General features: G+C 61.3%; 49 protein-coding genes and 1 riboswitch (2 of these 50 cut by a window edge). Of the genes, 14 read left to right on the top strand and 35 right to left on the bottom strand.

What is annotated here, in order from left to right; genetic code table 11:
• From hflK to EJ576_RS04395, 8 genes are all read right to left on the bottom strand, one after another.
• A protein-coding gene (gene hflK / locus EJ576_RS04360) for an FtsH protease activity modulator HflK (protein WP_028615515.1) crosses the window boundary here: on the bottom strand, nucleotides 1–1,088 show its 5' portion. It extends 88 nt beyond the left edge of the window; 1,088 of the gene's 1,176 nt are visible here — the first part of the coding sequence; its start codon is at nucleotides 1,086–1,088; the stop codon falls past the left edge of the window.
• Between the two features lie 96 nt (nucleotides 1,089–1,184).
• Nucleotides 1,185–2,486, bottom strand: a complete 1,302-nt coding sequence (gene hflX / locus EJ576_RS04365; protein WP_016976905.1) for a ribosome rescue GTPase HflX — start codon at nucleotides 2,484–2,486, stop codon at nucleotides 1,185–1,187.
• Between the two features lie 12 nt (nucleotides 2,487–2,498).
• Entirely contained in the window at nucleotides 2,499–2,759 is a 261-nt protein-coding gene (gene hfq / locus EJ576_RS04370; protein WP_034105706.1) for an RNA chaperone Hfq, read from the bottom strand.
• A 94-nt stretch (nucleotides 2,760–2,853) separates the two neighbouring features.
• Complete coding sequence (miaA, locus tag EJ576_RS04375; RefSeq protein ID WP_095014472.1) at nucleotides 2,854–3,825, bottom strand: tRNA (adenosine(37)-N6)-dimethylallyltransferase MiaA; 972 nt, start codon at nucleotides 3,823–3,825, stop codon at nucleotides 2,854–2,856.
• The gene (mutL, locus tag EJ576_RS04380; RefSeq protein WP_032864089.1) at nucleotides 3,825–5,741 is read right to left on the bottom strand and encodes a DNA mismatch repair endonuclease MutL; all 1,917 of its coding nucleotides are present in this window, start codon (nucleotides 5,739–5,741) and stop codon (nucleotides 3,825–3,827) included. The genes miaA and mutL overlap by 1 nt, the downstream gene beginning before the upstream one ends.
• Nucleotides 5,741–7,162: an N-acetylmuramoyl-L-alanine amidase gene (locus tag EJ576_RS04385; protein WP_028615511.1), complete on the bottom strand. Its 1,422-nt coding sequence runs from the start codon at nucleotides 7,160–7,162 to the stop codon at nucleotides 5,741–5,743. Before EJ576_RS04385 ends, mutL begins: the two co-directional genes overlap by 1 nt.
• A 15-nt stretch (nucleotides 7,163–7,177) precedes the next feature.
• Nucleotides 7,178–7,648, bottom strand: a complete 471-nt coding sequence (tsaE, locus tag EJ576_RS04390) for a tRNA (adenosine(37)-N6)-threonylcarbamoyltransferase complex ATPase subunit type 1 TsaE (protein ID WP_016976901.1) — start codon at nucleotides 7,646–7,648, stop codon at nucleotides 7,178–7,180.
• A complete protein-coding gene (locus EJ576_RS04395; RefSeq protein WP_126569632.1) occupies nucleotides 7,636–8,496 on the bottom strand; it encodes an NAD(P)H-hydrate dehydratase in 861 nt (286 codons plus the stop codon). The genes tsaE and EJ576_RS04395 overlap by 13 nt, the downstream gene beginning before the upstream one ends.
• A gap of 63 nt (nucleotides 8,497–8,559) precedes the next feature.
• Between EJ576_RS04395 and queG the strand changes: the two genes are divergently transcribed.
• Nucleotides 8,560–9,624 (top strand): tRNA epoxyqueuosine(34) reductase QueG, encoded by a 1,065-nt coding sequence (gene queG / locus EJ576_RS04400; RefSeq protein ID WP_028615508.1) that lies wholly within the window; start codon nucleotides 8,560–8,562, stop codon nucleotides 9,622–9,624.
• Here the strand turns inward: queG and EJ576_RS04405 are convergent.
• Complete coding sequence (locus EJ576_RS04405; protein WP_028615507.1) at nucleotides 9,621–10,235, bottom strand: trimeric intracellular cation channel family protein; 615 nt, start codon at nucleotides 10,233–10,235, stop codon at nucleotides 9,621–9,623. The genes queG and EJ576_RS04405 overlap by 4 nt on opposite strands.
• Before the next feature lie 163 nt (nucleotides 10,236–10,398).
• Complete coding sequence (gene orn, locus EJ576_RS04410) at nucleotides 10,399–10,941, bottom strand: oligoribonuclease (RefSeq protein WP_010563317.1); 543 nt, start codon at nucleotides 10,939–10,941, stop codon at nucleotides 10,399–10,401.
• A gap of 108 nt (nucleotides 10,942–11,049) precedes the next feature.
• Between orn and rsgA the strand changes: the two genes are divergently transcribed.
• A complete protein-coding gene (gene rsgA, locus EJ576_RS04415; protein ID WP_122730573.1) occupies nucleotides 11,050–12,081 on the top strand; it encodes a small ribosomal subunit biogenesis GTPase RsgA in 1,032 nt (343 codons plus the stop codon).
• Between the two features lie 99 nt (nucleotides 12,082–12,180).
• Here the strand turns inward: rsgA and motB are convergent, their stop codons facing one another.
• Both motB and motA read right to left on the bottom strand, forming a co-directional pair.
• Nucleotides 12,181–13,200, bottom strand: coding sequence for a flagellar motor protein MotB (motB, locus tag EJ576_RS04420; RefSeq protein WP_122730571.1), 1,020 nt, complete (start codon nucleotides 13,198–13,200; stop codon nucleotides 12,181–12,183).
• Between the two features lie 3 nt (nucleotides 13,201–13,203).
• Entirely contained in the window at nucleotides 13,204–14,055 is an 852-nt protein-coding gene (gene motA / locus EJ576_RS04425; protein WP_016976894.1) for a flagellar motor stator protein MotA, read from the bottom strand.
• 166 nt (nucleotides 14,056–14,221) lie between these two features.
• Here motA and EJ576_RS04430 point away from each other — a divergent pair, with 166 nt between their 5' ends.
• The 3 genes from EJ576_RS04430 to asd are packed head-to-tail and all read left to right on the top strand — an operon-like array spanning nucleotide 14,222 to nucleotide 17,506.
• On the top strand, nucleotides 14,222–15,757 hold the full coding sequence (locus tag EJ576_RS04430; protein ID WP_126569633.1) for an HDOD domain-containing protein: 1,536 nt from the start codon (nucleotides 14,222–14,224) through the stop codon (nucleotides 15,755–15,757).
• A 57-nt stretch (nucleotides 15,758–15,814) separates the two neighbouring features.
• Nucleotides 15,815–16,630, top strand: coding sequence for a rhodanese-like domain-containing protein (locus EJ576_RS04435; protein ID WP_126569634.1), 816 nt, complete (start codon nucleotides 15,815–15,817; stop codon nucleotides 16,628–16,630).
• A 15-nt stretch (nucleotides 16,631–16,645) separates the two neighbouring features.
• A complete protein-coding gene (asd, locus tag EJ576_RS04440; RefSeq protein WP_123474060.1) occupies nucleotides 16,646–17,506 on the top strand; it encodes an archaetidylserine decarboxylase in 861 nt (286 codons plus the stop codon).
• A gap of 118 nt (nucleotides 17,507–17,624) precedes the next feature.
• Here asd and serB read toward each other — a convergent pair whose 3' ends face one another.
• Complete coding sequence (gene serB, locus EJ576_RS04445) at nucleotides 17,625–18,839, bottom strand: phosphoserine phosphatase SerB (protein WP_028615502.1); 1,215 nt, start codon at nucleotides 18,837–18,839, stop codon at nucleotides 17,625–17,627.
• A 133-nt stretch (nucleotides 18,840–18,972) separates the two neighbouring features.
• Here serB and EJ576_RS04450 point away from each other — a divergent pair, with 133 nt between their 5' ends.
• Nucleotides 18,973–20,475 (top strand): AhpA/YtjB family protein, encoded by a 1,503-nt coding sequence (locus tag EJ576_RS04450; protein ID WP_122730565.1) that lies wholly within the window; start codon nucleotides 18,973–18,975, stop codon nucleotides 20,473–20,475.
• Nucleotides 20,476–20,645: 170 nt separating this feature from the next.
• On the opposite strand, the gene EJ576_RS04455 is transcribed toward EJ576_RS04450, so the two are convergent.
• The 8 genes from EJ576_RS04455 to EJ576_RS04490 form a co-directional block, all read right to left on the bottom strand.
• Nucleotides 20,646–21,356 carry a membrane integrity-associated transporter subunit PqiC gene (locus tag EJ576_RS04455; protein WP_028615500.1) on the bottom strand — a complete coding sequence of 237 codons (711 nt, stop codon included), beginning with the start codon at nucleotides 21,354–21,356 and terminating at the stop codon, nucleotides 20,646–20,648.
• A 176-nt stretch (nucleotides 21,357–21,532) separates the two neighbouring features.
• Entirely contained in the window at nucleotides 21,533–23,797 is a 2,265-nt protein-coding gene (gene parC / locus EJ576_RS04460) for a DNA topoisomerase IV subunit A (RefSeq protein ID WP_126569635.1), read from the bottom strand.
• A gap of 73 nt (nucleotides 23,798–23,870) precedes the next feature.
• Nucleotides 23,871–24,866, bottom strand: coding sequence for an esterase-like activity of phytase family protein (locus EJ576_RS04465; protein WP_126569636.1), 996 nt, complete (start codon nucleotides 24,864–24,866; stop codon nucleotides 23,871–23,873).
• Nucleotides 24,866–26,770 carry a DNA topoisomerase IV subunit B gene (parE, locus tag EJ576_RS04470; RefSeq protein WP_028615497.1) on the bottom strand — a complete coding sequence of 635 codons (1,905 nt, stop codon included), beginning with the start codon at nucleotides 26,768–26,770 and terminating at the stop codon, nucleotides 24,866–24,868. The genes EJ576_RS04465 and parE overlap by 1 nt, the downstream gene beginning before the upstream one ends.
• Nucleotides 26,771–26,815: 45 nt before the next feature.
• Nucleotides 26,816–27,424 (bottom strand): YqiA/YcfP family alpha/beta fold hydrolase, encoded by a 609-nt coding sequence (locus tag EJ576_RS04475; RefSeq protein ID WP_068932688.1) that lies wholly within the window; start codon nucleotides 27,422–27,424, stop codon nucleotides 26,816–26,818.
• Nucleotides 27,425–27,473: 49 nt separating this feature from the next.
• The gene (gene cpdA / locus EJ576_RS04480) at nucleotides 27,474–28,289 is read right to left on the bottom strand and encodes a 3',5'-cyclic-AMP phosphodiesterase (protein WP_126569637.1); all 816 of its coding nucleotides are present in this window, start codon (nucleotides 28,287–28,289) and stop codon (nucleotides 27,474–27,476) included.
• A 97-nt stretch (nucleotides 28,290–28,386) separates the two neighbouring features.
• On the bottom strand, nucleotides 28,387–28,836 hold the full coding sequence (locus EJ576_RS04485; RefSeq protein WP_126569638.1) for a DUF1249 domain-containing protein: 450 nt from the start codon (nucleotides 28,834–28,836) through the stop codon (nucleotides 28,387–28,389).
• On the bottom strand, nucleotides 28,827–29,444 hold the full coding sequence (locus EJ576_RS04490; RefSeq protein ID WP_028615494.1) for an NUDIX domain-containing protein: 618 nt from the start codon (nucleotides 29,442–29,444) through the stop codon (nucleotides 28,827–28,829). Before EJ576_RS04490 ends, EJ576_RS04485 begins: the two co-directional genes overlap by 10 nt.
• Nucleotides 29,445–29,637: 193 nt before the next feature.
• Here EJ576_RS04490 and EJ576_RS04495 point away from each other — a divergent pair, with 193 nt between their 5' ends.
• Complete coding sequence (locus EJ576_RS04495) at nucleotides 29,638–30,375, top strand: RsiV family protein (RefSeq protein ID WP_123474065.1); 738 nt, start codon at nucleotides 29,638–29,640, stop codon at nucleotides 30,373–30,375.
• Here the strand turns inward: EJ576_RS04495 and cytX are convergent.
• A complete protein-coding gene (gene cytX, locus EJ576_RS04500; RefSeq protein ID WP_126569639.1) occupies nucleotides 30,344–31,633 on the bottom strand; it encodes a putative hydroxymethylpyrimidine transporter CytX in 1,290 nt (429 codons plus the stop codon). The genes EJ576_RS04495 and cytX overlap by 32 nt on opposite strands.
• Nucleotides 31,634–31,773: 140 nt before the next feature.
• Nucleotides 31,774–33,663, bottom strand: coding sequence for a phosphomethylpyrimidine synthase ThiC (gene thiC, locus EJ576_RS04505; RefSeq protein WP_028615491.1), 1,890 nt, complete (start codon nucleotides 33,661–33,663; stop codon nucleotides 31,774–31,776).
• Between the two features lie 149 nt (nucleotides 33,664–33,812).
• Nucleotides 33,813–33,918, bottom strand: a riboswitch (TPP riboswitch).
• A gap of 196 nt (nucleotides 33,919–34,114) precedes the next feature.
• On the opposite strand from thiC, the gene EJ576_RS04510 reads away from it, so the two are divergent.
• Entirely contained in the window at nucleotides 34,115–35,554 is a 1,440-nt protein-coding gene (locus EJ576_RS04510; protein ID WP_028615490.1) for a TolC family outer membrane protein, read from the top strand.
• A 91-nt stretch (nucleotides 35,555–35,645) separates the two neighbouring features.
• On the opposite strand, the gene waaA is transcribed toward EJ576_RS04510, so the two are convergent.
• Together waaA and EJ576_RS04520 are read right to left on the bottom strand one after the other, a co-directional pair.
• Nucleotides 35,646–36,923, bottom strand: coding sequence for a lipid IV(A) 3-deoxy-D-manno-octulosonic acid transferase (gene waaA / locus EJ576_RS04515; RefSeq protein ID WP_126569640.1), 1,278 nt, complete (start codon nucleotides 36,921–36,923; stop codon nucleotides 35,646–35,648).
• Nucleotides 36,924–36,946: 23 nt separating this feature from the next.
• The gene (locus EJ576_RS04520; RefSeq protein WP_122730552.1) at nucleotides 36,947–37,837 is read right to left on the bottom strand and encodes a LysR family transcriptional regulator; all 891 of its coding nucleotides are present in this window, start codon (nucleotides 37,835–37,837) and stop codon (nucleotides 36,947–36,949) included.
• Between the two features lie 102 nt (nucleotides 37,838–37,939).
• Between EJ576_RS04520 and EJ576_RS04525 the strand changes: the two genes are divergently transcribed.
• From EJ576_RS04525 to EJ576_RS04540, 4 genes are all read left to right on the top strand, one after another.
• On the top strand, nucleotides 37,940–38,275 hold the full coding sequence (locus EJ576_RS04525) for a multidrug efflux SMR transporter (RefSeq protein WP_010213655.1): 336 nt from the start codon (nucleotides 37,940–37,942) through the stop codon (nucleotides 38,273–38,275).
• A 129-nt stretch (nucleotides 38,276–38,404) separates the two neighbouring features.
• Nucleotides 38,405–39,580, top strand: a complete 1,176-nt coding sequence (locus tag EJ576_RS04530) for an FAD-binding oxidoreductase (protein WP_126569641.1) — start codon at nucleotides 38,405–38,407, stop codon at nucleotides 39,578–39,580.
• On the top strand, nucleotides 39,577–40,389 hold the full coding sequence (locus tag EJ576_RS04535; RefSeq protein WP_122730549.1) for an aldo/keto reductase: 813 nt from the start codon (nucleotides 39,577–39,579) through the stop codon (nucleotides 40,387–40,389). The genes EJ576_RS04530 and EJ576_RS04535 overlap by 4 nt, the downstream gene beginning before the upstream one ends.
• Nucleotides 40,390–40,430: 41 nt before the next feature.
• On the top strand, nucleotides 40,431–41,390 hold the full coding sequence (locus EJ576_RS04540; protein ID WP_028615485.1) for a hypothetical protein: 960 nt from the start codon (nucleotides 40,431–40,433) through the stop codon (nucleotides 41,388–41,390).
• 66 nt (nucleotides 41,391–41,456) lie between these two features.
• Here EJ576_RS04540 and EJ576_RS04545 read toward each other — a convergent pair whose 3' ends face one another.
• The 3 genes from EJ576_RS04545 to msbA form a co-directional block, all read right to left on the bottom strand.
• On the bottom strand, nucleotides 41,457–42,392 hold the full coding sequence (locus EJ576_RS04545; RefSeq protein ID WP_126569642.1) for an NAD-dependent epimerase/dehydratase family protein: 936 nt from the start codon (nucleotides 42,390–42,392) through the stop codon (nucleotides 41,457–41,459).
• Nucleotides 42,385–43,809: a bifunctional D-glycero-beta-D-manno-heptose-7-phosphate kinase/D-glycero-beta-D-manno-heptose 1-phosphate adenylyltransferase HldE gene (gene hldE, locus EJ576_RS04550; protein WP_016975611.1), complete on the bottom strand. Its 1,425-nt coding sequence runs from the start codon at nucleotides 43,807–43,809 to the stop codon at nucleotides 42,385–42,387. Before hldE ends, EJ576_RS04545 begins: the two co-directional genes overlap by 8 nt.
• Nucleotides 43,810–43,923: 114 nt before the next feature.
• Nucleotides 43,924–45,729: a lipid A export permease/ATP-binding protein MsbA gene (gene msbA / locus EJ576_RS04560; protein ID WP_126569643.1), complete on the bottom strand. Its 1,806-nt coding sequence runs from the start codon at nucleotides 45,727–45,729 to the stop codon at nucleotides 43,924–43,926.
• 158 nt (nucleotides 45,730–45,887) lie between these two features.
• Here msbA and EJ576_RS04565 point away from each other — a divergent pair, with 158 nt between their 5' ends.
• The gene (locus tag EJ576_RS04565; RefSeq protein ID WP_126569644.1) at nucleotides 45,888–47,744 is read left to right on the top strand and encodes an O-antigen ligase family protein; all 1,857 of its coding nucleotides are present in this window, start codon (nucleotides 45,888–45,890) and stop codon (nucleotides 47,742–47,744) included.
• Nucleotides 47,745–47,798: 54 nt separating this feature from the next.
• Here EJ576_RS04565 and EJ576_RS04570 read toward each other — a convergent pair whose 3' ends face one another.
• The 6 genes from EJ576_RS04570 to EJ576_RS04595 form a co-directional block, all read right to left on the bottom strand.
• A complete protein-coding gene (locus EJ576_RS04570; RefSeq protein ID WP_122730543.1) occupies nucleotides 47,799–48,680 on the bottom strand; it encodes a glycosyltransferase in 882 nt (293 codons plus the stop codon).
• Complete coding sequence (locus EJ576_RS04575) at nucleotides 48,677–49,825, bottom strand: glycosyltransferase family 4 protein (RefSeq protein ID WP_068932706.1); 1,149 nt, start codon at nucleotides 49,823–49,825, stop codon at nucleotides 48,677–48,679. The genes EJ576_RS04570 and EJ576_RS04575 overlap by 4 nt, the downstream gene beginning before the upstream one ends.
• A 59-nt stretch (nucleotides 49,826–49,884) precedes the next feature.
• Nucleotides 49,885–51,285 carry a PIG-L deacetylase family protein gene (locus EJ576_RS04580; protein WP_126569645.1) on the bottom strand — a complete coding sequence of 467 codons (1,401 nt, stop codon included), beginning with the start codon at nucleotides 51,283–51,285 and terminating at the stop codon, nucleotides 49,885–49,887.
• Nucleotides 51,282–52,178 (bottom strand): antimicrobial resistance protein Mig-14, encoded by an 897-nt coding sequence (locus EJ576_RS04585; RefSeq protein ID WP_126569646.1) that lies wholly within the window; start codon nucleotides 52,176–52,178, stop codon nucleotides 51,282–51,284. The genes EJ576_RS04580 and EJ576_RS04585 overlap by 4 nt, the downstream gene beginning before the upstream one ends.
• Nucleotides 52,179–53,936 carry a carbamoyltransferase gene (locus tag EJ576_RS04590; RefSeq protein ID WP_028615477.1) on the bottom strand — a complete coding sequence of 586 codons (1,758 nt, stop codon included), beginning with the start codon at nucleotides 53,934–53,936 and terminating at the stop codon, nucleotides 52,179–52,181. It lies immediately after the preceding gene.
• A gap of 142 nt (nucleotides 53,937–54,078) precedes the next feature.
• Entirely contained in the window at nucleotides 54,079–54,417 is a 339-nt protein-coding gene (locus EJ576_RS04595; protein WP_126569647.1) for a YceK/YidQ family lipoprotein, read from the bottom strand.
• 204 nt (nucleotides 54,418–54,621) lie between these two features.
• On the opposite strand from EJ576_RS04595, the gene EJ576_RS04600 reads away from it, so the two are divergent.
• The gene (locus tag EJ576_RS04600) at nucleotides 54,622–56,721 is read left to right on the top strand and encodes a TonB-dependent receptor (protein WP_126569648.1); all 2,100 of its coding nucleotides are present in this window, start codon (nucleotides 54,622–54,624) and stop codon (nucleotides 56,719–56,721) included.
• A gap of 118 nt (nucleotides 56,722–56,839) precedes the next feature.
• On the opposite strand, the gene EJ576_RS04605 is transcribed toward EJ576_RS04600, so the two are convergent.
• Nucleotides 56,840–57,671, bottom strand: partial view of a lipopolysaccharide kinase InaA family protein gene (locus tag EJ576_RS04605; protein WP_122730537.1) — the 3' portion only. It continues 608 nt past the right edge of the window; the window shows 832 of its 1,440 coding nt (coding positions 609–1,440); its start codon lies beyond the right edge, outside the window; the stop codon is at nucleotides 56,840–56,842.

Below are 57,671 nucleotides of genomic sequence, written 5' to 3' on the forward strand. Positions count from 1 at the left end.
GTGGACGGTGCACTGGTGCTGCTACGACCACCTTCGATCATCTTGTCCAGCGGCAGGTACAGCAGGTTGTTCTGCCCACCTTTGCTGCCGGTCACGAGAACCTTGCTGGTGTTGCTGAAGACTTCCTGCATGGTGTCCAGGTACAGACGCTCACGCGTGACTTCCGGCGCCTTGCGGTACTCGGCGACCAGCTTGGTAAAGCGATCCGCCTCACCCTTGGCGCGAGAGACCACTTCGTCGCGGTAACCGTTGGCATCCTCGAGGATGCGCTGGGCCTGACCACGGGCTTCCGGCACGACACCGTTGGCGTAGGTTTCAGCCTGGTTGCGCGAACGCTGCTCGTCTTCACGGGCACGAATCACGTCATCGAAGGCTTCCTGTACTTCGCGCGGTGCAGCTGCGCTCTGTACGTTGACCTGGGTGACGGTGATACCGGTGCGATAGGTATCGAGGAACCGTTGCAGGCGTTCCTTGATCTCGCTGGCCATCAATTCACGACCTTCGGTCAGCACCTGGTCCATCGCGGTCGAACCGACGACATGGCGCAGGGCACTTTCGGTAGCGTGTTGCAGGCTGATTTCCGGCTGATCAACGTTCAGCACGAAGTCCTGCAGGTTGCTGATCTTGTACTGCACGGTCAGCGGCACTTCGACGATGTTCTCGTCTTCGGTCAGCATCTGGCCCTGCTTGGTGTAGGCACGCTCACGCGTGACGTTTTCCATGTACTTCTTGTCGATCGGCGGGAAGTAGATGTTCAGGCCAGGGCCGACAGTCTCGTAGTACTTGCCGAAGCGCAGCACCACGGCCTGCTCCTGCTCGTCCACCACGTACACGGCGCTGTACAGCCATACGGCCGCCAGCACGACAAGACCCAGGCCCAGCAGGCCATAGCCGCCGCCCTTGCTTGTGCGACCGCCGTCGTCACCACCCCGTTTTTTTCCACCACCGAACAACCCATTCAGGCTTTCCTGCAGCTTTCGGAAGGCCTCGTCGAGATCTGGTGGCCCCTTGCGGTCGCCATTATTGCGGCGTTTACCACCCCAAGGATCCTGATTATTCGAGTTGCCACCCGGCTCATTCCAAGCCATAGCGCTCTCCATCTGATAAAGCAAAGACGCACCCACGGCGCGCCGACCAATGCTACAGAATGCCTGCCACTGCGGCACAACCGCTTTAGGAGGCTTTTATTGCAAAGTGTGTTGTTCGATGAACTCTGTCGGTACTACGCCCTCACGGCTGACCAGCCGATTGAGCTCCGAGCGCGGCAATCGAACGGCCAGCAAGCTGACACCTTCTTCGTCGTGTTCTTCTTTCTGTACCGCGCCCAACTCGAAAAACTGTGCACGCAGTCGAGCAAAACGCTGAGGCAAGCGCAAGGTGCCAACGAACAAATCGCCGCCGAGCAACTCGGCAATGGCCTGTTCAAGCAACTCAAGGCCACTGCCATCGCGCGCCGACAGCCAGACCCGCTGGGGCTTGCCGTTCTCATCGCGCTGGATTTGTGGCTCAACGCCTTCAAGCAAATCGAGTTTGTTATAGACCTCGAGGATCGGCAAGTCCTGGGCACCAATCTCGCCCAGCACCAGCATCACCTGTTCAATCTGCAACATGCGATCCGGTTCGGCCGCATCAATCACGTGCAGCAGCAGGTCGGAATTGCTCGACTCTTCGAGCGTAGACCGAAATGCCTCGACCAGCTTGTGCGGCAAATGACGAATGAAACCCACGGTGTCGGCCAGGACAATCGGCCCCAGGTCGTCCAGATCCAGACGACGCAAGGTCGGGTCGAGGGTGGCGAACAGTTGGTCGGCCGCGTACACGTCCGATTTCGTCACATTATTGAAGAGTGTGGATTTGCCGGCGTTGGTATAGCCCACCAGGGACACGGTCGGGATATCCGCGCGGGTACGCCCACGGCGCGATTGCTCACGCTGGCTGCGTACTTTCTCGAGGCGACCCTTGATCTGGCGCAGGCGAACCCGCAACAGGCGTCGGTCGGTTTCGAGCTGGGTTTCACCCGGACCGCGCATGCCGATGCCGCCACCTTGACGCTCAAGGTGAGTCCAGCCGCGGACCAAGCGGGTGCTCATGTGGTCAAGCTGGGCCAGTTCAACCTGGAGCTTGCCCTCATGGGTACGGGCGCGTTGGGCGAAGATATCGAGAATCAGACCGGTACGGTCGATCACGCGACACTCGAAGACACGTTCGAGGTTACGTTCCTGACTGGGCGTGAGGACGTGATTGAAGATCACCAGATCGGCTTCTTCGGCGTGCACCAGGTCGCGCAGTTCCTCGACCTTGCCGCTGCCAATCAGGAATTTGGCGGTTGGCCGATGACGCGGTACGTTAAAAAACGCAACGGTCTCGGCGCCGGCCGAATTTGCCAACTCCTGAAACTCCTGCGGATCTTCGCGCGCCTCAGGGTCCTGTCCATCCAAGTGAACGAGAATGACCCGCTCACCACCACCGTGGCGCTCAAAGAACAAAGGAGACTCCTATCAGGCGTTACCTGGCTCAGCGTCAGCTACGTCATCACCGGCAGCGCTAGGCAGACGGATTGGACGAACAGGGACGACTGTCGAGATAGCGTGCTTGTAGACCATCTGGCTGACGGTGTTTTTCAGCAGGATCACGAACTGGTCGAACGACTCGATCGTGCCTTGCAGCTTGATACCGTTGACCAGGTAGATGGAAACCCCCACTTTCTCTTTACGTAAAGTATTCAAGTAAGGGTCTTGTAGCGAATGCCCTTTTGACATGTGCCGCACTCCTTTAAGGATCAATAATAAAAAATCGGAAAATAGATAGCTTATGGCCGTCACACCCCCAAGGATAGACGGCAATTGCAAGGACTCAGCTCAATATGGAGACCGTTCCCAAGTATTTCAAGGCGCGTGACAGATTGTCGCTGTCCAGGCTGTCCAGCCAGTGCAAATCGCTCCAGCTGCGCAACCAGGTGAACTGGCGTTTCGCCAATTGGCGCGTGGCAATGATGCCGCGCTCCTGCATTTCGGCTGACGTCAGCTTGCCATCCAGATGATCCCAGACTTGGCGGTAGCCTACAGCACGTATCGAAGGTAACCCTGGATGCAGGTCACCTCTGGAACGCAGAGCTACGACCTCGTCCACAAACCCCTGTTCCAACATAATTGTGAATCTTTGTGCAATTCGATCATGCAGCACCTGGCGATTTGCCGGAGCGATGGCCAGATTCGCCACAGTATAGGGCAATTGTGACGCGCCAGATGCGCCTGCGTCAGCACTTTGCGCACTTTGTTTCAGCCGATGTTCAGTCATGGTCTGCCCGCTGACACGCCAGACTTCCAGGGCGCGAGTAAGGCGCTGGGGGTCATTGGGGTGAATGCGCGCGGCGGACACCGGGTCCACGGCGGCCAACTGGTCGTGCAGGGCTTGCCAGCCAAGGCGTGCAGCCTCTTCTTCAAGCTCGGCGCGCACCTGGGCGTCGGCCGGCGGCATATCCGCCAGGCCTTCCTGCAAAGCCTTGTAATAGAGCATCGTACCGCCCACCAGCAGCGGAATATTGCCCCGTGCGGTGATGTCGGCCATGGCCGCCAGGGCGTCGGTGCGAAAATCCGCGGCCGAATAGCTCTGCGACGGATCGATGATGTCGATCAGCTTATGCGGGTATTGGGCCAACAGCTCTTTGGAAGGCTTGGCGGTGCCGATGTCCATGTCCCGGTAAACCAGGGCAGAGTCGACACTGATCAGCTCGCACGGCAGCACTTTGGTCAGCTCGATGGCCAAGTCGGTCTTACCGGCGGCCGTGGGGCCCATCAGGAAGATCGCGGGGGGCAAGGCACTCATCAACGGCCGCGCAAGAACAGTTTGTCCAGATCGTCCAGGCCCATCTGGGTCCAGGTCGGTCGGCCATGGTTGCATTGCCCGCTGCGTTCGGTGTTTTCCATGTCGCGCAGCAGGCCGTTCATTTCCGGCAGGGCCAGGCGACGATTGGCGCGGATGGCCCCGTGGCAGGCCATGGTGCCGAGCAATTCGTTGATATGCGCCTGAATGCGGTCACTGGTGCCGTATTCCATCAGGTCCGCCAGCACATCAGCGACCAGGCGGTTGGCCTCGGCCTGTTTGAGCAACGCAGGAATCTGGCGGATGGCCAGGGTTTCCGGGCCCAGGCGCTGCAATTCAAAGCCCAGCTTCTGGAACACGCCGTGGTGTTCTTCGGCACAATCGGCCTCACGCTGACTGACGGCCAGGGACTCCGGCACCAGCAGCGGCTGGCCGCTGAGACCTTCGCTGGCCATGGCGATCTTGAGGCGTTCGTACATGATCCGCTCGTGGGCGGCGTGCATGTCCACCAGCACCAGGCCATGGGCGTTTTCCGCCAGAATGTAGATGCCCTTGAGCTGCGCCAACGCGTAGCCCAGCGGCGGGATATCTCCACCGCCTTCCGGCAAGGCCACAGGCGTGCCCGGTTCGGCACCTGGCAGCGGCGCGAAAAACTCGCGGTAAGCCGCCTGGGCCTCAGCCACCGGCACTGCCGATTGAGGGCGCGGCGTATATTGGTATTGATAACCCGAGCCGGCGCCAGCATTCGGCGCGGTATAGGCAGGTTGCGACTGCGGCGATTGCAGCAGGTTGGCCGCCAGGCTCATTTCGCCCTGAGGGCCGAACTCACCGGCTTGCGGGCCACTCGGGCGGACCACGGCCGTCACAATCGGCGCGGACAGCTGATCATCCGGACGTACATCACCCAGCGTGCGGTGCAAGGTGCCATAGAGGAAGTCATGCACCATGCGCCCATCACGGAAGCGTACTTCGTGCTTGGTGGGGTGCACGTTGACGTCCACTACCGACGGGTCGACTTCAAAGAACAACACAAACGTCGGATGACGCCCGTTGAACAGCACATCGCGATAGGCCTGGCGCACCGCGTGGGCCACCAGCTTGTCGCGCACCGCACGGCCATTCACAAAGAAATACTGCAAGTCCGCCTGGCTGCGGGAGAAGGTCGGCAAACCAACCCACCCCCACAGGCGCAAGCCATTGCGCTCGATTTCAATCGGCAGCGCCTGCTCAAGGAAACCCGGCCCGCAAATCGCCGACACACGGCGAGCGCGCGCGGCGTCATCGTGGGCTTCGTGCAGGCTGAGGATGGTCTTGCCGTTATGCCGCAGGTGGAACGCCACATCGAAGCGAGCCAAAGCCAAGCGCTTGATGACTTCCTGCAGGTGATCGAATTCGGTTTTCTCAGCCTTGAGGAATTTACGCCGCGCCGGGGTATTGAAGAACAGGTCGCGCACTTCCACCGACGTACCGACGGGATGGGCTGCCGGCTGGACCCGAGGCGCCATGTCGCGACCTTCGGTTTCCACTTGCCAGGCCTGCTCGGCGCTGCGGGTGCGGGACGTCAGGGTCAGGCGCGCCACAGAACTGATGGACGCCAGGGCCTCACCGCGAAAGCCCAGGCTCATCACCCGCTCAAGGTCTTCCAGATCGCGAATCTTGCTGGTGGCGTGACGGGCCAGGGCCAGCGGCAGATCGTCGGACGAGATACCGCTGCCATCGTCACGCACGCGCAGCAGCTTGACGCCACCCTGCTCCACGTCGACATCAATGCGCTTGGCGCCGGAGTCGATGCTGTTTTCCAGCAGCTCCTTGATCACCGATGCCGGACGCTCCACAACCTCGCCCGCCGCAATCTGGTTGGCAAGGCGCGGGCTGAGCAGTTCGATGCGTGAGCCGTTATCCAGGATCGAGTCGCTCATTACTGCGCCGCCAATTCGGTGCCAGGGATGGTCAACACCTGGCCGACTTTCAATTCATCAGTCTTCAGGTTGTTGGCGCTGCGCAAGGTAGCGGCCGACACCTGGAAACGCACAGCCAGCATGGCCAGGGTGTCGCCGGGCTGTACGCGATGGTCGCGCGGGCCCTGGGCGATCTTCCCGGAGTCGCGCAGCCAGGCGATGTAGGTGCCCGGTGGCGGATTCTGCTGGAAGAACTGGCGCACACCGGCACTGATGGAACGCGCCAGCGCTTGCTGGTGGCTGGCACTGGCCAGCTTCGAGGCTTCATTGGAGTTGGAGATAAACCCGGTCTCTACCAGGATCGACGGAATATCCGGCGACTTCAACACCATGAATCCTGCTTGTTCTACGCGCTGTTTGTGCAGCGAGGTCACGCGGCCGATATTGCTTAGGACTTTCTGACCGACGTTCAAGCTGGACGTCAGCGAAGCGGTCATCGACAAGTCGAGCAGCACGCCGGCGAGCATTTTGTCCTTGTCATCGAGGGAGACGTTGCCGGCCCCGCCGATCAAGTCAGAACGGTTTTCACTGTCGGCCAGCCAGCGCGCGGTTTCGGACGTCGCGCCGCGATCCGACAGAGCGAACACCGAGGCACCGAAGGCCGCAGTAGACGGCGCGGCGTCGGCATGGATCGAGACGAACAGGTCGGCGCCCTTCTTACGGGCGATTTCGGTACGGCCACGCAACGGAATGAAGTAGTCGCCGGTGCGGGTCAGCTCAGCGCGATAACCTTTCATCGCGCTGATCTGGCGCTGCAGTTCACGGGCGATCGCCAGTACGACGTCTTTTTCATGCTGGCCGCGTGAGCCGGAGGCGCCCGGGTCTTCACCGCCGTGACCAGCGTCGATCACTACGATGATGTCACGCTTGCCGGCCGGAGCCGGTGGCGGCGGAGGCAGCTTGACCTGCGGTTGCGACGGGTTGACCGGCACAGCCGGCACCGTCGCGACGCTTGGAGGCGGTGCAGGCGGCGGGTTGGCATCGGCGGCGTTGTCGAACAGGTCGACCACCAGTCGGTTGCCGTACTGGGCGTTGGGCGCCAGGGAGAAGCTTTTTGGGGTCACGACCTTTTTCAGGTCGATCACCACACGCAGGTCGGTCGGCGTGCGTTGGGCCGAGCGCATCGCGGTAATCGGGGTGTTGGCGGTGGACACTTTCAACGGCGCGGCCAGGGTCGCGCCATTGATGTCAATCACCAGGCGATCAGGCGACGTCAAGGTAAAGACGCTGTGCTGGACCGGCCCAGACAGGTCGAACACCAGTCGCGTGTTATCCGGCGCTCGCCACAGGCGAACACTCTTCACCTGAGAAGCAGCCAGAGCATTGACAGTCATTGCCGCAAGCAACACCCCCACGACAGCAACCAACGCGCGAAAGCGCATACCTAACCCCACCAATTATTTGAATTCCAATGCCAAAGCGGCGCACCAAGACTGGCCGCGCGCGCTCTGGGGCAACAACTTCAACTGACGTCCATGCTCATGCGGCGTAATGGTAATGGTCATGTCAGGCTTTGGCAAAAAGCCTGTGCCTTTATCTGGCCACTCGATCAGGCACAACGCATCTTCATCGAAGTAATCCCGGATACCCATGTATTCCAGCTCTTCGGGGTCCACCAGACGATAGAGGTCAAAGTGGAAGGCGCGTACTGCACCGATCTCGTAGGGTTCTACCAGGGTGAACGTAGGGCTTTTTACTGCTCCCGTATGACCCAACCCTCGGATAATCCCTCGGGAGAGCGTGGTCTTGCCCGCCCCCAAATCGCCTTCCAGAAAGATCAGCCCAGCTCCGGCCGTCACCTGCGCAATGCGTTGCCCGAACGCAACCATGGCTTCTTCATCAGCCAGGAAAAGGATTACTTCAGACACGGCGACTGCTCCTCCAGCAATTGACGAATGGCGGGTATCAAGTCGCTGGCAGCCAAGCCGCGACCAAAGGTGCCCTGGCGATCGCCCGCCGTGGCATGCAACCAAACCGCCAGGCAGCTTGCCTCATAAGCCGGCATGCCCTGGGCCAGCAACGCGCCCACCAGACCGGCCAGGACATCACCAAGCCCCGCCGCTGCCATCGCTGGATGGCCCTGGTCACACCGTGAAACACGTCCGTCCGGGCTGGCAATCAACGTTCCAGCCCCCTTGAGGATAGCCACTGCATTGAATGTCTGACTCAACGCGCGCGCCACCTTAAGACGATCGGCCTGAACCTCGGCTGTCGAAATACCCAGCAACCGCGCCGCCTCCCCTGGATGCGGGGTGATCACGCAGTTGGCCGGCAAGCTGACGCCGCCGCTGGCGAGTTGGTTCAAGGCGTCGGCGTCCCAGACTTGCGGCTGATTGGCGTTGGCGGCGACGGACAGCAGGCTTTTGCCCCAGGACGCATCACCCAGCCCAGGCCCGATCACAATGACCGAGATCTTTTCCAACAGGCCCATCAGTTGATTGGCCGAGCTCACGCCGACGGTCATGACTTCCGGCAAGCGGGCCAAAGCGGCCGACACGTGTTCCAGGCGCGTCGCCAGGGACACCATCCCCGCACCACTGCGCAAGGCACTTTCGGCACTGAGCAAGGCTGCGCCGCCAAAGCCGCGGTCGCCGCCAATGACTAACAAGTGGCCAAACTGGCCTTTATGGGCGTCCGGGGAACGCGCCGCCAGTTGCGGCAGATGGCCGTGCAACAGGGGCTGTACGTCGGTTATTGCGTGTTTTGTCTGCGGCATGCGTCTTCAAGCTCCGATGTCTGGCAGAATTATACGCATCTAACTTGTGGTTTCCCGTGTCTCATGCCTGCTATTACGTCCGATCTTCCCGCCCTCGCCCAATCGATCAAAGACTGGGGCCGCGAGTTGGGCTTTCAACAAGTCGGCATCAGCGGCCTGGACCTCGCCGAGCATGAACAGCACCTGCAACGCTGGCTCGACGCGGGCTACCACGGCGAGATGGACTACATGGGCGCCCACGGCAGCAAACGCTCCCACCCCGACGAACTGGTGCCCGGCACCTTGCGCGTGGTGTCGCTGCGCATGGACTACCTGCCGGGCGATACGCAAATGGCCCAATTGCTGGCCAAGCCGGAAAAAGCCTATATCTCCCGTTACGCCTTGGGCCGCGACTACCACAAGCTGATCCGCAAGCGCGTGCAGCAACTGGCCGACCGCATTCAAGCGCAGATCGGCCCTTTCGGCTTCCGCGCCTTTGTCGACAGCGCGCCTGTGCTGGAAAAAGCCATCGCCGAAAAAGCCGGGCTGGGCTGGATCGGTAAAAACACCCTGGTCCTCAATCGCAAGGCCGGCAGCTATTTCTTCCTCAGCGAGCTGTTTGTCGACTTGCCGCTGCCGATCGACGCGCCCCACAGCACCGAACATTGCGGCCGTTGCACTGCTTGCCTGGATATCTGCCCCACCAATGCCTTCGTCGGCCCTTACGTACTGGACGCCCGACGCTGCATTTCCTACCTGACCATCGAGCTGAAGAACGCGATCCCCGAGGAGCTGCGCCCCCTGATCGGCAACCGTGTGTTCGGTTGCGATGACTGTCAGATCGTATGCCCATGGAATCGTTTCGCCCGCCCTACCGCTGAAAGCGATTTCAAGCCACGCCACAATCTGGATAACGCGGAGTTGGCCGAACTGTTTATGTGGGACGAGGATAAATTCCTCAGCAGCACCGAAGGCTCACCGCTGCGTCGCGCCGGCTACGAGCGCTGGTTGCGCAATCTTGCGGTGGGCCTGGGCAATGCGCCGTCGAGCATTCCAGTGTTGGAGGCCTTGAAGGCGCGCCGGGATTACCCGTCGGAATTGGTGCGTGAACATGTGGAATGGGCGCTGAACCAGCACGCTACGCGCTAGTGCACGTCGTCGTTGTAGACGAACTTGGGCATTTCCCAGTGAAAACGGATCGCCAGCAGCCGCAATAGAAAGCCGCTGAACAGGGTCAGCAGGATCGACTGTTCACTGGGCAGCTCCAGATAAAGGCAGAGCATGTAGAACCAGGCGGCGAGGAACGACACGCTGGCGTACAGCTCGCGGCGGAAGATCAGCGGGATGTCGTTGCAGAAGATGTCTCGCAGGATGCCACCGAAAACTCCAGTGATCACACCACTGACCGACGCCACCAGCATGCCGTGGCCCATCTCCAACGCGGTCATGCAACCAATCAGGGTGAACGCCACCAGGCCCACGGCGTCCAGCGCCAGGAACAACGAGCGCAGACGACGCATCAGCGGTGCGATAAAGATCGTCACCAGTGCGGCAATCGAGGTCAGCACCAGGTATTCCGGGTGTTTGACCCAGGTCAGCGGGTAATGCCCGAGCAGCACGTCGCGCACCGAACCACCGCCCAACGCTGTGACACAGGCGATCAGCACTACACCAAACCAGTCCATGCCGCGCCGCCCGGCCGACAGCGCGCCGGTCATGGCTTCGGCAGTGATGGCGATGAGGTAGAGCATCAGCAGCATGAGGGCGATCCTTGCGATTTTGTAGTGAGCGGGCTTGCCCCGCGCTGGGGTGCGTAGCAGCCCCCAAAAGCCAGCGATGATATCCGTTTGTAGGTGCGTGTTGGCTAAATTAGGGCTGCTTCGCACCCCAGCGCGGGGCAAGCCCGCTCACTACAGGGCCAGATCAAGCCTTGATGAAATGCTTGCGGTAATGCTGCAGCTCGGCAATCGACTCGCGGATATCGTCCAGTGCCAGGTGAGTGCTGCCTTTATGGAAGCTGTCTTTGACTTCCGGCGCCCAACGCGCGGCCAGCTCTTTAAGCGTGGACACATCCAGGTTGCGGTAGTGGAAGTAGCTTTCCAGCGCCTTCATATGCGTATAAAGGAAACGACGGTCCTGGCAGATGCTGTTGCCGCAGATCGGCGACTTGCCCTTGGGCACCCACTTTTCCAGGAAGGCGATGGTTTCGGCTTCGGCTTCGGCCATGCTGACGCGGCTGTCGCGTACGCGCTGGGTCAGGCCGGAGTTGCCGTGGGTGCGGGTGTTCCACTCGTCCATGGTGGCGAGCACGGCGTCGCTGTGGTGAATGGCGATCACCGGACCTTCGGCCAAGGTGTTGAGGTTGCTGTCGGTGACAATCGTCGCCATCTCGATGATGACATCGGTGTCGGGGTTCAGACCGGTCATTTCCAGATCGATCCAAATCAGGTTCTGTGGGTTTTGCATGGCTTGATTCTCTTGGCACCTTGGCGTAGCTGCGCAGTTTAGCAGGCGGGGGCGTGCTAGACTCGCCACCGTTTTACCCAACTTTTGCATTATCGACACGGAACACCAATGGCCAAACGCCAGCTCAATCGTCGCCAAAACTGGCGCATCGAAAAGATTCAAGGTGAACGCGCCGCTCGCGCCGCCAAACGTGAATCCTCCGCCGTAGAAGCGCTTGAAGGCGGCGACCTGGGCCCCGAGCAAACGGGCCTGGTGATCGCGCACTTTGGTGTGCAGGTCGAAGTCGAGGCGCTGGAAGGCGAACTCGCGGGCTCGGTCTCCCGTTGCCACCTGCGCGCCAACCTGCCGGCGCTGGTCACCGGCGACAAAGTGGTCTGGCGTGCCGGCAACCAAGGCATCGGCGTGATCGTCGCCCAGTTGCCACGCACCACCGAACTGCGCCGCCCGGACAGCCGTGGCCAGCTCAAGCCGGTGGCGGCCAACGTCGACATGATCGTCATCGTATTCGCCCCGCTGCCCGAGCCACATGCCAACCTGATCGACCGCTATCTGGTCGCAGCCGAGCACGCTGGCATTCGCCCACTGTTGCTGTTGAACAAATTTGACTTGATCGACGAGCAAAACGCCCCCGCGCTGAATGCCCTGCTCGCGGTATACCGCACGCTCGGTTACCCGGTGCTGGAAGTTTCGGCGCATCACGGCAATGGCATGGAACAGCTGCAACAGCAGTTGGACGGGCGCATCAGCGTGTTTGTCGGCCAGTCGGGCGTGGGCAAATCCTCGCTGGTCAACAGCCTGCTGCCGGAAGTCGACACCCGCGTAGGCCCGCTGTCGGAACTGTCCGGCCAGGGCACCCACACCACCACCACCGCGCGGTTGTTCCACTTCCCCGGTGGCGGTGAGTTGATCGACTCCCCAGGCATCCGCGAATTCGGCCTCGGCCACGTCAGCCGCAGCGATGTGGAAGCGGGCTTTATCGAGTTCAACGACCTGATCGGCACCTGCCGCTTCCGCGACTGCAAACACGACCGCGAGCCGGGCTGTGCGTTGCTCAAGGCGCTGGAGGATGGGCGTGTGCAGCAGCAGCGGATGAATAGCTATCGGTCGATTATTGCGAGTTTGCCGGAGAGCAATTACTGAGAATTGTGGCGAGGGAGCAAGCTCCCTCGCCACAAAAAGCTCACCCTACAGATAGAAACAACAAGGCCGCGATCATCGCGGCCTTGTTGTATGTGAAGCTTACGAACCCGTACCAGGCACCGTAGGATCCTTCACCCCACCATCATCAAACAAATTCAGCTTCTGGCGCAGCTCATGCGCCGGCAGCGGCTCTTGCCCTGGCGGAATGGCGTTCGGGTCGACCGGTACTTCGCCAGGCGCGCCTGAACCTTGGGTGGGTTGCGGCGCTGGCGGCTGATCACCCTCAATCGCACGCTGGGCCTTTTTGGTCAGCACTACGATGTCGATCCGGCGGTTGACCGGGTTGAACGGGTCTTGATGATCAAACAACTGCGATGAAGCAAAGCCCACCACCCGTGCCACTTGCGGGTCCGGATAGCTGCCGGCTACCAGCGCGCGGCGAGCGGCATTGGCGCGGTTGGCCGAGAGTTCCCAGTTGCCGAAGTCGCCCTGACCTGCGTACGGCTTGGCGTCGGTGTGGCCGCTGATGCTGATCTTGTTCGGCACTGCCTTGATGGTGTCGGCCATGGCCAGCAGGATGTCTTCAAAGTACGGCTTCAAGCGCGCGCTGCCGGAGTCGAACATCGGCCGGTTGGCCGCGTCGGTGATCTGGATACGCAAACCTTCAGGCGTGATCTCAAAGGAAATCTGGTCCTTGAATTTCAGCAGTTGCGGGTTTTCCTCAACCTTGGTCTGCAGTTCTTGCAGCAACAGTTCAAGACGTTCCTGCTCGACCTGTTCGGCCATGGATTCAACGGTATCGCGCTCGATCGGGATTTTTTCCTGGGGCGATTCGGTTTGCACTTCCGGGTTGATGGTGCGCTCAGGCGCCAACTGGGGCGAACCGCCCAGGTCGATCACGAAGGGCGTGCCGCTTTCCGAGAAACCAATCGGGTCTTTGAAGTAGCCGGCGATGGCGATCTTCTGTTCCGGCGTGGCGGTGGACATCAGCCACAGCACCAGGAAGAACGCCATCATCGCCGTCGCAAAGTCGGCGAAGGCGATTTTCCAGGCGCCGCCATGGTGCCCCGCAGCGAAGCGCTTGACGCGCTTGATGATTATCGGCTGATTGTTTTCCATGGCTTAGCGACCGCGAACCGCTTGTTCCAGCTCGGCGAAGCTTGGGCGATGTTTCGGGTACAACACCTTGCGGCCGAACTCCACTGCCAGCGACGGCGGCATGCCGGAAGCGGAAGCGACCAGGCTGGCCTTGATCGATTCGTACAGGTTGATTTCTTCCTTGGCGTCGTGGGCCAGGGAGGTGGCCAACGGGCCGAAGAAGCCGTAGGCCGCGAGAATACCGAAGAAGGTACCGACCAGTGCCGCACCGACGTGCATACCGATGGCAGCCTGGTCGCCCTCACCCAGGGACGCCATGGTCACCACGATACCGAGCACCGCCGCGACGATACCGAAACCCGGCATACCGTCAGCGATGCCAGTCACAGCGTGGGAGGGATGCTCCAGCTCTTCTTTAAGGCTGAACAACTCCATGTCGAACAGGCCTTCCAGCTCATGGGGGGCCATGTTGCCGGAGGACATGATGCGCAGGTAGTCACAGATGTAGGCGGTCATGCGCTCATCTTTGAGCACGGCCGGGTATTTGGCGAAAATCGGGCTGGCGGCTGCGTCTTCGATGTCGGCCTCGATGGCCATCATGCCTTCGCGGCGGCTCTTGTTGAGGATCTCGTAGACCAGGCCCAGAACCTCCAGATAGAAGGTGTGAGTGAAGCGCGAACCGAACATGCCCAGGGACTTCTTGACCACGTGCATGGTCATGTAGCCGGGGTTGGCCTGCAAGAATGCGCCGAACGCCGCACCACCGATAATCAGCACTTCGAAGGGCTGGATCAACGCAGCAATTTTACCGTGGGACAGGACGTAGCCACCGAGCACGCTTGCGATGACGACGATGATGCCGATAATTTTAGCCATAGGGGATGAGTACTTGCGCCGTCGGGTTCATGGACATATTGGGTGTAGCAGAAAACTCTTGTTCTACTTATCGGCAAAACTGCGCCAGACTATAGCCCGTTAAGGCGAAAAGCCAGTTCGGCCCGCTCCGGGCGTGTAGACCGCAAGTGATGATCGCGCCCCTATCATGGCTAATGAAACGACAGTCCCAACTGCAAAACCGACCTCTCTCGCCGCTTGGGTCAAGCGCCTGGACGATGTGCTGCTGCCTGTGCCCCAGGCCAGCCACGACCGTGTGTGCAAAGGCATCCGCGACAGCCGCAGTTCATTGCGAGATATTGCCGAGCTGATGCAAAGCAGCCCGGCGCTCGTGCTCAGCGTGATGCGCGAGGCCAACAGCCACACCCATGGCAGCCTGGCGGAACCGGCGGAAAACCTCGAAGTGGCGCTCAATCGCCTGGGCCTCAAGCGCGCCGAAGAACTGCTGGCGCGCCTGCCCTCGGTGCCGGCCAACGAGATTCCTGTGGCATTGCGCCAATTGTTGCTGGTGAGCCAGCACGCTTCGCAGCAAGCCAACGGTTTGTTCGGCAGCCGCCTGGCGCGACTGTGGCAGGACATTCACTGGGGCAGCCTGCTGTTTCTATCGCCGCTGTGGCCGATGGCGGTCGCCTACCCCAAACTCCTCGAAGAATGGGAACTGCGGGTGATCCACAAAGGCCAATCGGCGCGCGAGGTCGAGCAAGCGTTGTTCGGCGTGCGCTTGCTGGACCTGTGCGTCGCCCTGACCGAAGCCTGGCACTTACCGATCTGGGTATCCCAGGGCTACAAGCTGCTGATGAGCGAGAAACGCTTGCTGGTCAAGGCGCTGCACATCGCCCGCGAAGACGACCCATTGCGCCACCAGCAATTGCTCGACGCCGAACCCAATCTGCGCCGCTGGTTGAACCAGCCGGCCAACACCGTGTTGCTGGCCAACGGCCTGGCGATGTCGGCCCAGGAGTCCTGGACCTGCCCGCACACCGAACGCTGGCAATTGCTCACTGCGCTGTACCTGCAACAGCCTTTGGGCGAGGTGCAGCAACTGGTCCACCAACAGGCTGTCACCAGCGCCCGCACCGCCTTGATGCCCGACCTCTGGCACCCGGCGCTGTCGCTGATCTGGCCGTGGCATGTACAGAAGATTCATCGCGGCCTGCTCCCAGCGCCGCCGCCCACTGCCGAGGCTCTGGCCGTGTGGCGCAAGCGCTGCACCGAGCTGCTGGTAGAGCCGAGCCGCTTTGCCAACGCCATGCACTTGACCACCTGCGCCAAGGAGGCCCTGGTGGCCAGTGGTATGCAGCGAGTCATGTTGTTGATGGCTGACCGCGCCATGAGCACCTTGCGTGTGCACCAGGCCGATGGCCTGCCGAAGGATGCGGCCAATTTGTGCCTGGATGTGGTCAACAGTACGTTGCTGCAGCGCTTGCTGGAAAAGTCCGCCCAAGTACGCCTCAACCCTGAAAACCACGCGCAGTTTTCGGCTTTGCTGCCGCCGATCCTGCGCCGCCTGTTCACCGGCGAACACCTGTTGCTGCGCTCCTTGAGCTGCAATGGCAAGGTGGTGATGCTGATGGTGGCCGATCAGGGCGGCGGGCCGTTCTCGGAAACCACCGTGCAGGCCTTCGGCAAAACGGCCCAATGCATCGAGAAAGCCCTGCACTGCTTTACCAACCGCAGCGCCTGATGCTTGCGCTACAATCGCCGTCTTTTATCGCCAACATTTGTGCCCAGGAGACCTCACATGCCTGACTTCTCTGGCTTGCCGCTGGTGATCGAATCCAGCGACCTGCTTGGTCGCCTCGATGCCGAACACCTGATACTGGTGGACCTCACCAGTGCCGCCCGCTACGCCGAAGGGCATATCCCCGGCGCGCATTTCGTTGACCCCAAGCGCACCCAACTGGGCCAGCCGCCGGCACCCGGCCTGCTGCCCAACAAGGCTGATCTTGAGAAACTGTTCGGCGAACTGGGCCATACACCGGACGCCACCTACGTGGTCTACGACGACGAAGGCGGCGGCTGGGCCGGACGATTCATCTGGATGCTCGACGTGATCGGCCACCAGAAGTACCACTACCTGGACGGCGGCCTGCTGGCCTGGCTGCAAGAAAAGCACCCGGTCTCGACCGACGTGCCCGCCCCCGTCGGCGGCCCGGTCAGCCTCACGCTGCACGACGGTCCCACCGCCACCCGCGAATACCTGCAAAGCCGCTTGGGCGCTGCCGACCTGGGCATCTGGGACGCACGCGGCCCGCTGGAGTATTCCGGCGAAAAGGTCCTCGCAGCCAAAGGCGGACACATCCCCGGCGCCGTGAACTTCGAATGGACCGCCGGCATGGACAAGGCGCGCAACCTGCGTATCCGCCGCGACATGCCGCAGATCCTCGAAGACCTGGGGCTGACCAAAGACAAAGAAATCATCACCCACTGCCAGACTCACCACCGCTCTGGCTTCACCTACCTGGTGGCCAAGGCGCTCGGTTATCCGCGAGTCAAAGGTTATGCCGGTTCCTGGGGCGAATGGGGCAACCACCCCGACACCCCCGTCGAGATTTAAGGTTTAAGGACAGTTATGAAAAAGCAGTTGTTTATCCTCAGCCAGTACTTGCTGCCGCACCACTTGCTATCGCGCCTGGCCGGTTGCATCGCCGAATGCCGTGTGCGCTGGTTCAAGAATGCGTTCACCACGTGGTTCGCCAAGCGTTATCAAGTGGACATGTCCCAGGCCCTGGTTGAAGACGTGACCGCCTACGAGCACTTCAACGCCTTCTTCACCCGCGCCCTGAAAGACGGCGCGCGCCCACTGGATCAAACCCCAGGCGCGGTGTTGAGCCCTGCCGATGGTGCGGTCAGCCAACTGGGCCCGATCGAGCATGGCCGGGTGTTCCAGGCCAAGGGCCACAGCTTCAGCGTGCTGGAGTTGCTAGGTGGTGATTCGGCCGTAGCAGCGCCGTTCATGGGCGGTGATTTCGCCACCATCTACCTGTCGCCAAAGGACTACCACCGGGTGCACATGCCGTTGGCCGGCACGCTGCGTGAGATGGTCTACATCCCGGGTCGCATCTTCTCGGTGAACCAGACTACCGCTGAAAACGTACCTGAACTGTTCGCGCGCAACGAGCGCGTTGCCTGCATTTTCGACACCGAACGCGGCCCGATGGCCGTGGTATTGGTGGGTGCGATGATTGTGGCGTCGATTGAAACCGTGTGGGCAGGGCTGGTGACGCCGCCGAAGCGCGAGCTGAAAACCTTCCGCTACGACGAGGCTGCACGCGCGCCGATTCATCTGGAAAAAGGTGCAGAGCTGGGTCGCTTCAAGCTGGGTTCGACGGCGATCGTGCTGTTCGGGCCGGATCAGGTGAAGTGGGCTGAAGAGTTGGTGGCGGGTACGCCAGTACAGATGGGCCAGGGCATGGCACTGCCAAAAGCCTAACGCAGAACCCAATGTGGGAGCTGGCTTGCCTGCGATGACAATGGTGAATCCAACACCGCTATCGCAGGCAAGCCAGCTCCCACATTGTTGATCCCATTCCTCCAGCGGGATCGGAGGGTTACAGCTGACCGTCGCGGTCGCGGAAGCCCAGCAGATACAACACCCCATCCAACCCCAAGGTCGAAATCGCCTGCTTGGCCGACTGCTTCACCAACGGCTTGGCGCGGAACGCCACACCTAACCCGGCAATCGCCAGCATCGGCAAGTCATTCGCCCCGTCGCCGACCGCAATGGTCTGCTCCAGACGCAAACCTTCCTTGTGAGCTAGCTCCTTCAGCAGATCTGCCTTGCGCTGTGCGTCGACAATCGGCTCCACGGCCACGCCAGTCACCTTGCCATCCACCACTTCCAGCTCGTTAGCGAACACGTAGTCGATGCCCAGCTTGGCCTGCAATTGCTTGGCGAAGTAGGTGAAGCCACCCGACAGGATCGCGGTCTTGTAACCCAGGCGCTTGAGTTCGGCGAACAGGGTCTCGGCGCCTTCGGTCAGGCGCAGGGAGGCGCCGATGGAGTCCAGCACGCTCACGTCCAGGCCTTTGAGCAGCGCGAGGCGCTCCTTGAAGCTGGCGCGGAAATCCAGCTCACCGGCCATGGCGCGCTCGGTGATTTCGGAAACCTGCTCGCCCACACCGGCGGCTTTGGCCAACTCGTCGATGACTTCAGCCTCGATCAGCGTGGAGTCCATGTCGAACACCGCCAGACGGCGGTTGCGGCGGAACAGCGAGTCTTCCTGGAACGCGATATCGACATTCAGCTCCTGGGCCACGCTGAGGAACTCGGCACGCAGGGCTTGCGGGTCGGCCGGCTCACCGCGCACGGAGAACTCGATGCAGCCCTTGCCTTTGTCGGCCGGGGTGTCCAACGGCATACGACCCGACAGACGGTCGATATGGTCGATATTCAAGCCGTATTGCGCAGTAATGGAGCTGACGCGCTGCAACTGTTCGGCGGTGACCTTGCGGGTCAGCAGCGTCACGATGTGGCGTTTCTTGCCTTGGCCGGCGACCCATTGCTGGTAGTCCTCTTCGGAGACCGGGGTGAAACGCACCTGTTGATCAAGCTTGTACGCCGTAAACAGGATGTCCTTGAGCACCGAAGATGCCTGTTCAGTGCTCGGGATCTCGACCAGGATGCCGAAGGACAAGGTGTCGTGGATCACCGCCTGACCGATGTCGAGAATGTTCACACCACCCTGGGCCAGAACACCGGTAATGGCTGCGGTCAGACCTGGGCGGTCTTCCCCCGTGATGTTTATCAGGACAATTTCGCGCAAGGCGCACCCCCAGGCTGGAAAAAAACCGCATTCTACCCACTTTCAGTGACCATCGGGCACAGCCAGCGCTTTGCCGGTCCTAGGGCTGTCGCTATACTGCGCGTCAACTTCACGGACCAAGAGCCGAGCGCAAGTGAACCGGCCCACGCCAGTAAAAACCGATAATTTCTTCCTGCTGATCTTCCGGGCACTGCGCCACCGCCGTGTACCGATCGCATTACGCATCGCCAGCCATAACGTGATCCTGGTCGCCCTGGCCCTGGTGATCTACGCCTGCGTGATGGGTTTGCAGTTCAAACAGGCCATGCATGAGCAAGCCGACGCCCTGGGCGAGAGCTTGACCACCCAGACCGCCACCTCGGCGACTGAGTTGTTGGTGTCCAATGACATCCTCAGCCTCAACGTGCTGCTCAACAACCTGACCAAGAACCCGCTGGTGGCCCACGCCGCCATCTACAGCGTGGACAACCGGATCATGGCCGAAGCCGGGCAACGCCCGAAAAACGGCCTGCTGGGTGAAGCCGAAGGTCTCTACCAGAGCAATATTACGTTTCAGGATGTGAAGGCCGGCCAACTGCGCATCAGCCTGGACATGCAGCAATTCCAGCAGCCGATGACCATCAGCCTGCAAAGCATGGGCATCTTGAGCGCGATCCTGCTGGCATTGGCGTTGGCGTTGAGTCTGCGCCTGGGTCGACACATCTCCACGCCACTGATGCAGTTGCGCATCTGGCTGCGCGATATCGACGAACACACCCCGGCCACTGAACGCCAGGATGAGATCGGCGACCTCGCCCGCCAGTTGCACGCCAGTTTCGCCCCGGAACCGGTGGTGCGCGAAGTAGAGCCAGAGCCTGAGTTCGACGAAACAGACTACGACGACGAGCCTGAGTTTGAAGTGCAAGACGCGCCGGTAGCGGGCCTGAAGCCTGCCACCCGCCAGGCGTTCAAAGCCGAAGAAGACGAGCTGGACGACGAAGACCCCTTCGCCGACCTGCGCGACACCTCGGCCAGCGAACCGGCCGTCGCACCGAAGCCAGTCCCGGTGAAGAATACCGAACCCCAGTTCAGCGCCGTATTGGCTGTGCAACTGGGCGCTCAGGACCAACTGCGTCGCCTGCCCCGCGCACGCCTGACCGAGCTGCTGGAGCGCTACCGCGACTGCCTCGACCAGGCCGCTTCGCTGTACCAGAGCGAGCTGCACACCCTGAACGACGGCAGCACGCTGATGCTGTTCCACAGTGAAGACAGCGGCGAAGACTACCTGACCAACGCCATCTGCTGCGGCGAGTTGCTTCGCGCCCTGGGCCATGCTCTGCAGATCGAAGTGGCCGACAGTGGCATCACGCTGCAACTGCAGTTGGGCCTGACGGTGAGCGATGACCTGTTTGGCATGAGCCAGATCGACCTGCTGCTCACCGAAAGCGCCCAGGACGCCCTGGCGCTGTCGCAGCACAGCCGCAACCTGTTGCTGGTGGAACGTAAGATCAGTGAAGACACACTGATCCGCCAGCGCGCACGCATCCGCCCGATTGCCAGCCCAGAGGGTGCAAGCTGTGTGGAGCGGTTGATGGAGCCGTATCCCTCGATGCTGGAGCGGCAGTTGGCGCGGATGCACGAGACCCGCAAGCCCTGATCTTATGCAGGAGCCGGCTTGCCGGCGATGGCGATGGCGATGGCAATCTCACCATCACCACCGGCCTCGACGACCTCATCGCCGGCAAGCCGGCTCCTACAGGGATCGGGTTTACAGCCAACAAAAAGGCCCGCTGAATCAGCGGGCCTTTTTTGTATCTGCAATTCAGATCAAAACCTGAACACTTCCATATCCGTGCGAATCGGCGTCGCCATTGGCATCTTCGGCTTCTGCGGTTCTGCCGGCTTAGCCTGCGCCGGGGCGCTCTGCTTGCGCGGCGCTTCGGCAATCGGCGGTTGGTTGGCCAATGGCTTGAGGGCCACCGACAACTGCTGTGCCAGATGTTGCAACAACACGCCCTGGGCCTGGACCTGGGACGCGGTGGTGCCGGTGTGCTGCTCCTGCAGGTGCACGATGCGGTTATCGCGTACCTGGCCACGACGATCGATCAAGCGCCATTGCGCATCGAGAATCGCCGGCTGCGACGTACCGGAGTCAAGACGGGTGATCGTCAGCAGCACCTGCACGTCCGGAGTAAACCCGGTCGGCGCGGGGGCCAGCACCACACGCTGGCTGTCCAACTGACCTGCGACCTGGCGCAACATCAATTGGTTGATGTCGGACGACAAACTGCCCGCCCAACGACCATCGGTGGAACCTTGCAGGCTGCCGTCGTTCTGACGTTGCAGCAGTGTTTCGCGTTGCAGGTAGTCGGCGACGACCACCGGGCCCAGCAAGACGGCCATGCCGGCGGTCTGTGCAGGTTGAGCCGGACTTCCGCTGTCCAGCTGGTACAGCGACACCGGTTGATGTGTGCTGCAACCCGCCAGCCCCAAAAGGCCAGCGAGCACAAAAAATAAAGGAAGGCGTGGAGCAGTCATCATCCCATCCAGGTGGCTGCCACAAGGCGAACCACAATGTAATACTAAAAATAACCTAAACACGCTCGGCCACGCCGGCGCTGGAAAGGCCATATCATCCGTGAATATGCGCCATGACTCCAGCGCCAAAGCGTCGATCTACGCGTTAAATCGTAGATCGAGGGCTCTAATACGCGTTAAATCGGCGTTTCCACCAGCAAAGCATCCACGCGCTGGAAGCCACGAGGCAATTTGTTACCACGCCGACCGCGCTCACCCTTGTAATGCTCAAGGTCGTCAGGACGCAACGACAGGGTACGTTTACCGGCCTGAAGCACCAACGTCGCGCCTTCCGGGATCACTGCGATGTCAGTCACATACTCTTCGCGACTGGCCACTCGCTCGCCGGGGATGCCAATGATCTTGTTGCCCTTGCCTTTACCCAACTGCGGCAGGTCGCTGATCTTGAATACCAGCAAACGCCCCTCGGTAGTCACCGACGCCAGCCAGTTGCTCTCTCGGTCGTCCACCGGCCGCGGCAGGATCACCTTGGCGTTGTTCGGCAAGCTCAGCAAAGCCTTGCCCGCCTTGTTCTTGGCTTGCAGGTCTTCACCTTTCACCACAAACCCGTAGCCCGCGTCGGAGGCGATCACGTACAGCGCATCGTCGTCCGGCAGCAGCACGCACTCGAAATTCGCCCCTGGCGGTGGCGTCAGGCGCCCAGTCAAGGGCTCACCCTGCCCCCGTGCAGACGGCAAGGTGTGGGCCGGTACCGAATAACTGCGCCCGGTGGAATCGATAAACACCGCAAACTGGTTGGAACGCCCGGCGGCAGCGGTCTTGAACCCGTCACCCGCCTTGTACGACAAGCCAGTGGCATCAATATCATGCCCTTTGGCGGAGCGAACCCAACCCTTTTCCGACAGAACGACGGTAATTTTCTCGTTTGGCAGCAACTCGGTTTCTGTCAGCGCTTTCGCTTCTGCGCGCTGCACGATCGGCGAACGACGGTCATCGCCATAGGTTTCGGCGTCTTTGATCAATTCGCTGCGTACCAGCTTCTTAAGCTTGGCTTCGCTGCCCAGCAGCGCTTGCAGCTTGGCTTGCTCCTTGAGCAGCGCGTCCTGTTCGTCGCGCAGCTTCATTTCTTCCAGTCGCGCCAACTGACGCAAGCGGGTGTCGAGGATGTAGTCAGCCTGAATCTCGCTCAGCTCGAAACGCGCAATCAACTCGGCTTTCGGGTGTTCGGCGGTACGGATGATGTGGATCACTTCATCCAGGTTGAGGTAGGCAATCAGCAAGCCGTCCAACAGGTGCAGGCGACGCTCGACCTTATCCAGGCGGAATTGCAGGCGGCGACGCACGGTGTTGACCCGGAACTCCAGCCACTCCACCAGCAGGTTGCGCAGGTTTTTCAGCTGCGGCTTGCCGTCCAGGCCGATGATGTTGACGTTGACCCGGTAGCTGGACTCCAGGTCCGTGCTGGCAAACAGATGCTGCATCAGCACTTCGTGGTCGACCCGACTATTGGTCGGGATGATCACGATGCGGCAAGGGTTTTCGTGGTCGGATTCGTCACGCAGGTCGGCAACCTGCGGCAATTTCGATGGTTTGGCCTGCATCAGCGCGGCGATCTGCTCCAGCACCTTGGCACCGGACACCTGGTGCGGCAACGCGGTGACGATAATGTCGCCATCTTCGATGTGGTAAACAGCGCGCATACGCACCGAGCCCTTGCCGGTTTCGTACATCTTCAGCAGGTCGGCGCGCGGCGTGATAATTTCCGCTTCGGTCGGGTAATCCGGCCCCTGGATGTGCTCGCAGAGCTGTTCTACCGTGGCTTTGGGCTCATCGAGCAAGCGCACGCAGGCGGTGGCGACTTCACGCAGGTTATGCGGCGGCACGTCAGTGGCCATACCCACAGCAATACCGGTGGTGCCATTGAGCAGGATGTTCGGCAAACGTGCCGGCAACACCAGTGGTTCGTCGAGGGTGCCGTCGAAATTAGGCCCCCAGTCGGCGGTGCCCTGGCCCAATTCGCTCAGCAGGACTTCCGAATAACGCGACAGACGCGCTTCGGTGTATCGCATCGCAGCGAACGATTTGGGATCGTCCGGCGCACCCCAGTTGCCCTGGCCGTCTACCAGCGTGTAGCGATAGCTGAACGGCTGCGCCATCAGCACCATCGCTTCGTAGCAGGCGGAATCGCCGTGGGGGTGGAACTTACCGAGCACGTCACCGACGGTACGCGCCGACTTCTTGTGCTTGGAATCAGCGTCCAGGCCCAACTCACTCATGGCGTAGATGATGCGCCGTTGTACGGGCTTGAGGCCGTCGCCGATATGCGGCAAGGCACGGTCCATGATCACGTACATGGAGTAGTTGAGGTAGGCATTTTCGGTGAAGTCAGCCAGCGACCGGCGTTCTACGCCATCTAAGCTGTCTGCGAGGATGTCACTCATGCGGGCCTCATCATGGTCGGGTAAGGTGCTGCGGAACTGCCGCTGCACCGGGTCAATTCAAAAAAATAGGGGCTCATGGGCGAGCGCTCCAGCCACCGACAGGGGCGGCGAAACGATAGACCACGGGGCGCTTTTCACCATCGGCACGCGGGCCGAAATTGTTGTCGATGCCCAGCCAGGCACCGTCGGCGTCCACCACCAGGGCTTCTGCCAGGCCATAGGGCTGAGGATAACGCCGCTCGGGCGTCAGGGTCTCGTCGGCAAACGACCAGCACAGTTCGACCTTGGCCGTGACCGCATCACGCCGGCAAATCTGGAACGCATTGCGCTCCAGGGTAAACAGCTTGCCGTTGAACAGCGCCAGGTCGGCGAAGTCCTTGGACACCGCCTTGGGGTTCGGGAACTGGGCCGGTTGCACTTCCTGGCCGGCTTCGCTCAACAATACGCAGGGGCCATCACAATCCCACAGGCTTTGCGGACGCTTGATCGAAATTAGCCCTCGTCGTTCGCGCTCGGCTGCCAGCCAAATCTGATTGCCTTCGGGATTGATCGCGAGACCTTCAAACAAGGCGTTGAAGTGCAGCAACATGCCGCTGGCCCGCGCTTCACGCACCATGCCCGGCGCGATCTTCAACCACTCAGGCGCGCCCGTCACCGGCACTTGCAGCACCGCCGCATGGGCTTCGCTGACTACGTAGCGGTTGCCGGCGGCATCGCAGGTGATGCCTTCAAAGTCCAAATCGCCACCGCGAATGAACGATGCGGCCTTGGTGCGCGAACGCAAACCCCACGGCAGCCCGGATTCCGGCACCGGTGGCACGTCGATCTTTACCGCCTCGGCCTGCCAGGTTGGCGCACTGGCATCCAGGCGGTAGATCTGGTCGTCATCGCGGTCGGAAACCGTCCACAACTCCTTGCCACACAAGGCCAGGCCCGACAGGTTGCCGCCGCGCATGCCGTCCACCGGGTGTTCGGACATCAGCTTTAGCTCAGCCACGGGCGCGGCAACTACCGTGGTAGCCACCAACCCGCTCAACATCAGGATCGCCAGGGCGAAACCTGTGCGCATCAGCCCAGAACCTCGGCCAGGTTGCCTTTGGACTCCAGCCAGGACTTACGGTCCGGTGCGCGTTTCTTCGCCAGCAGCATGTCCATCATTTCCGACGTGGCGGCGTAGTCTTCCAGGGTCAACTGCACCAGGCGCCGGGTATTCGGGTCCATGGTGGTTTCGCGCAGCTGCGGCGGGTTCATTTCACCCAGGCCCTTGAATCGCGTGACCTGTGGCTTGCCGCGCTTCTTCTCGGCGACCAGGCGATCGAGGATGCCATCGCGCTCGGCTTCGTCCAGGGCGTAGTAAATCTCCTTGCCCAGGTCGATCCGATACAACGGCGGCATAGCAACGTAGACGTGACCGGCATCCACCAACGGGCGGAAGTGCTGAACGAACAACGCGCACAGCAGCGTGGCGATGTGCAGGCCGTCGGAGTCGGCGTCGGCGAGGATGCAGATCTTGCCGTAGCGCAGTTGGCTCATGTCCGCTGCGCCGGGATCAACGCCAATGGCCACGGCGATGTTATGCACCTCCTGGCTGGCCAGGACTTCGCTGCCATCGACTTCCCAGGTGTTGAGGATCTTGCCGCGCAACGGCAGGATCGCCTGGAACTCCTTGTCCCGCGCTTGCTTGGCGGAACCGCCGGCGGAGTCACCTTCCACCAGGAACAGCTCGGAGCGCATCGGGTCTTGCCCGGCGCAATCGGCCAGCTTGCCGGGCAATGCCGGGCCCTGGGTGATGCGCTTGCGCTCGACCTTCTTGCTGGCCTTCAGACGACGACCGGCGTTGTTGATCGCCAACTCCGCCAGGGCCAGGCCCAATTCAGGATGCTCGTTGAGCCACAGGCTGAAGGCATCCTTGACCACGCCGGAGACAAATGCCGCCGCCTCGCGGGACGACAGGCGCTCTTTGGTCTGGCCGGAGAACTGCGGCTCCTGCATTTTCATCGACAGCACGAACGCGATGCGCTCCCACACGTCTTCCGGCGCCAGCTTCACGCCGCGCGGCAGCAGGCTGCGGTATTCGCAGAATTCGCGCATGGCATCCAGCAAGCCCTGGCGCAAACCGTTGACGTGGGTACCGCCCTGGGCCGTCGGGATCAGGTTGACGTAGCTTTCCTGCACGCTGTCGCCACCTTCCGGCAACCACAGCAGCGCCCAGTCCACCGCTTCTTTATTACCGGCCAAACTGCCGCAGAACGGCTCGTTGGGCAGGCGCTCGAAGTCGCTGACGGAGTCTTCCAGGTACGAACGCAGGCCGTCTTCATAGTGCCACTCGACCTTCTCACCGGTGCCTTTGTCTTCAAAGGTCACCAGCAGGCCTGGGCACAGTACAGCCTTGGCCTTGAGCACGTGCTTGAGGCGGCTGATGGAGAATTTCGGCGAATCGAAGTATTTCGGATCCGGCGCAAAGTACACGCTGGTGCCGGTGTTGCGCTTGCCAACGGTGCCGATCACTTCAAGGTCGGTGGCTTTGTAGCCATCGGCGAAGGTCATCTGGTACTCGTTGCCGTCGCGCTTGACCTTGACCCGCACCAGCGTGGACAAGGCGTTGACCACCGAAATACCCACACCATGCAGGCCGCCGGAGAACTGGTAGTTCTTGTTGGAGAACTTGCCGCCCGCATGGAGCTTGGTGAGGATCAGCTCGACGCCCGACACCCCCTCTTCCGGGTGGATGTCCACCGGCATGCCGCGACCATCGTCGGACACTTCCAGGGAGTGGTCAGCGTGGAGAATGACATGCACCGACTTGGCGTGGCCGGCCAGGGCTTCGTCGACGCTGTTGTCGATGACTTCCTGGGCAAGGTGGTTCGGCCGACTGGTGTCGGTGTACATGCCGGGGCGTTTGCGCACCGGGTCGAGGCCCGAGAGGACTTCGATGGCGTCGGCGTTATAAGAGCTAGCGCTGGGAGTGGCCATGGGGTCTCGTCGTGAGTCGTTCGATTAAAAAGTGACCTGCGATTCTTACAATGAAGAAAAATCGAAGGATTGATACTGATCTGCGCCAATGCCGGCAAAGCTCAACATGGCCGGTAATTGCTGGGCGAACCCCTGGTAACCATGGTCGCCGCCGGCCTGGATGCGCAAGGCACAGGCTCGGTAGTACTGCTGGGCGAGGCGATAATCCAGGGTTTCATCCCCGGTCTGCAACCACACCTGATACCGCGCCGCATCCTGGGGAGCCGGTACTTCCAGCTCGGCCAGCGCCGTAACGTGGTCGTGGGTCAGTTCCCAGGTTTCATCGGTGTAGAGGTTCTTCTGGGTGCCCAGGTAACCGTCGAACATCCGGTGAGGGCTGACCGCCGGGTTCACCAGCAGCGCCTTGAGGCCATGGCGCTCGGCAAGATGGGTTGCATAGTAGCCGCCGAGTGAGCTGCCGACCAGCAGTGGCCGCCCCAGCTCGGCGATCGCCGCTTCCAATTGCGGAATCGCCTGACGGGGATGGTGATGCAGGGCCGGTACGCGCAACTGGTCGGCCAGGCCGATGGCGCCCATCACGGTCATCAACTGAGTGGCCTTGTTGGACGTAGGCGCGCTGTTGAAACCGTGGATATACAGGATCGAAGCGGACATGCCTGGCTCTCCGTGCTTGCGCCAAAAAGGCGCAGTTTACAGGTAAATCTCAGTAGCCGTTGCTACCGTAATCCACTGTAAACACGAAGCCGACCAAGCGTTCTACGCCCGTCTCCAACCGCCCGTCGGCATGCAGCCGCAGCCAGCGGTAGCCCGGCGCCTGCTCGCTGACCTTGAAATCCTCGCTGCCCGGTGCGAACTGGATGCAGGTGGACGGCGATGCCAGCAGGCGTACGCCGTTGCGTTCGCGGTCGATCTCCTGGTGCACATGCCCCCAAAGCACCGCCCGCACCTGCGGAAAACGGTCCAGCACGGCAAACAACGCCTCAGGATTGCGCAAGCCAATGGGCTCCATCCAGGCGCAACCGATGGACACCGGATGATGGTGAAAACACACCAGATGATGACGGTTCGGCGCTTCGCTCAGGGCCTGGGCGAGCCGTTGCAGTTGCTGATCTTGCAGATAGCCCGGCACCGAACCGGGTACGGCGGAGTCCAGCAGGGTGACGCGCCAGTTGCCGATATCGACCACCGGCTCCAATAAATCGCTGTGCTCGGCGGCGCGGGCCATGATTTGCGGTTCGTCATGATTACCGGGAATCCAGCGCGCCGGGGCGTCGATCTGCCGGGTCATGTCACGAAACTGCTGGTACGACTCCAGCGTGCCGTCCTGTGACAGGTCCCCCGTGGCCAACACCAAATCGATGTGCGGCTGCTGCGCGCGCACCAATTCGATGACGCCTTGCAGGCTTTCACGGGTGTTCATGCCCAGCAGCGTGCCGTCGGCCTCGGCAAACAAATGGCTATCAGACAGCTGCACCAGCAATGCGGGCGCATCGGGACTCACAGTGGATACGCTCGGCAAGGCGCTCTCCCAAGGCAATCACAGGAATGGACGTTTGGCGTGATTATGCTGGGGCAGGACACAAGAGGAAACCATAGGAAGCAGATGCAGTTCACATCTACCGCACAACTTCGAACTCATGGCCCAGGGCCAAGCAATGGCTCAACCACTCACCGAGGAACACATTGAGCTGTGCTTTCTCATCGGGCTGGTGCATGAACACGTTGGGGTAAGGATAGATGCTGCGAAAGCGTCGTGCATGTTCGGCGCTGATCACTTCGGCCATGCGCGCGTCGTGGTACACCTGCACTTCCAGTTGCGGCACCGGCAGCCACGGCAGGCTGTGTTCCTGGCGCACACGCAGGGTGGTGGTGTACGGGCAATTGACGATGACTTCCAGCGCCAGCACGCCAAGCATCTGGTCGCCGTGGGTCACGCCGATACGCCGCGCCTCGGGGGCATGGCGCATGTCGGGGAGCAGGCGCATCAGCCGCGCATAGTTGGCCTCGCAGGCCGCTTGCAACCCGATCAGGTCGACGCGATAACGTTCCCGTGGCTTTACTGCCATAACCCCCTCACTTCCGCGCGATTAAGCGCAAGCCATTGCAGGGCGATAATGCTGGCTGCGTTGGAAATTTTGCCGTCGCGCACCGCTTGAAGGGCATCTTCGAAAGCCCAGACGGTGACACGGATATCTTCAGCTTCCTCTTCCAATCCATGGACGCCACCGGCGCCCGAGCTGTCGCAACGGCCCAGGTACAAGTGGACAAATTCGGTACTGCCGCCGGGCGACGGGAAATACTTGGTGATCGGCCACAGCGCGGAGAATGTCAGCCCAGCTTCCTCCTCGGCTTCGCGGTGTGCAACCTCCTCCGGCTCTTCATCCTTGTCGATCAGGCCGGCAACCATCTCCACCAGCCACGGGTTGTCGGTTCGGCCCATGGCACCTACGCGGAACTGCTCGATCAGCACCACTTCGTCGCGCTGCGGGTCGTAAGGCAATACACACACGGCATCATGACGAACGAAGACTTCGCGGTTGATCACCCGGCTCATGCCGCCATCGAATTTCTCGTGGCGCAGTTGCACGCGATCAAGCTTGTAGAAGCCCTGGTAGGCATTGTCGCGCTGAACAATCTCGATGGTGCTCGGCGTCGATTTTGCGATGTCCGTCATATCCCTTCCTCATTGAGCCTGCGCAATTGGCGCCATCCTAACGCGCTCATGCCTCCGGATGCAGCCCCTTTCCAGTTGCCGGGATAGACGGCGGGCGTCAAACACACTCTAATCAGCTTAGTGGCGAACTGACTGCCGTGCTGGCAGTCGAAGCTCCACAAATTTCGCTCTTCTCGATAGACGAAGGACTTACATGTCGCTTTTAAAAATCGCCTCCGTGGCCTGCATCGCCTTGACCCTCGGCGCTTGCCAGAGCCTGTTCCAACCGAGCTTCAAGACCCCGCTGGAAGCCACCCGCGACGCCACCGAGCAGAGCAAGCCGGGCTGCGCCAGCACTGATTGCCCGCTGGTGAATATCGACACCGTGCACTTTGCCAAGGAGCCCAAGCTGGATGCCTTGATCGAACAGCGCCTGCTGGAAATGACCCAGGCCGACCCGCTGCCGAGCAGCCTCGCGACGTACAGCGAGCAGTTCCTGCGCACCGCCGCCCCACGCAATAGCATGTACTTGCAGGCCAAGGTACGGGAGCAGCATGACGGTCTGGTGATCATCGAGTTGTCCAGTTACCTGGACCAGGGCGCGACTCACGGCGAGCCAGGCCGTGCATTCATCAACTATTCGCGCCAGCAGCAAAAGGCCCTGACCCTGACCGACATGCTGCTGCCCGGCAAGGAAGACGCGTTCTGGAAAGCTGCCCAGGTGGCCCACAACAGCTGGCTGATCAGCACCCGTCTGAGCCTGGAGCCAGAGTTCGTGAAACAGTACCCTTTCCAGAAAACCCCTAACGTGGCGCTCACCTACGGTGGCGTGATCCTCAAGTACCCCACCACCACCATTGCGCCGTATGCCTTGGGCCACGTCGAGTTGCAAATTCCCTACTCGCGCCTGGACGGTATTCTCAAGCCTGAACTGGTGCCCGCGCGCCGCTGAAGGCCCGGCCCAGGATAAGTTGCAACAGCCCTGCCAGCACCAAAGCCGGCAGGGTCGCTCCGACGTCCGGATACAGATTGGCCAGCAGGTGGTAAGTCGCGATACCGCCCAGCCAGGCGACCAATGCCGGCCAGCGCAGACTGGCTACTGCACCCGTGCTACGACGGCGCAGAATGAAGTGATCCACCAGCACCACGCCAAACAGCGGCGCGAATACCGAGCCGATCAGCAGCAGGAAGTTCTGGTACTGAGCCAATGGCGCAAAGCAGGCAATGAGCGTGCAGATCACACCGATAGCCAGTGCCAGGTGCTCGACCTTCAAACGCAACAATATTCCGCTGGAAACCGCCGCCGAGTGAATATCGGCGAAGGCGTTTTCCGATTCATCCAACAGGATCAATAGCAGCGGAATCCCCAGGCCAGCCCCGGCCAACGCCAGCAACAGCGCGTTGACTTCACCGCTCGGCGCAAACGCCAGGGTGTAGGCCACACCCTGGCCCATCAGCCAGAAATTTCCGATAAAGAACCCAAGTGCCGTGCCGCCGAACACACTTTTGGCGCGCTTGCCGAAACGTGAGTAATCCGCGATCAGCGGCAGCCACGACAGCGGCATGGCGATGGCGATATCAAAACCCACCGCAAACGGCATCGAACCGTCACCCGCCTTGGCCCAAAGTGCAGCGAGGTCGGCCTTGGCGAACAAGTTCCAGGTGAGCCACAGGCAGGCGGCGAGCAGCAGCCAGATGCCCCATTTGCGCAGGATCTGACGCACAAAGGTCAGCGGGCCACTGACCGCCAATAGCGTCGCCAGACCGCCGAAGAACAGGGTCCACAACAATGGGCTGGCGAACAGGCTGCCGTCACTGAAGGCCCGCGTGCCTAGCAAGCTGGCCGCGTCGCGCATCACGATGATTTCGAACGAACCCCAGCCGATCAGTTGCAGCAGGTTGAGCAGCGCCGGCAGACTCGCACCTTTGGCGCCGAGGCTGAGCTTGAGGGCTGCCATGGCGGACAGGCCGGTGTCGCTGCCGATCACGCCGACGGCGGCCAATAACAGGACGCCCACCAGGGTGCCGAGGAAAATCGCCAGCAACGAACCGGACAGGCCCAGGCCCGGCGCGAGCAACGCGCCGGTTTGCAGAACCATCAGGCCGATGCCGAGGGAGAACCAGAGGGAGAACAGGTCGCGGGCACCGAAGACTCTTTTGTCGCTCGGCACTGCGATGTCAGGAGAGTAAGTGCTGGGTTGAATGCTCAAGGGTGTTATCTCTGAGGGACACTTTGTTGTTTGGGAGATCGCCATCGCGGGCAAGCCCGGCTCCCACATTTGGAATGCATTCCAGTGTGGGAGCCGGGCTTGCCCGCGATGGCGACGGCACAGTCACCGCCGCCTCTGGATCAGACCTTCTTGTACAGCTGACTCCCTTCCTGCTTGAACCGCTCCGCCTGCTCGGCCAAGCCCTTGGCCACATCCACGTCCACCGCTTCAATGCGCTGGTTGGCCGCGTACTCACGCACTTCCTGGGTGATCTTCATCGAGCAGAACTTCGGCCCGCACATCGAGCAGAAATGCGCGACCTTGGCCGAGTCCTTCGGCAGGGTTTCATCGTGGTACGAACGCGCCGTGTCCGGGTCCAGGCCGAGGTTGAACTGGTCTTCCCAGCGGAATTCGAAGCGCGCCTTGCTCAAGGCGTTATCGCGGATCTGCGCACCCGGATGGCCTTTGGCAAGGTCAGCCGCGTGGGCGGCGATCTTGTAGGTGATGATCCCGGTCTTCACGTCATCCTTGTTCGGCAGGCCCAGGTGTTCCTTGGGCGTGACGTAGCAGAGCATGGCGCAACCGAACCAGCCGATCATCGCCGCGCCGATGCCGGAAGTGATGTGGTCGTAGCCGGGCGCAATGTCGGTGGTCAGCGGGCCGAGAGTGTAGAACGGCGCTTCGTCACAACACTCCAGCTGCTTGTCCATGTTCTCCTTGATCAACTGCATCGGCACGTGGCCAGGGCCTTCGATCATGGTTTGCACGTCGTGCTTCCAGGCGGTCTTGGTCAACTCGCCAAGGGTTTCCAGCTCGCCGAATTGCGCGGCGTCGTTGGCGTCGGCAATCGAGCCAGGGCGCAGGCCGTCGCCGAGGGAGAAGCTGACGTCATAGGCCTTCATGATTTCGCAGATTTCGTCGAAATGCGTGTAGGTGAAGTTCTCTTTGTGGTGCGCCAGGCACCACTTGGCCATGATCGAACCGCCACGGGACACGATGCCGGTCACGCGTTTGGCGGTCAGCGGCACATAGCGCAGCAGCACGCCGGCGTGAATGGTGAAGTAATCCACGCCCTGCTCGGCCTGTTCGATTAGGGTGTCGCGGAACAACTCCCAGGTCAGGTCCTCGGCGGCGCCGCCGACTTTTTCCAGGGCCTGGTAGATCGGCACGGTGCCGATCGGCACGGGCGAGTTGCGGATGATCCACTCGCGGGTTTCGTGGATGTGCTTGCCTGTGGACAAGTCCATCACGGTGTCCGAACCCCAGCGAATGCCCCAGGTCAGTTTCGCCACTTCTTCTTCGATGGACGACCCCAGGGCGCTGTTGCCGATGTTGCCGTTGATCTTCACCAGGAAGTTACGGCCGATGATCATCGGTTCCAGTTCGGTATGGTTGATGTTGGCCGGGATGATCGCGCGGCCACGGGCGATTTCTTCGCGCACGAATTCAGGCGTGATGATCTTCGGCACGCTGGCGCCAAAGCTGTGGCCGGCGTGTTGCTGGTCGAGCAGGCCAGTGGCGCGGGCTTCTTCCAGCTTCATGTTTTCACGGATGGCGACGTATTCCATCTCGGCGGTGATGATGCCTTTGCGCGCGTAGTGCATCTGCGTGACGTTGGCGCCGGCCTTGGCGCGGCGCGGGTTCTTCACATGGGCGAAGCGCAGCGCGGTGAGTTCGGCATCGCTCAAGCGCTGTTGGCCGAAGTGGGAGCTGAGGCCTGGCAAGCGCTCGGTGTCGTTACGCACTTCGATCCACGGCGAGCGCACATCGCCAAGGCCTTTGCGCACGTCGATGATGACGTTAGGGTCGGTGTACGGGCCGGAGGTGTCATAGACCACGACCGGCGCGTTGATTTCACCGCCGAAGTCGGTGGGGGTCACGTCCAGGCTGATTTCGCGCATCGGCACACGAATGTCCGGGCGGGTGCCTTGTACGTAGATTTTTTGCGAGCGGGTAAAGGGTTGCACGGAGCCGGAGTCGACTTTGGCCGACTCACTCAGGTGCACGGTATTTTTTGGTCTTGTACTCATCACGGGCTCTCCAACTTATCCAGGCGGTGGATTTTTGTCGGAGCGAACCTGTGACGGATGGACGCACTGAAACCAGTGCTGTGCTCGGTGCACGAGGGCTGTTCACTAAATGAACAGCATCCCGGACGAAGCACAAGAGGACTCGCCGGGTGACGAGAAATCTTGTTCCCTACGCAGGCGCTAACCTGATCAGGTTCAACGGGATCCGGTATTTACCGATCTCAGCCTTCCAACAAGGCACCCCGACAAGAACGCGGCCAGTCTAGACCATGGCGTGGGCAAATTGCCAATAGCGGTGCATTCAGCGTGATGAATGGCGTGATTGCGGGATTGTTGCGCCGAGTCAGCACCACTACACTCGGTTGCCGCTACAGTGCTTGACGCCAGGAATGGGCCGCCTTAGCCTTGGGCGCTAAATTATCACCGTAATATTAAAACTAGGGATCGCCTCATGCTGCGCAAACTCTCACTGGCGCTCGCCGTGTCTTGTGCGACCAACGGAATGGTCTGGGCAGCAGAAGCGCCCTTGTCCGCTAAAACTGACTTGGTCAGCGTCTACCAGGAAGCGGTGGACAACAACGCCGACCTGGCCGCCGCCCGCGCCCAATACGGCGCGCAAAAAGAAGTGGTGCCCCAGGCCCGCGCCGGGCTGCTGCCAAACCTGACCGGTGGCGCCGATATCAATAACGTACGCACCCAGATCGACACGCCCGCCGCTACCGCCAACCGCGATGCGCATTCCTGGCGGGCCACCTTGAGCCAGCCGCTGTTCCGCGCCGACCGCTGGTTCCAACTGCAGGCGGCCGAGGCCACCAACGAGCAGGCCGCGCTGCAACTGTCGGCCACCGAGCAGAACCTGATCCTGCAAAGTGCCGAAAATTACTTCGCCGTGCTCCGCGCCCAGGACAACCTGGCGTCGACCAAGGCCGAAGAGAACGCATTCAAGCGCCAACTGGACCAGTCCAACGAGCGCTTCGACGTCGGCCTATCGGACAAGACCGACGTGCTGCAATCCCAGGCCAGCTACGACACCGCCCGCGCCAACCGCATCCTGGCCCAACGCCAGGTGGAAGACGCGTTCGAAGCCTTGATCACCTTGACCAACCGCCAGTACAACTCGATCCAGGGCATTGTCCACACCCTGCCGGTGTTGCCGCCGCTGCCGAACGACGCCAAGGCCTGGGTCGAAACCGCCGGCCGCCAAAACCTCAACCTGCTCGCCAGCAACTACGCCGTCACCGCCGCCGAAGAAACTCTCAAGCAGCGCAAGGCCGGGCATGCGCCGACCCTGGACGCCGTGGCGCAATACGAAAAAGGCGACAACGACGCCCTGGGCTTCAGCAACCCGAACGCGTTCGGCACGCCGTACCGTGGCGATGTGGAACAACGCACCATCGGCCTGCGCCTGAGCATCCCGATCTACAGCGGCGGGCTGACCAGTTCGCAAGTGCGCGAGTCCTACTCACGCCTTGGCCAGACCGAGCAACAGCGCGAAGGCCTGCGCCGCCAGGTAGTGGAAAACACCCGCAACCTGCACCGCGCAGTCAACACCGATGTGGAGCAGGTACAGGCGCGCCGCCAGTCGATCATCTCCAACCAGAGCGCGGTGGAAGCCACGGAAATCGGTTACCAGGTGGGCACGCGCAACATCGTCGATGTGCTGGACTCACAGCGTCAGCTCTACGCATCGGTGCGTAACTACAACAACAGCCGTTATGACTACATCCTCGACAACTTGCGCTTGAAGCAGGCGGCGGGCACTTTGAATCCAGGCGACTTGCAGGATTTGGCGCGCTACCTCAAGGCTGACTACAACCCGGACCGCGACTTCCTGCCGCCGGACCTGGCCAAGGCGGCGGCCGAGCAGCTCAAGGCCCGCCCCGGCTACTGACACAACCCTTGTAGGAGCTGGCTTGCCAGCGATTGCATCACCTCGGTGAATCTGATGTACCGCGCTGCCTGGATCGCCGGCAAGCCGGCGCCTACAGGCTGATGAGTCGAGAGAGGCCATCCAGCAAGCGTTTGAGCGCGCCCTGGTTGGCCTGCATCACCTTGAGACCCGCCTGCGCCATCTTGCGCGCATCCTGCGGTAATTCGAACAATTGCCGCACGGCCTCGGCCAATCCTTCGGCATCATCCACCTCTCGCAGCGCCCCGGCTTCGCGCATCATCGCGGTGATTTCGAGGAAGTTGAATACGTGCGGGCCCATGATCACAGGCTTGGCCAATGCCGCCGGCTCCAGTGGATTATGCCCGCCGGTCGCCACCAGGCTGCCGCCGACAAAAGCGCTGTCGGCCAAGGCGTAGAGAAACAGCAGTTCACCCATGGTGTCACCGAGCAGTACCGAAGTTTGCGCGGTGACCGCTTCGCCGCTGGAGCGGCGTACCGTGGCAAAACCTTGTTGCTGGCACAGCTCGAACATCGGCCCGAAGCGTTCCTGATGGCGCGGCACCAGAATCAGCAGTGCGTTGGGATAGCTGTCGAGCAATTGGCGATGGGCTGCCAAGACGACTTCATCTTCACCTTCATGGGTACTGGCGGCGATCCACACCGGACGTTCGCTGGCGCCCCATTGCTCGCGCAACGCAGCCGCCCGCACCGGCAGTTCGGGGTCGATGGTCAGGTCGAACTTGATTGAGCCGGTGACTTCGACGGTTTCCGGGCGAGCGCCAAGGCTAAGGAAACGCTGGGCTTCGGCGTGCGTCTGTACGGCAAACAGGCTCATTTGCGCCAGCATCGGCGCCGTCAGCCTGGCAAAGCGCGCGTAGCCCTTGGCCGAACGCGCCGACAGCCGCGCATTCGCCAATGCCACCGGAATCCCACGCTGGGCGCAGGCGTGGATATGGTTGGGCCACAGCTCGGTTTCCATGATCACCGCCAGTTTCGGCTGCACACGGTCGAGGAAACGCTTGGCCGCGCACGGCAAGTCATACGGCAAATAGCAATGCTGGATGCGCGGCTCGTTGGCGAACAACGCCTGGATGCGCTCGGACCCCGTGGGCGTCATGCACGTAACCGTAATCGGCAGCGTCGGATAACGCGCCAGCAACCCGCGCACCATGGGCGCGGCGGCAATACTCTCGCCTACCGACACGGCATGCACCCAGATCCCGCCGGGCTGCATCACCGGCAGGCCATAGGAGAAGCGCTCGCCAACGCGCTTGGCGTAGGCCGGCGCCTTGCGCGCGCGCAGCCACAGACGTAAAGCCACCAACGGCAGCGCCAGGTAAAACAGACAGCTGTAGAGAGTTCTATTCATGGCGGCGGAGTTTATCGGCTTTTTCAGTCGATCGCCTGCAAGCACTCGGCAAATCGTTTGGCCAGGAAGCGTGCGGCAGGTCCCAGGTGTTCGTCGCGCCGCCAGACCAACTCCACCACCAGGGCCGGCGGCGTCCACTCACTGTCCAACTCGATCATTTGTTGTTGATACGTCGGGTACTGCACGATATGCCGGGGCAGCCAGGCCCAGCCCAGGCCGCTCATCAGCCATTCAGCCAACACGTAGAAACTGTCGGCGCGCCACACCAACGGGCTGGCCGCTTCGCTGCCGGGGTAGACACTGGTCTGGGTCGACATCAGTAGCTGGCGGAACTGCGCCAGGCGCTGGCACGTCACGTACTTTTCCTTGGCCAGCGGGTGATTCACGCCACACACCGTGACCATCTCCACACTGCCGACCACACGCCGCTCCAGGGCTTCGGGAATCTGGTCGTGGTAGAACAGCAGGCCCAGGTCGGCCTTGCGCTCTACCAACTTGCGCGCCACGTCGCCCTGGGCGGCGCTGGATAGCTGCACTTCCAGCAACGGGTATTTGCCCGCCAACGCCTCCAGGCTGTCGAGTACCGGCTGAAACAGCATGGCTTCGTCCTGGGCCAGGCGCAGGCACGCCTCTTCGCCGCGCGTCAGTGAAAGCGCCCGGCCGTTGAGCCGCTCGCATTGGCGCAGCACTTCGCGCGCTTCCTCCAGCAACACGCTGCCGGCTTCGGTCAGTCGTGGTTGGCGCCCGCTGCTACGCTCGAACAGGCTGACGCCGAGGTCCGCCTCCAGCATCGCAATCCCATTGCTTACCGCTGACTGCGCCTTGCGCTGCTGACGCGCCACAGCCGAAAACGAACGCTGCTCGGCGACGCTGACAAACAGACGCATTTGCTCAAGATCCCACTGCACGCTCATGGCTCAACCCATCTCTTATTCGGATAGGTAATGACTTTACCCCATCTGATTAGACTCTAGAATGCCAGCCTTATCTGATCGCTTTACCCCGAGGATTACCCCATGAACGTCGCTTACTACTACTTGGCCATTGCCATCTGCTCGGAAGTGATCGCCACCGTTTCCATGAAAGCCATCAAGGGCTGGAGCACGCCGATCCCACTGCTGCTGGTAATCGTCGGCTACGGCGTGGCGTTCTGGATGCTGACGCTGGTGGTGCGTACGGTGCCGGTGGGCGTGGCCTACGCCGTGTGGGCCGGGATGGGCATCGTGATGGTGAGCATCGCGGCGTTGTTTATCTACGGGCAGAAGTTGGATATCCCGGCGATGCTGGGGATGGGCCTGATTGTACTGGGTGTGGTGGTGATCCAGTTGTTCTCGAAAACCGCCGGGCACTGAACTACTCACCTGTAGGAGCCCGGCTTACCGGCGATGGCGGTCTCTCAGACGCCATCGCCGGCAAGCCGGGCTCCTACAAATAGTGATCCCTGTATACTGCGCCTCTTGTCTTGAACACTGAGGTCGCCCATGCCATCCGTTATTTCCACCGACGTTCTGATTGTCGGCGCCGGGGTTGCCGGCCTCTGGCTGAATGCGCGCCTGCGCCGCCAGGGGTTTTCCACGGTGTTGGTGGAAAGCGCCACCCTGGGTGGCGGGCAAAGCGTGAAGTCCCAAGGGATCATTCACGGCGGTGCCAAATACGCCCTGCACGGCGCCCTCACTGGCGCCTCCGAAGCCATTGCCGACATGCCGCGCCGCTGGCGTGAAGCGCTGGCGGGCAACGGTGAGCTGGACCTGACCGGCGTGCGCCTGCTGTCCGAAGCCCATTACCTGTGGTCGCCCGGCACGATTGCCGGCAACCTCACCAGCTTCTTCGCCAGCAAGGCCGTGCGCGGCCGTGTCGACCAGGTCAAGGGCGACGACCTGCCGCCAGCCCTGCAAGACCGTCGCTTCAAGGGCAAGGTCTATCGCCTGGCAGAGCTGGTTATCGACGTACCGAGCCTGATCAAGCGCCTGGCCCAGCTGGCCGGTGATGGTTTGCTCGCTGGGCAGCACATCGAACCCTTGCTGGAAGGCAACACACTCATCGGTTTGAACGTAGACGGCCGCGAAATCCGCGCCCAGCGCATCGTGTTGAGTGCCGGCGCGGGCACGGCGGATCTGCTGACCGCGCTGGGGCTGAGCCAGCCGGCGATGCAAAAGCGCCCCCTGCACATGATCATCGCCAAAGGGCCTGGCCTGAAGCCGTTGTACGCCCACTGCCTGGGCGGCGGCACCAAGCCGCGCATCACCGTCACCACTCACCCGGCCGCCGATGGCAACTGGGTGTGGTACATGGGCGGCGACATTGCCGAAGCCGACGGCGTAGCGCGCACGCCGGAAGAGCAGATTGCCACCGCGCAGAAAGAACTGGCGCAATTGCTCCCGTGGATCGACATGAGCCAAACCCAGTGGGCCACCCTGCGGGTCGACCGTGCCGAGCCACTGCAATCGGGCCTGACCCGTCCCGACAACGCCTTCATCGCCGAGGAAGGCCGCCTGTTGGTGGGCTGGCCGACCAAACTGGCCCTGGCGCCGGACTTCGCCGATCGGGTGATCACCAGCCTGGAACGTGACGGCATCCGCCCGAGCGCCAGCGAGCCCCTGCCCGACCTGCCAAAACCCGCCATCGGCGTACCTGCCTGGGAGCAACTGTTGCCATGAGCCTGCCCACCCTGCACGACCTGCATCGCCCCCTGGGCAGCACCGGCCTGATGGTCTCGCCACTGGGCCTGGGCACCGTCAAGCTGGGCCGCGACCAAGGGGTGAAGTACCCCAGCGGCTTCCAGATTCCTGGTGACGACGAGGCGCGCATGCTATTGCGACAGGCGCGCGAACTGGGCATCAACCTGATCGACACCGCGCCGGCCTATGGCATGAGCGAGGAACGCCTGGGGCCACTGTTGCGCGGTCAACGCCAGGACTGGGTGATTGTCAGCAAGGTCGGTGAAGAGTTCGAAAATGGCCTGTCCAGTCACGACTTCAGCGCGGCCCACACCCGCCTGTCGATCGAGCGCAGTTTGAAACGACTTGAAACCGATTTTATCGACCTGGTGCTGGTGCACTCCGACGGTAACGACCTGCATATCCTCAACGACTGTGAGGTCTACCAGACCCTGGCCGAGCTGAAAAAGGCAGGCAAGATCCGTGGTTTCGGCTTCTCCGGCAAAACCGTCGAAGGCGGGGTGAAGGCTCTGGAACAGGGCGATTGCGCCATGGTCACCTACAATTTGAACGAACAGGCCGAGAAAGCCGTCATTGATTATGCGGCGACCCACGGCAAAGGCATCCTGGTGAAAAAGGCCTTGGCCAGTGGCCATGTTTGCCTGGAGCCTGGAATGGATCCAATTCGTGCGAGTTTCATGCTGTTGTTTGCGCAAACGGGCGTCGCCAGTGCTATTGTCGGGACCATTAATCCGCTGCACCTGGCCCATAACGTGGCGACCGCTGCCCAGGTCATTCGTCAACTCTGATGCCGCCCACGCGGCCGACCCCGTCGCAAGAAGGAGCCGACATGCCGCGAACGCTCATAAGAAAAAACCCCAGCAACTTCAAGACACTGCCGCTGCACGTCGAAGCCACCCCCGAAGGCCTGAGTTACCAGAGCGTCGGCATGCCGCTCAACTTTGCCCAGACCCTGCAACGGCGCAAACCGGTGGAAGTGGCCGACCCAGAACGTTTCGCCCTGGAACTGGCCAACCTCGGCGTATCGGTTCGCCTGACGTTGCACTGGCAGAACCGCGATTACTGGGTGCTGGTGCGCCAACGCCGCCAGGACCGTGGCGATGTGGTGCTCAAGCTGATCTCCGGCTACGTGCCCGCCCATGAACTGAACCTGCCGCTGCACACCGCCATCCAGGAAATCGCCGAAGAGTGCCTGCTGGAGACGCCGGAAGGCTGGCTGGGCGGACGCTTCAACGACACCTGGCTACCGGCGCCCTATTCCGCAGCGCTGCATTACCGTGAAGCCCTGCCCTTTCGCCTCAGCCCGCTGTCCGGTGCCGCCCGGCCGGTACGCTGCGCCACTACCCAATTGATCGAGCGCCCACGCGCTTATGTGCACCTGCCCACCGCCTCCCTGCAACTGATCTATGACCTGCGTCTGGAAGTGCCCAAGGAAGCCAAGTCCCTGAGCCTGTTCCATGTAGACGAGCGCCTGGAAGGCGATCAACTGGTGGCACGCCTGGACCGCCAGCGTCCTGACCTGTACCTGATGCCATTGAAAGACGGCCAGCCTCTGGCCGAGTTGTACACCGTCAAGAAAGACCAGCTGTACCCGGCGAGTACACGGGGTTTGTACCTGGCGGAAAGCTTCGCCCAGCAGGAAGGCTGGCTGGTGCGTGAGGAGCGGATTCGCTGGAAGGATTGGCTACGCCAGCAGGGCTTGGCGGAGCCGGAGAAAGAGTCGAAATTGAAGCGCCTGGCACAGCGGGTACTGCGCAAGATTGTGCCCAAGAAAAAAGCCAAGGCCTGACGCCAACGCGATATGGGAACTGGCTATGGTGGAAGCTGGCAAGCCAGCTCCCACATTTGATTGCGTTCAGCCTTCGAGCAAGCGTTCCAACCCGACCTTCAACGGAGTGGGCTCGGGCAACTTGAAGCTCGCCAGCAAGCGCTGGTTATTCGCCCGCGAGTGGCGAATATCCCCGGAACGCGCCGGCCCGTAAGTCACCGTCGGCAACTTGCCGACAATTTCTTCCAACGCCTGCAGCACCTGCTTGAGGGTAGTCGTGCGGTTCCAGCCCACGTTGATCGCGCCCAACGGTGCGTCCGGCGCTTCGATGGCCTGCACCAACACGTCCACCAGGTCTTCCACGTACATGAAGTCACGGGTTTGCTCGCCATCGCCAAACACGGCAATCGGCACGTCCTGCTGCACGCGTTCGCTGAAGATGCTGATCACGCCGGAATACGGCGATGACGGGTCCTGGCGGGGCCCGAAGATATTGAAGAAGCGGAAGATCACCGGTTCCAGGCCATGCTGGCGACGATAGAAGTCGAAGTAGAACTCACTGGCCAGCTTGTCGGACGCATAGGGCGTCAATGGCGCCTTGGTGGTGTCTTCGTCAATCGAAGCGCCTTCGCCATTGTTGCCATAGACCGCCGCGCTGGAGGCATACACCACGCGTTTTACGCCAGCCTTGCGCATGGCTTCGCAGACATTCAAGGTGCCGACGAAATTGCTCTGGTGCGTGCTGACCGGATCATCCACCGAGGCCTGCACCGAGGCCACTGCCGCCAGGTGCACCACCGCCGTTGCGCCGACAGCGGCACGGGCCACCAGCTCGGCATCGGCCACATCACCTTCCAGCAGTTCGACGCGTGGATTGTCCAGCGGCAAATTGCTGCCCTTGCCGGTGGACAGGTTATCCAGCACTCGCACGCCATAACCTTTGGCAAGCAGTGCATCGACCAGGTGCGAGCCGATAAAGCCGGCACCGCCGGTGATCAGGACCCACTTATCAGCGTTACTCATTGTTGCGGATCTTCTCGACAATGGCGGTGGTCGAGCTGTTCTCGACCAGGCCCAGCACTTTGACCTTGCCGCCGTAGGCGCTGACGATATCCGCCCCTACGACCTGGTCGACGGAGTAATCGCCACCCTTGACCAGAACGTCCGGCTTGACCTGGGCCAGCAGGTTTTCCGGGGTCGCTTCAGGGAAGCTGATCACCCAGTCCACCGCGCCCAGGCCAGCCAGCACCGCCATGCGACGGTCGACGCTGTTGATCGGACGGCCAGGGCCTTTCAGGCGACTCACCGAGGCGTCATCGTTGACCGCCACGATCAGGCGGTCGCCTTGGGCGCTCGCTTGCTCCAGGTAAGTCACATGGCCAGCGTGCAGGATGTCGAAGCAGCCATTGGTGAACACAATGCTTTCGCCATGGGCACGGGCATCGTCAATCGCCAGCAGCAGTTGCTCGATGGTCAGCACACCGCGCTCCGAACCTTCGGAGCGCTGGATCGCACGACGCAATTCAGGCGCGCTGATGGCAGCAGTACCCAATTTGCCCACCACAATGCCCGCCGCCAGGTTGGCCAGGGCCACCGCGTGGGGAAGCTCTTCGCCCGCCGCAATCGAGGCGGCCAGGGTGGAGATCACGGTGTCGCCGGCGCCGGTAACGTCGAACACTTCACGGGCACGTGCCGGCAGGTGCATCGCCGGGTGGCCAGGACGCAGCAAGGTCATGCCGTGCTCGCCACGGGTCACCAGCAAGGCGCCCAGGTCGAGGTCAGCCATCAGCGCGGCGCCTTTGGTCACCAAGTCGTGCTCATCGGTGCAACCGCCGACGATGGCTTCAAATTCGCTGAGATTCGGCGTGATCAGGCTGGCTCCGCGATAAATCGAGAAGTCCTTGCCCTTGGGATCGGCCAATACCGGAATGCCCTTGGCCTTGGCGGCCTGGATCAGTTCCTGGTGATTCTTCAAGGCGCCTTTGCCGTAGTCGGACAACACCAGCACCTTGATGCCTTCGAGCAACTGGTCGACCTGGCTACTGAGGGCGAGGGCGTCGGTGCTGAAGGGTTCTTCGAAATCGATACGCAGCAATTGCTGGTGCCGGCTCATGACCCGCAGCTTGACGATGGTCGGCTGGTGGGCAATGCGCTGGAACAGCGCGCGCACGCCAGCACCGCGCAGGCTATTGGCCAGGCTGTCGGCGGCTTCGTCGTCGCCGGTCACACCCACCAGGGAGGCCGGGGCGCCGAGGGCGGCAATATTGAGGGCAACGTTGGCAGCGCCGCCTGGACGGTCTTCGATTTGCTCGACCTTGACTACCGGTACCGGCGCCTCAGGGGAAATCCGTGAGGTACCGCCATGCCAGTAACGGTCGAGCATGACATCGCCGACCACCAAGACAGGGGCTTGATCGAATCGCGGCATGGACAACTTCATGGAGCAACCCACATACAAAATGAACAGGGGCGCGATATTAGCACAGGGTTACAGGAGGATTGCGGGAGGGTTTTGCAATGCAGGAACCGGCAAGCCGGCTCCTACAAGGGAGGCTCAGGTGATGTCGGCGGAAACTGGCGCATCCAGCCCCATGGCATGCAGGCGGGCGTAGTAGCCGTTCTGGGCCAACAGTTCGCCGTGAGTGCCACGCTCGACAATCCGACCGTCGTCCATCACCAGGATCAGGTCAGCTTTCTCGATGGTGGACAAACGGTGCGCGATCACCAGCGTGGTGCGACCTTGCATGACCTTGTCCAGCGCCGCCTGAATGTGGCGCTCGGACTCGGTGTCGAGGGCCGAGGTGGCCTCGTCGAGAATCAGCAACGGCGCGTTCTTGAGCAAGGCACGGGCAATCGCCAGGCGCTGGCGTTGGCCGCCGGACAGCAACACGCCGTTTTCGCCGACCTGGGTGTCGAAGCCCTTGGGCAACTGGTCGATGAAGTCCTTGGCATTGGCATCCGCCGCGGCGGCTTCAACGTCCGCCCGAGGTGCACCCGCCAAGTCGCCATAGGCGATGTTGTTGGTCACAGTGTCGCTGAACAGCGTCACGTGCTGGGTCACCTGGGCGATGTGCTTGCGCAGGTTGAGCAGCTTGTACTTTTCGATCTCGACGCCGTCCAGCAGGATCTCGCCGCTTTCATGATGATAGAAACGCGGGATCAGGCTGGCCAAGGTCGATTTGCCACTGCCCGAACGCCCTACCAGGGCGATCATCTGCCCAGGCTCGGCGGTAAAGCTGATGTCCTTGAGCACATGGCGTTCGGTGCCTGGGTAGGTGAAATTGAGGTTGCGTACGTCAAGACGACCGCTGACTTTTTCACGCTCGATCGTGCCGCGGTCAACTTCGACCTCTTCGTCCAGCTGTTCAAAAATGCTTTCGGCGCCCGCCACACCCTTCTGAATCGTCGAGCTGACTTCCGAAAGCTGGCGAATCGGCTTGGGCAACAGGCCGGCCAAGGTGATATAGGCCACCATGTCACCCGCCGAAGCATCACCGCGAAGATAAAGGACCAGGAACATAAGCACCGCCATCGCGGTGTAGATCACCAGTTGCAGCGCCGGCGTATAGATCGCCCCGGTACGGGTCATGCGCAGTTGCTTGTCGGTGTTGCTCTGGCTGGCCTTGAGGAAACGTTTTTCCTCGTAGACTTCGCCACCAAAGCTGCGCACCACGCGATAGCCCTGGATGGTCTCCGACGCGACGTGGGTCACGTCGCCCATGGCCACCTGGATCTTCTTGCTCTGCTTGCGAAATTTCTTGCTGGCCGTGCTCACCATCACTGCAATCAACGGCAGGATGGCGATCATCACCAGCGTCAGGCGCCAGTTCATGTACAGCAGCGAGGCGAACAGGAAGATCACCGTCATGCCTTCGCGAATCACCACTTTAATAGCATCAGTGGCCGCGCCCGTGACCATGGTCACGTTGAAGGTGATACGGGAAATCAGGTGCCCGGAGTTGTGGTTGTCGAAGTAGCGGTTTGGCAGTGTCAGCAGGTTGTTGAACAACTGCACCCGCAGGTCGTGCACCAGGCCCAGGGAAACCTTGGCCAGCAGGTAGTTGCCAAGGAACGAACCGAGGCCCTGCCAGGCGGCAATCAGGATGATCAGCAGCGGCACGGCCTGCAGCAATTGCAGGTCCCGCAGGAATGGCACGCTGGGGAACAGCACGGCTTCAGGATTGGAAAGGCCGTCGACGAAGTACTTGAGGATGTACCCCAGCATTGGCTGGGTCGACGCGAAAATCAGAAATCCGACGATGCTCAGCGCGAACAAGCCGGCGTAGGGCTTAACGTAACTGAGCAGGCGGAAGTATATTTTCAAGCTCGAAGGGCTTGCGCTCGGACTGGAGTCGGTCATATCACGCGGCGTTTTGAAAAAGGAGGCTGACTTTAGCACAGCTTCTCTGTTGTACTTGCACCCTGCATGACCCACAGCCTGGTCGGACCCGACCAGCGACATTACATAGCCACTACTTTAAGATGGTTGGCTTTCTCAAAATGGAATGGCTTTACTGTATGCACTCCAAGCGCCTGATCTATGGCTCAAATCGCGTTTTCGACTTCCTGGTCCTGTGGATTTTGCCCATTGGCTTGTTGTTATTGCTGAGTTCGCTGTTCTTCGTATCCAACCGCAACGTGCTGCATCGAATCGTCTACATCCTGTTCAGCGTACCGACCCTGTTCATGTTGTGCATGCGCCCGCGGGAGCTGAAAGAGTTACTGCGCGAGCCCCTGGCGCTCGCATTCCTGGTCTTCTCCGCCTGGGCCATGACCAGCCTGCTGTGGAGCCCCGAGCCCACCGCCGACACCGACCTGTTCAAGCGCCCGCTCAATACCTTCATGCTGTTTGGCGGCTGCGGTCTGCTGCTGCACTACCGCAACGAACTGTTCAAGCCGATCTTCTTCAGTGCAGCTGTAATTGCACTGGTGGTGAGCCTGTGCAACCTGGTGGCGTTCGTCAAAGGCTTCGAACCGGGCATGCGCATGATCGGTGGACGTGGCGCCCTCGACAACCCGCTGCTCAGCTCTCATCTATTCGGTTTCTTCTGCGTCTACTGGCTCTATGTCTGCATGACCACCCAGCGCCTGAAAGTGCTGTGGTTCAGCGTCCCGGCCCTGGCAGTCATGCTCGCGGCGGTTCTGGCCACAGGCTCGCGCACACCGCTGGTAGCCCTGACACTGACCATCCTGTGGATGACCTTCGTCAGCCGCAACCGCCGCTCAGCCTGGCTGATCGCAGGCATGATCCTGGGCGCCGCAGGGCTTCTGCTGCTCTACCCCGAGGTGATCACCAATCGCGGCAGCTCATTCCGCTTCGAATTGTGGGGCATGTCCCTGCAGCGCATTGCTGAACATCCATGGATCGGCCACAGCTATGACTCCGAGCTGTACCTGACCCTGGCCGACGGCAACGAGCTGCGCGAGCCGCACAGTTTTGCCCTGGGCGTGCTGTATTACGTCGGGATCATCGGTTTTATCCCATGGATCTTCATGCTCGGCTGGGGCCTGTACAAAGGACTCAAGGAACGGGCACAACCCCTGTTTATCCTGGCCTCGTCGCTGCTTGCCTATGGCATCGGCGCCGGCTTGACCGAAGGCGGTGGCATTCTGTCACGGCCCAAGGAGCACTGGTTCCTGCTGTGGATCCCGCTGGCCATCATCACCGGCCTGAGCATCGCCCAGCGCCGCCGCAGCCTGCTGCGCATACCGGTGCAAAACCTGCAGCCTGAAGACTTCGAGCAACTGTGCGCCGATGCCCACGTGATCGAAGCCGACGGCCTGGGCCCGAAGGTCCTGCGCCTGGCCAACGGTCGCTTCCTCAAAGTGTTCCGCCCGCGCCGATGGTATACCTCAGGCAGCTTCAACCCTTACTCCGAACGGTTTGCCAGCAACGCCGAGCAATTGCGCTCCCTGGGTATTCCCACGCCGCAGATTCTCGGTGTCTATCGACTGCGCGACGCCAGCAGTGCCGTCAGCTACACGCCACTGCCCGGCCTGACCCTGCGCCAGGCCCTGCAAAGCCTGGACAACAGCCTGCGTGAATCGCTGATCGAACGCTTTGGCCAGTTCATGGCCCAACTGCATGAGCGCGGCGTGTACTTCCGCTCGCTGCACTTGGGCAACGTACTGTTGATGGACGACGGTGAGTTCGGCCTGATCGATATCGCCGACCTGCGCATCTACCCGTCGCCGCTGCGCAACGCGTTGCGCCAGCGCAACCTTCGCCATATGCAGCGCTATCCGCAGGACCGCGCCTGGCTGTTCGAAACTCACTTCGAACAGTTGGCCAAAGGTTATGCGTCGGTCGCCAGCCCAGGCGCCACCGCGAAAATCCGCGAGCACGTACTGGCGTTGGCCAGCACCGCCGCCTGATAAAAAAGGCGACTATCACGGCTGATAGTCGCCTTTTTCATTTCGCCTGCCGCCTCACTTCCTCAGAGGCGCCAGATACAACCGCACCAAGCCACGCAAGGTCTTGCGCCCCCAGAACTTCAGCGGGATCTGCTTGAGGATTTCCCGCGCCAATGGCCGGTCACGGTCGGCTGTCTTGAGGAACATCGAGTTCAGGAAGTTGTAGCGCACCGCGTCATAAGCCGGGTGTTCGCTGAACTGGGCATACGTCTTGAGAATATTCTGGATCATGTAGCGATGGTTCTTGTAGGTGTTGCTCGCGTGCTGCCGATACTGCGCCATTACCACGCCCAGGGCGTCGATCGTGTAGCCGGCAGCAGTGATCTTCAGCTGGATCAGCAGGTCTTCCAGGGGAATCAGCGGGTCGAAGCCGCCGACCTCCTCCAGCACTTCGCGGCGGATCAGCATGGTTGGTGCTGGCGGGAAAGGCTTGCGATCCATGAACATATCGTCGAAGTCGAGACTGCGAAACGGTACGTCGCGGCGCTGTTTTTTCTCCGGGTGCAGGTTGCCATCACCGTCGATCAGCTCGATATTGCCGGCGCACATGCCCACCTTGGGTTTGTCTGCCATATACGCCACCTGGGTGGCGATACGGTCCGGCAGCATGATGTCATCCGAGCCGAACGGAGCGATCAGGCTGCCCTTGGCGCGGGCGATGGCACCGTTGAGCGTGGCGGTCAGCCCCTGGTTCTGCTGCACCTGGAAATCAAAGCCGTGCTCGGCCTGCAAGCGTTGGATGCGCTCGACACTGTCATCCTTGGAGCCGTCATCCACCACCAGCAGTTCGATATTCGGGTACGTCTGGCCGAGCACGCTGAGGATGCTCTCTTCGATATACCGGCCGTGGTTATAGGACGCGATAATCACTGAGACCAGGGGTTGTTGCGCGGTCATGCTCTACCTACTTCTTTCAAACCGGTTTCGATGAGGTTCAGGTACTTCTGCTGGAATTCAGCCAGTGCGTGGTTTTCTTCCAGGTAACGGAACACCTGTTCACCCTTGGCGCGCAATTGCTCATCGCTCATGGCCAGGTAAGTGTCCAGGGCAGTAGTCAGTTGCTCGACATTGCCAGGCTCGTGGGACAAGCCGCCCGCCCCTTCTACCAGCGGCAGCATGGCCGGGCCGTTGGAGGCAATCACCGGCAAGCGTCCACTCATGCCTTCCAGTAGCGCCAGGCCCAGGCCCTCAAGCAAGGAAGGCATGGTCCAGATATCGAAGGCACGCACATACTTGAGGCCATCCTCGCGAAAGCCCAGCAGGTGCGCACGGCCAGTGAGGCCGAGACGCTCTATGTCCCCACGCAAATCCGCCTCGGCACGGCCGGAACCGATGATGCCGACCTGGGCGTTGGGGTATTTGTCCTTGAGGCGCGCGAACGCCTGCAACAGATGCGTATGGCCCTTGATCGGCACCAGGCGTCCCAATGCGCCGATGATCCGCGCGTCGAGCGGCAGCCCGAGCGCCTGGCGCGCCTGCTCGCGTGGCAACTGCAAAGCTTCGGCCTGCGGAATATCGATGGCGTTGGTGACGAAGGTGGTGTTCTCGTGGGTAAAGCCGCAGTTGAGGCCGACCAGGTAATCCCTGACCGCCGCCGACACCCCGACAAAACGCCAGGCCGGGCTGACCAAACGACGCGTCTGGCGTCGGCGATAGGCACGCTCGTACTCGCCGAAACCGTGGGAGATACCAATGCACAATGGGATCTTCAACCAGCGGTTGAGCGACAGCATCATGTTCACCGACTTGAAGCGATTACAGATGACCACGTCGAACTTCTGCTCGCGGCAGTACTTGTAGATCTCCCACATGGCGCCCAGGCGAATGCCCTTGAGCGCTTTTTCGGGAAACTCGAAATATTTGGAGTGATCCGCCACGCTCAACGGCTGTCCCGGCTGCGGTCGCCCACTGAGGAAGGCCGACGTCACCTCAAACCGCTCGGTCGGCAACGCCTTGACGATCTGCTCGCCAAGATCGGCAAAATCATTGAGTTTGACGTTGTAGTCAGGCTGCAATTGCAAAACCTTGAAACGAGGCTTCATATCACTCCATGAGGCAATCGGGCGGCTACACGCGGGCAGCCCGACGAAAAAATTCAATTTCAGTCCTGCTTCAGCACCCAAAGCAGCTCGTGACGGCGCACGGCCTTGCGGAAAAATTCATTCTCGCCGTAAGGCGATGGACCACGACGCGCAAGCCATTGCTGCAACAAGCGACGCACCCGACGCTTGAACGGTGCTCGGGGCTGCAGGTCATGCATCATGCCCAGCGCCATGGCCTTGTCCTGCTGCTGGCTCAGGCTCAGCACGCGGCAATAGGGCTCAAGTACCTGAGCGGCATCGAACTGCGGCGGCAAAGCAATGCCGGCGCCTGAATCACCCATGGGCCAACGGTCGTTATCATGCAGATGATTGGCGTAGCCAAGCAATGTGATCGGTTGCCACTCAAGTCCCTGCAAGGCTTGCACTACGGCGGTGTGCGCGCAGATATGGTCCGGGTGCGGGTCGAGCACCGGTGTCGGCAACACAATCACCTCGGGGCGCGCCTTGAGCAGCACCGCGCGCAGGTCGGCAATCAGGTTGTTCCAGGTCGGCGCGCCGTCTACATCGCCCGGCAACGCCAAGGCATTGAACTGACGGAACAGCCGCGTATCGTCCAACTGCGCTTCGCGCGATGCCTGGGGCTGATCGGGGGCGTCACGCATGGCCGGCAGTTGCAGACAGAAGTACCCCAGTTGCACGCAGTGCGCCTCGGGCACACCGGCCCAGCGCGGTACGGCAATGCTGTCCCAGGCGCGCAGGCGCCCTTTGATCCGCGCCGCTTCAGCCTTGGCCATGCCCATCTGTTGATAGTGCTCGGCCTCGATTTCACCCGCGGTCAGGGTCACGATCCAGCTTTCATCCGCCTGACCGTACAGGCCGAAGGCAGCTAACTCGGCATCGTCGGCATGGGGCGCGATCACCATCACGCGCTGTCGGGCAGCGTCGGGCTGGCGAAATACCCACAAGACAGGCTGGCCGATCACGCGGCAAAAACGACCGCGCAGGCGCAGTTCACCGCCGGCCAATGCCGCCGCCGAGCCAGTGAGGTTCAGGTAACGCTTGCCGGCCACGCCGCGCTCGAATGCCTGGCGATCGTCCAGAAACTCAACCGCAGGATCAAATAAACGCCCCCACAGGTTGCTCTTGAGCTGTACTTCGACGATCAGCGTTTCATCGCCAGCCAGCTCAAGCGGCCTATCGGCCAGCAACCTGCTGCCTTCCAGACGCAACCCGACCTGTTGGCCACTCGGCGCAAAACGGTACTGGTAGTCATCCTTGGGCGAATAAAACAGGTGGTCAGCAAACCACGCTTCGTGGGCCACCCACAACACGACCGCCAGGATCAGCGGCAGCCACCAGGCCACCAGCACACCGGCCGCGATCAACAGCAGCAGCCCGATCAGCAGCGCAATGCGTTTATTGCGCCGGTGGCGCTTGAGCAGTTGCTGTTTGCGACTCATATGCTGAACACCGGCACCGGGTTGCACCAGCGCTCCTTGTACTCACGGTCGGCACGCCCGAAGGAAAAGCGCAGCGGTTTATCCACGGCACGCGCCTGTTCCCAGGCGCTTTGCGTGTTGAGAAAGCTCAACACGCTACCGGGGCTGAACGCGCGGGTTTCAGGGTCGACCCCGCCGTTGACGTACTCAATGCTGGTCCACTCGGGCGCCTCGACGCGATACACCAATTGCACAGCAATTGGCGCATCGTTGAGAAACAGCACCGAGCCGATCAGGAACTCCTTGAGCAGCGCCAGCACCTCGGCCAGGCGCTCGGCGCCCGTGGCCGCAAAGCCCCAGCGGCGCTGGAACAGATCGCAATAGATCGCCGCCAGTTCCGTGCTCGAAAACTCGCTCACCGCCCGCACCACGCCGCCCGCCTCTTCCAGCAGACGCAGTTCGCGGCGCTGGTTGTAGCGAAACTTCTTCGACAAGTCTTCGGGGGTACGCGCCATGGCTAATTGCTCGGCCTGGGGCTTGAGGGTGCTGATACGACCCTCGTTCAGCGCTGAGAGGTAGCGCCCGCGATGGCGCACCGGCAACTGCGCATCGGCAGCGATCGGCAGGATGATCTCGGCATTGCCCAGGTCAAACAAACCTTTCTTGCCGCTGCGTTTGAGCACGTCCTTGGACAGGGCCAGGTCGCGCCCCCAGGTGGCAATCGCCCCCTTGAGTTCGCCGTCCTGTTCCCAGCCCAGGTAGCGCACAGGAATCTGCGCCAGGCCCGCCAACCGCTCGACAATCTGCGGATGGGTCGCCACGCTGCCGCCAAACCGCTGCCAGGCCTGGGCGTAAACCTCGGCCTCGACTGGCGCCCAGCCTCGCTCACGCCAACCCTGGAAGCGGTTCAGCATTTAGACCACGGCGTCATAAGGGTCCACGCCGTCTTTGACGACCAGGATGTCTTCCATGATCAGGTATTGCAGGTCGGAGCCGAAGAACATGTCCAGCGCGTCTTTCGGCGAGCAGATCATCGCTTCGCCACGACGGTTGAGCGAGGTGTTCAGCGACACACCGTTACCGGTCAGCACTTCCAGCTCTTTCATCATGTCGTAGTAGCGCGGGTTGTACTCGCGCTTGAGCACCTGGGCGCGGGAGGTGCCATCTTCATGGACCACTTCCGGCACTCGGGTCTTCCACTCTTCCGCCACTTCAAAGGTGAAGGTCATGAACGGCGCCGGATGGTCGACCTTGATCATCTGTGGGGCGACAGTGTCGAGCATCGACGGGCAGAAAGGCCTCCAGCGCTCGCGGAACTTGATCTGGTGGTTGATGCGGTCAGCCACGCCGGTGGCGCTCGGACAACCGATGATCGAACGACCGCCCAAGGCGCGCGGGCCAAACTCCATGCGGCCTTGGAACCAGGCCACCGGGTTGCCGTCGACCATGATCTTGGCGATGCGCTGCGGCATGTTGTCGATCTTGCGCCACACGGGCTTGCTTTCGTGCTTGGCGCACGCCGCAATCACCTCTTCGTTGCTGTAGGACGGGCCGAGGTAGACGTGCTCCATCTTCTCGACCGGTACACCACGGGCGTGGGACACGTAGGCCGCTGCACCGACAGCCGTGCCGGCATCGCCGGACGCTGGCTGCACGAACAGCTCCTTCACGTCGTCGCGGGCAATGATCTTCTGGTTCAGCTTGACGTTCAACGCGCAGCCGCCAGCAAAGGCCAGCTTGCCGGTGTCTTTCAGAATGTCGCCCAGGTAGTGGTCGATCATCTGCAGCGCCAGCTTCTCGAACAGCGCTTGCATGCTGGCGGCGTAGTGGATGTACGGCTCGTCGGCGATATCGCCTTCGCGCTTCGGACCCAGCCACTCGATCAGTTTTGGCGAGAAGTAGAACCCCTTGCCCTTTTCTTTGTAGCGGCGCAGGCCGATGACGTTGGCGTATTCGGTATTGATCACCAACTCGCCGTTTTCAAAGGAGGCCAGGCGCGAGAAGTCGTATTTGCTGGCGTCGCCGTACGGCGCCATGCCCATGACCTTGAACTCGCCGTCGAGCATCTCGAAACCGAGGAACTCAGTGATCGCGCCGTACAGGCCGCCGAGGGAGTCCGGGTCAAAGAATTCCTTGATCTTGTGGATCTTGCCGTTTTCGCCGTAGCCGAAGAACGTGGTGGCGTACTCACCTTTACCGTCGATGCCGAGGATCGCGGTTTTCTCCTGGAAGCCGGAGCAGTGGTAGGCGCTGGAAGCGTGGGCCAGGTGGTGTTCAACCGGCTCGATCTTGATTTTCTTTGGATCGAAGCCCAGTTGCTCCAGGCACCAGACGATCTTGTTGCGATAGCGCTTGTAGCGACGGTTGCCCATCAGGATCGCGTCAAGGGCGCGGTCCGGGGCGTACCAGTAACGCTTGGCGTAGTGCCAGCGCGCCTCGCCGAACAGGCTGATCGGGGCGAACGGAATCGCCACCACGTCAACGTCGGAAGGCTTGATGCCGGCTTGTTCCAGGCAGAACTTCGCCGATTCGTAGGGCATGCGGTTCTTTGCATGTTTGTCGCGTACGAAGCGCTCTTCTTCGGCGGCCGCGATCAGCTTGCCGTCGATGTACAAGGCTGCGGAAGGATCATGGCTAAGGGCGCCGGACAGGCCAAGAATCGTCAATGCCACAGGGGTCTAGCCTCTTTTAGTCTGCATGCAGGCGGGTTGCGCCTGAAAAAAGTGTGCCTCCTGCCCGGGCAGGAAACAGCTAAAGGGCGGGATTATAGCTTAAAAGCGAAGGGAAGCTGTTAGCGGCAAGCGTCAAGAGGGATCAGCGGAAGATCTCGATGCTGCCGTCCTGACTCTGGCGGTAAATGGTGTAGGGCAAGAAAAATGTATCCAGGACAGCAGATACGGGCACATCGAGAAAAGGCCATGGAACATCGTTCAAGGAGACCCCACTTCCAGAGTTCGGTGGCGCATGCAGCACGCACAAGTCATAAGCCACTCCGCTGTAAACGCGCGGAACCGACTGGCAATAGGTTTTTTTCGCTTTGAGCGACTGGACTGTAGCACTGTCTTCACGCAGCACCGTGGTCATGGTGCCGCAACCGGCCACCATCAAAGACACACCCAGCAATGCCAATAACCCTGCAACGTTAGACATCATAAATCTCTCCAATCTGTAGAGGGACCAAAAACCTACCACCGCACCCAGCTATTTACAGTCACCCGACAACGTAACGTTGCGTAGGAAACGTCCCATATGTCTGACGTGTCAGAAATTCGGTAAACGAGGGAGGCAGCCGTTAAACTCGCGTTTTTTTGCGCCTACGCTCCTTACCACGCGTCGCGCCACTGATCCGGCCTCTCCATGAACACAATTGCCTCCACTCGCCTTGCCCTATTACTGCTGGGCCTGAGCACTCCTGCGCTGGCCGATGATGCCGCGTTGATCCTCGACCCCAGTGTGGTCACCGGCTCACGCAGCGCCAGCCCGACCTTCGACCTGCCCTACTCGGTCGACGGCATCAGCCGTGAGCAGATCAGCGACGGCCAATTGGGCATCAATGCCTCCGAGGCGCTGGCCCGCGTGCCGGGTCTGGTGGTGCAGAACCGCCAGAACTACGCCCAAGACCTACAGATTTCTTCCCGCGGCTTCGGCGCCCGCTCCGCCTTCGGTGTGCGCGGCATCAAGCTGATCGCCGATGGCATTCCCGCCAGCACGCCGGATGGCCAGGGCCAGGCAGCCACGTTCAACCTCGACACCGCTGAACGCATCGAAGTGCTGCGCGGCCCTGCGGCCACCTTGTATGGCAGCAATGCTGGCGGCGTGATCCAGATGTTCTCCCGCGACGGCGAAGGCCCGCCGCGCATTGGCGCCGAAACCCTGGTGGGCAGCGACGGTTTGAACAAGAACCACCTGACCGCCGAGGGCGCAGCGAATGGCGCAGGCTTCGTGCTCGACGCCTCGCGCATGGACACCAACGGCTACCGCGACCACAGCAGCGCGCGCCGCGACCAGACCTTCGCCAAGTTGAACTTGCAGCCGGATGACGACAGCAAACTCGCATTGATCTACAGCAGCCTGGAACAAAACGGCACGCAGGATCCGTTGGGGCAGACCTGGGCGGCGTACAAGGCCGATCCGCGCTCGGTGAGTGCCAATGCACTCACCTACAACACGCGAAAAAGTATCGATCATCAGCAATTGGGGATGAATTACGAACGTTACATCGGTGATGCGACGTTGCAGGTGAATGCGTATACAGGGCGGCGGAGTGTGATTCAGTACCTGTCGATTCCTGACAAGTTCGCCAGTGGTGTGACCAACCCTGCCAATGCGCGCGGCGGCGTGGTGGCGTTCGACCGCAAGTTCTACGGCGGTTCCGTCCACTGGTTGCAACCTATCACCAGCGTTCCGGGCGACCTGACCCTGATCGCCGGCGTCGACTACGACCGCAGCCAGGACGATCGCCAAGGCTATTCCAACACCGTCAATGGCGTTCACGGCGTAAAAGGCGCTCTTGGCCGTGACGAAATCGACACCGCCACCAGCCTTGACCCATTCGTGCAAGCCAACTGGTTACTCGGTGACTGGACGCTGCAAGCAGGCCTACGCCACAGCACCATGGAAATGAAAGTAAACGACCACTTCCTCAGCGACGGCAACGACAGCGGCAGCAAGACTTACCAGAAGAACACACCGTCAGTCAGCGTCATGTACGCCTTCACACCTGACTTGCATGGCTACGTCAGCGCTGGCAAAGGCTTTGAAACCCCGACGCAAGCTGAATCGGCATATTCCGGCAACTCAAACGGCTTCAACTTCGCGCTCAAGCCTTCGGTCAGCACGCAGTATGAGGTGGGCCTGAAAGCACGCGTCGGCGAGGACACACGCATCAACGCCGCCGTATTCCAGATCACGACCGAAGACGAGTTGGTGGTACAGCAATCCAGCGGCGGCCGTACGACTTATCAAAACGCCGGCCGCACCCTGCGCCGCGGCTTCGAACTGGGCATCGAAAGCCAGCTCAGCGAACACTGGAGCACCCACCTCGCCTACACCCGCCTGCAAGCCACCTACGACAGCGACTTCACCAGCGGTGGCAGCACCGCCGTCGACAAGGGCAACTACCTGCCCGGCGTGCCGCAAACCACGCTGTTCGCCGAACTCAACTGGAAGCCCCGCGACTGGGTCAGCACCGCCATCGAAGGCCTGTACCGCAGCAAGGTGTATGTCGAAGACACCAACAGCCAGCGTGCCGCGCCGGCCTACAGCGTCTTCAACTGGCGCGCACGTTTTGAGCAGAAAGTCGAACACTGGACCTTCCACCAGACCCTGCGCCTGGACAACTTGCTCGACCGCCAATACGTCGGCTCGGTGATCGTCGGCGATGGCAACAACCGTTACTACGAAGCCGCTCCTGGCCGCTCGTGGTACGCCGGTGCTGGTGCCGAGTACCAATTCTAAAACCACCACAAGGCTCATGTGGGAGCTGGCTTGCCTGCGAATGCGTTAGGTCAGCAACAAATGTACTAACTGACACACCCTGTTCGCGGGCAAGCCCGCTCCCACATTTTGACCGCGATCAAACCTGAGCTGGCAAGCGCTGATCGATGAGTTTGTACAACGCACTCTCCGATGGCCAGTTACGCATAAACCGCGCACGATCCTTGGCATACGCTGAGGCAAAGCTGGCGTCGGAGGTGTGTTGGCACATGGCATCAAGGTCGATCAGCGACCAGCGATCCGTGTCCCAAAACAGGTTGTGCCCCTTGAAATCACCATGGCTGATGCGCTCGCGGATCAGTTCAGCGAACAGGTAATCCAGCGCCCGCAGCTCGTTTTCCGGCGCATCGCCGTTTTCAACGTACGGCGCAAAGCGTTCGATGATGTCCTGGCCAGGCAGGTATTCGGTGATCAGGTACGCGCGGCTTCGCAACCAGAAGAAGCGTTTTTCCAGTACCGCCAGCGGCTTGGGCGTGGCAATACCGAGGAACGCCAGGCGGTTGCCTTCACGCCAGGAATGCCAGGCGCGACTCGGACGCCAGAAGCGCTTGAGCCAATGGGCGAAACCCTTGATGTTGTAGCGCTTGATCACCAACTGACGCCCAGCCACTTCGACCTTGGCCACGCTGGCAGCACCACCGGTTTTATACAGATGGCCCTTATCCAGCAGCGAATCGGCCTGCTCCAGCACCGGCAGCATCGCCGCCTCTTCTTCGCGGCGAATGGCGCGCAAGGCAAAAGCGCCACGCACCACGCTGAACAAGGTGCACTCGCGCCCGACTTTGTTCAAAAAGTCCTTGAGGCGCCAGGCGCTGACCTTGCGCACCTGCTTCTCCAGGGCTTCCAACGGCAGGGCGTGCTCGCCATTGCTCAGCAGGTAGTACACCAGCAGTTCTTCGGTGAACGGTTCG

Origin of the sequence: Pseudomonas sp. C 49-2 (assembly GCF_003970195.1) — a bacterium.
Taxonomy (GTDB): Bacteria; Pseudomonadota; Gammaproteobacteria; order Pseudomonadales; family Pseudomonadaceae; genus Aquipseudomonas; species Aquipseudomonas canadensis.

Excerpts from the sequence above, each read along its gene's own strand:
- hfq (WP_034105706.1), bottom strand. The coding sequence starts at position 2,759 with ATGTCAAAAGGGCATTCGCTACAAGACCCTTACTTGAATACTTTACGT.
- miaA (WP_095014472.1), bottom strand. The coding sequence starts at position 3,825 with ATGAGTGCCTTGCCCCCCGCGATCTTCCTGATGGGCCCCACGGCCGCC.
- mutL (WP_032864089.1), bottom strand. The coding sequence starts at position 5,741 with ATGAGCGACTCGATCCTGGATAACGGCTCACGCATCGAACTGCTCAGC.
- EJ576_RS04385 (WP_028615511.1), bottom strand. The coding sequence starts at position 7,162 with ATGCGCTTTCGCGCGTTGGTTGCTGTCGTGGGGGTGTTGCTTGCGGCA.
- EJ576_RS04395 (WP_126569632.1), bottom strand. The coding sequence starts at position 8,496 with ATGCCGCAGACAAAACACGCAATAACCGACGTACAGCCCCTGTTGCAC.
- queG (WP_028615508.1), top strand. The coding sequence starts at position 8,560 with ATGCCTGCTATTACGTCCGATCTTCCCGCCCTCGCCCAATCGATCAAA.
- EJ576_RS04405 (WP_028615507.1), bottom strand. The coding sequence starts at position 10,235 with ATGCTGCTGATGCTCTACCTCATCGCCATCACTGCCGAAGCCATGACC.
- orn (WP_010563317.1), bottom strand. The coding sequence starts at position 10,941 with ATGCAAAACCCACAGAACCTGATTTGGATCGATCTGGAAATGACCGGT.
- rsgA (WP_122730573.1), top strand. The coding sequence starts at position 11,050 with ATGGCCAAACGCCAGCTCAATCGTCGCCAAAACTGGCGCATCGAAAAG.
- motB (WP_122730571.1), bottom strand. The coding sequence starts at position 13,200 with ATGGAAAACAATCAGCCGATAATCATCAAGCGCGTCAAGCGCTTCGCT.
- motA (WP_016976894.1), bottom strand. The coding sequence starts at position 14,055 with ATGGCTAAAATTATCGGCATCATCGTCGTCATCGCAAGCGTGCTCGGT.
- EJ576_RS04430 (WP_126569633.1), top strand. The coding sequence starts at position 14,222 with ATGGCTAATGAAACGACAGTCCCAACTGCAAAACCGACCTCTCTCGCC.
- EJ576_RS04435 (WP_126569634.1), top strand. The coding sequence starts at position 15,815 with ATGCCTGACTTCTCTGGCTTGCCGCTGGTGATCGAATCCAGCGACCTG.
- asd (WP_123474060.1), top strand. The coding sequence starts at position 16,646 with ATGAAAAAGCAGTTGTTTATCCTCAGCCAGTACTTGCTGCCGCACCAC.
- EJ576_RS04455 (WP_028615500.1), bottom strand. The coding sequence starts at position 21,356 with ATGACTGCTCCACGCCTTCCTTTATTTTTTGTGCTCGCTGGCCTTTTG.
- parC (WP_126569635.1), bottom strand. The coding sequence starts at position 23,797 with ATGAGTGACATCCTCGCAGACAGCTTAGATGGCGTAGAACGCCGGTCG.
- EJ576_RS04465 (WP_126569636.1), bottom strand. The coding sequence starts at position 24,866 with ATGCGCACAGGTTTCGCCCTGGCGATCCTGATGTTGAGCGGGTTGGTG.
- parE (WP_028615497.1), bottom strand. The coding sequence starts at position 26,770 with ATGGCCACTCCCAGCGCTAGCTCTTATAACGCCGACGCCATCGAAGTC.
- EJ576_RS04475 (WP_068932688.1), bottom strand. The coding sequence starts at position 27,424 with ATGTCCGCTTCGATCCTGTATATCCACGGTTTCAACAGCGCGCCTACG.
- EJ576_RS04485 (WP_126569638.1), bottom strand. The coding sequence starts at position 28,836 with ATGGCAGTAAAGCCACGGGAACGTTATCGCGTCGACCTGATCGGGTTG.
- EJ576_RS04490 (WP_028615494.1), bottom strand. The coding sequence starts at position 29,444 with ATGACGGACATCGCAAAATCGACGCCGAGCACCATCGAGATTGTTCAG.
- EJ576_RS04495 (WP_123474065.1), top strand. The coding sequence starts at position 29,638 with ATGTCGCTTTTAAAAATCGCCTCCGTGGCCTGCATCGCCTTGACCCTC.
- thiC (WP_028615491.1), bottom strand. The coding sequence starts at position 33,663 with ATGAGTACAAGACCAAAAAATACCGTGCACCTGAGTGAGTCGGCCAAA.
- EJ576_RS04510 (WP_028615490.1), top strand. The coding sequence starts at position 34,115 with ATGCTGCGCAAACTCTCACTGGCGCTCGCCGTGTCTTGTGCGACCAAC.
- waaA (WP_126569640.1), bottom strand. The coding sequence starts at position 36,923 with ATGAATAGAACTCTCTACAGCTGTCTGTTTTACCTGGCGCTGCCGTTG.
- EJ576_RS04520 (WP_122730552.1), bottom strand. The coding sequence starts at position 37,837 with ATGAGCGTGCAGTGGGATCTTGAGCAAATGCGTCTGTTTGTCAGCGTC.
- EJ576_RS04525 (WP_010213655.1), top strand. The coding sequence starts at position 37,940 with ATGAACGTCGCTTACTACTACTTGGCCATTGCCATCTGCTCGGAAGTG.
- EJ576_RS04530 (WP_126569641.1), top strand. The coding sequence starts at position 38,405 with ATGCCATCCGTTATTTCCACCGACGTTCTGATTGTCGGCGCCGGGGTT.
- EJ576_RS04535 (WP_122730549.1), top strand. The coding sequence starts at position 39,577 with ATGAGCCTGCCCACCCTGCACGACCTGCATCGCCCCCTGGGCAGCACC.
- EJ576_RS04540 (WP_028615485.1), top strand. The coding sequence starts at position 40,431 with ATGCCGCGAACGCTCATAAGAAAAAACCCCAGCAACTTCAAGACACTG.
- EJ576_RS04545 (WP_126569642.1), bottom strand. The coding sequence starts at position 42,392 with ATGAGTAACGCTGATAAGTGGGTCCTGATCACCGGCGGTGCCGGCTTT.
- hldE (WP_016975611.1), bottom strand. The coding sequence starts at position 43,809 with ATGAAGTTGTCCATGCCGCGATTCGATCAAGCCCCTGTCTTGGTGGTC.
- msbA (WP_126569643.1), bottom strand. The coding sequence starts at position 45,729 with ATGACCGACTCCAGTCCGAGCGCAAGCCCTTCGAGCTTGAAAATATAC.
- EJ576_RS04565 (WP_126569644.1), top strand. The coding sequence starts at position 45,888 with ATGCACTCCAAGCGCCTGATCTATGGCTCAAATCGCGTTTTCGACTTC.
- EJ576_RS04570 (WP_122730543.1), bottom strand. The coding sequence starts at position 48,680 with ATGACCGCGCAACAACCCCTGGTCTCAGTGATTATCGCGTCCTATAAC.
- EJ576_RS04575 (WP_068932706.1), bottom strand. The coding sequence starts at position 49,825 with ATGAAGCCTCGTTTCAAGGTTTTGCAATTGCAGCCTGACTACAACGTC.
- EJ576_RS04580 (WP_126569645.1), bottom strand. The coding sequence starts at position 51,285 with ATGAGTCGCAAACAGCAACTGCTCAAGCGCCACCGGCGCAATAAACGC.
- EJ576_RS04585 (WP_126569646.1), bottom strand. The coding sequence starts at position 52,178 with ATGCTGAACCGCTTCCAGGGTTGGCGTGAGCGAGGCTGGGCGCCAGTC.
- EJ576_RS04595 (WP_126569647.1), bottom strand. The coding sequence starts at position 54,417 with ATGATGTCTAACGTTGCAGGGTTATTGGCATTGCTGGGTGTGTCTTTG.
- EJ576_RS04600 (WP_126569648.1), top strand. The coding sequence starts at position 54,622 with ATGAACACAATTGCCTCCACTCGCCTTGCCCTATTACTGCTGGGCCTG.